This is a genomic window from Mycobacterium colombiense, from assembly GCF_003284935.1.
Taxonomy (GTDB): domain Bacteria; phylum Actinomycetota; class Actinomycetes; order Mycobacteriales; family Mycobacteriaceae; genus Mycobacterium; species Mycobacterium arosiense_A.
On the sequence record NZ_QMEV01000024.1, the window covers coordinates 1 to 55,971 of the forward strand.

Sequence of the window (55,971 nt, forward strand, 5' to 3'; positions counted from 1 at the left end):
TCGGCCTCCGCCGCTTCCTCATCGAGGTATTCGTTGCCGCGCAGGCTCTCGGGATCTTCGCGGCCCTTGGGCGCCGCCATCAGATACACCACGGCCCCGATGAACACGAAAGTCGATGTGAACGAGTTGATCCGGATGCCGGCGATGTGGGTGGCGGTATCGTCGCGCAGCAGCTCGACGCCGAACCGCCCGACGCAATAGCCCGCCACGTACAGCGCGAACAGCCGGCCGTGGCCCAGCGTGAAGCGCCGGTCGGCATAGATCAGGGCCACGAAAACCAGGACGTTCCAAATCAATTCGTAGAGAAACGTCGGCTGCACCACGAAGGCGATCTGGCCCGTCGAGATGCCGTCCAGCGAGTGCGGGTCGATGTATCCCGTGGGGTCGCGGCGGTAGAAGACCTCCAGACCCCAGGGCAGCGTCGTTTCGCGGCCGTAGAGCTCCTGGTTGAAGTAGTTACCCAGCCGGCCGATCGCCTGCGCCAGAATGATTCCCGGTGCCAGCGCGTCGGCGAAGGCCGGAAGGGGTATCCCGCGCCGGCGGCAGCCGATCCAGGCGCCGACGCCGCCGAGTGCCACCGCGCCCCAGATGCCCAGGCCGCCGTCCCAAATGCGCACGGCCGCACCGAGTCCCGCGCCGCCCGGCCCCCAATACGTTCGCCAGTCGGTGGCCAGGTGGTAGAGCCGACCTCCGACCAATCCGAACGGCACCGTCCACAGCGCGATGTCATAGATCACGCCGCGCTCGCCACCGCGCGCCTCCCAGCGCCGGTCGCCGATCAACAGCGCCGCCACGATGCCGGCGATGATGAACAGCGCGTAGGCCCGGATGGGCAGCGGCCCCAGGTGCCATACACCCTGCGGCGGGCTCGGGAAGTAGGCCAGCAGCTTCGTCACGAGGCCGACGCCCCCCGACGAACACCGGCGGCGAGTTCCTCAGTCAGCGTGCGCAATGCAGTCAACCCCCCGTCCCCCAATGCCGTCACCAATGCGGACCCCACGATGACACCGTCGGCGTAGCTGCCGATCTGGGCGGCCTGCTCTCCCGACCGCACCCCCAGACCCACCCCGACGGGTATGTCGGATACCTCTTTGACCCTGCTCACCAACTCGGGCGCGGCGTTGGACACGACATCACGCGCCCCCGTCACCCCCATCGTCGAAGCGGCGTAGACGAATCCACGCGACGCCTCGACCGTCATCGCCAACCGCTGCGGGGTCGAGGACGGCGCCACCAGGAAAATCCGGTCCAGCCCATGCCCGTCCGATGCCGCCAGCCACTGCGCCGCCTCATCGGGGATGAGATCGGGAGTGATCAGGCCGTACCCCCCCGCCGAGGCCAGATCCCGAGCGAACGCGTCAACGCCGTAGTGCAACACGGGGTTCCAGTAGGTCATCACCACGGCATGTCCACCGGCCGCGCTGATCGCCTCGACCGCGGCAAGCGTGTCGCGCACGCGCACGCCGGCGTGCAGCGCGGTCTCGGTCGCCTTCGCGATGGTGGGGCCATCCATGCCCGGATCGGAATAGGGGACGCCGACTTCGATGATGTCACAACCCGATTCGACCAGCGCGGTCATCCCGTTCACCGATGTCGGCACGTCGGGGTAACCGGTGGGAAGGTAGCCGATCAGCGCCGCCCGGTTGTCGTTGCGGCAGCCGTCGAATATCGACTGAAGCCTGCTCGCTTCGCTTTGCTTGACACTCATCGATCGCTGGACCCCAGCAGCCCGAACCACTTCGCGGCCGTCTCGACGTCCTTGTCACCGCGCCCGGACAGGTTCACCACGACGATCGCTCCCGGTCCCAATTCGGGGCCCAATTTCAGCGCGCCCGCTACGGCGTGCGCGGATTCGATCGCCGGGATGATCCCTTCGGTCCGGCACAGGACGCGGAACGCCTCCATCGCCTCCGAGTCGGTGATCGGACGGTACTCGGCACGCCCAATCTCGCGCAGGTACGCGTGTTCGGGACCCACGCCGGGGTAATCGAGACCGGCTGAGATGGAATGGGATTCGATCGTCTGGCCATCCTCGTCCTGCAGCAGATACGAGAACGATCCCTGAAACGCCCCGGGCGAGCCGCCGCTGAAGGTCGCGGCGTGCCTTCCGGTTTCGACACCGTCGCCGGCCGCCTCGAATCCCACCAGCCGCACACCCGGATCGTCGATGAACGGGTGAAAGATGCCGATGGCGTTGGATCCGCCGCCGATGCAGGCCACCACCGCGTCGGGCAAGCGTCCGGCCTGAGCCTGGATCTGGGCGCGCGCCTCGAGGCCGATGATGCGCTGAAAGTCGCGCACCATGGCGGGGAAGGGATGCGGGCCCGCCGCCGTGCCGAAGCAGTAGAAGGTGTTGTCGGCATTGGTAACCCAATCCCGAAACGCCTCGTTGATGGCGTCCTTGAGCGTCTTCGAACCGCTCTCGACCGACACGACCGTCGCCCCCAGCAGGCGCATCCGCGCCACGTTGAGCGCTTGGCGCTCGGTGTCCACGGCGCCCATGTAGATCACGCAGTCCAGCCCAAGCAAGGCACACGCGGTGGCGGTCGCGACGCCGTGCTGCCCCGCCCCGGTCTCGGCGATCACCCGCTTCTTGCCCATCCGCTGCGCCAGCAACGCCTGTCCGAGCACGTTGTTGATCTTGTGAGAACCGGTGTGGTTCAGGTCTTCTCGCTTGAGGAAGATGCGCGCGCCGGCGTGTTCGGACAGCCGCGGCGCCTCATACAGGGGTGAGGGCCGGCCGGCGTAATGCGCCTGCAGGTAGTCCAGCGTGTCCAGGAAATCCTGGTTGACCCGTTCCTTCTCGTAGGCGGCGGTCACCTCTTCGATCACGGCCATCAACGCCTCGGCGACATAGCGGCCGCCATAGACACCGAAATGGCCACCCGCATCGGGTTCGTGGCGGGTGGGTTCGGCGATGGCTGCGCTCGGATGCGGAAGGTCCGGGCGGGACAGGTCCACCATCACCAATGCTCTACGCGGGGATGGCTCATGGGGTTCAACGTATCAGCGCGGGGGGCTCTTCAGTGACGAAGCGACTAGCGAGCCGGTTTCGGACAGGACGGATGGGTGCCCGCGGTGACCAGGTCGGCGACCGCGGCGCGCGGGTCACCGCTTTTGACCAGACCTTCGCCGACCAACACGGCGTCGGCACCCGCACCGGCGTACGCCAGCAGGTCCCCGGTACCGCGCACGCCTGATTCGGCGATCCTGATCACGTTGCTGGGCAGCCCGGGAGCGATGCGCGCGAAGCAATCCCGGTCCACCTCGAGCGTCGCCAGATCGCGGGCGTTGACACCGATTACGTTGGCGCCGGCCTTCAGTGCCCGGTCGGCTTCTTCTTCGGTGTGCACCTCGACGAGCGCCGTCATGCCCAGCGATTCGGTGCGGTCCAGCATCGACACCAGCGCCGACTGCTCCAGCGCGGCGACGATCAGCAGCAGCATGTCGGCGCCGTGCGCGCGCGCCTCGTGGATCTGATAAGGCTGCACCACAAAGTCTTTGCGCAGAATCGGTATCGAGACCGCCGCGCGCACCGCGTCGAGGTCGTCGAGCGAGCCGTGAAAACGTCGCTCCTCGGTCAAGACGCTGATGATGCGGGCGCCGCCGTCTTCGTAGGCCCGGGCCAGCTTGGCCGGATCGGCAATGGTCGCCAAAGAACCCGCCGACGGGCTGGCACGCTTGACTTCGGCGATGACGCCGATTCCGGGCTCGCGCAGAGCGGCCATCACGTCGCGTGGCGGCGGCGCGGCCGCCGCGGCGGCCTTGATCTCGGACAGGCTGATGAGCGCTTCGCGCGCGGCAACGTCGGCCCGGACTCCCTCGAGGATGGAGTCAAGCACGGTTGCCGGACTCATGCCTGTCGTTTCCCTTCGCCCTGTTCGTCCGCTGTCATCCCACGGCCACTGTGGTGTCCCCAGCCGATTGCGACGACGTGAATGAAGGGTAGCGGCCCGCGGCTTGCGGTCCGTCACCGACCCTCGGTGTCAGACTCGCCTGCCCGATCGGTCGGGTCGCGCCCCTCGTCAAGCGCGTCCCAGATCATCCGCTCCGACATTCCCGGCGTCTCCGGCTGCTCCAGCATCGCCCCGTCGGCCTCTTCGCGTTGCACAATCGACCGGCGCGTCGCCGGTGTCGCGTACTTTCTCGCGCTCGAGCGGGTGGATACCGAGTCCGACGCGGACCGCATGAGTAGGACGGCCGCGATCAGCGTGCACGCGGCGGCCGCCACCGTGACGCCCGCGCCCCAGTACCGCCGCTCGCTTCCGACCAGCGACATCACCGACACGTGGCCCAGTTCGGCGCCGCGGACCGCCACGTCGGGCAGCGCCCACAGGCTGACCCCGAGGTAGCCGACCGCCAGGCTGATCACCGCCAGCAGCCCCGCCAGCGCGCGCAGCAGCCACCCCCGCACGGCGATGGCGGCGACGGCCCCGGCCAGCAGCAGCAGCGCCAACGGCAACAGCGCCGTCGACCAGGTGCCCCCGGCCAAGGTCACCTGCTTGGGCGGCCCGAGCCCGTCGAACGAACGGATGACGACCCACGGCAGGCGGGAGGCCACCCACAACGCCCCTGCGGCGACCACGAGCACGAGCTGGGCGATCCGAATCAGCCAGCGGCCGGCCGGACGGCCGGTGTCGGCCTCACTCATGGCCCGCGGGTTCGGTCAGCGTCTCGGCGGCGGCGATCGCGCTGAGCACCGCGCGGGCCTTGTTGGTCGCCTCGGTGTACTCGTAGGGGCCGTTGGAGTCCGCCACCACCCCGCCACCGGATTGCACGTACGCGGTGCCGTCGCGCATCAGGGCGGTGCGGATGGCGATCGCGAAGTCGGCATTGCCGGCGAAGTCCAGATAACCCACCACGCCGCCGTACAGGCCGCGGCGCGTCTTTTCCACCTCTTCGATCAGCTCCATGGCCCGGACCTTCGGCGCGCCCGACAGGGTGCCGGCCGGGAAGCAGGCCGTCACCGCATCCAGGGCGGTACGACCCTCGCCGAGGGTGCCGGTCACCGTCGACACCAGGTGCATGACGTGGCTGTAGCGCTCGATGTGGCTGTAGTCCTCCACGCGCACGGTGCCCGGCGCGCAGACCCGGCCCAGGTCGTTGCGGCCCAGGTCGACCAGCATCAGGTGCTCGGCGCGTTCCTTCTCGTCGGCCAACAGCTCCTTTTCCAGCAGCTGGTCCTCCTCGTCGGTGTCCCCGCGCCACCGGGTGCCCGCGATCGGGTGGGTGGTCGCGGTGCCGTCGGCGACGGTGACCAACGCCTCCGGGCTGGAGCCGACGATCGAAAAGTCAGTTCCCCCAGTGCCATTCGGCACATGCAGCAGATACATATAGGGGCTGGGATTGGTGACCCGCAACATCCGGTAGACGTCGATCGGGTCGACGTGGGTGTCCATCTCGAACCGTTGCGACGGCACCACCTGGAAGGCTTCACCCGCGGCGATCTGCTCGACGAGGTAGTCGACGATCTTGCCGTACTCCTCGACGCTGCGCTGCGCGCGGTAGCGCGGCTCGGGCCGCTCGAACGTGCCGACCGTGGACGACAACGGCTGACCCAGCGCCGCGGTCATCACGTCCAGGCGGGCGATGGCGTCGTCGTAGGCCTCGTCGACGCGCTCGTCGGTCCCGTTCCAGTTCACCGCGTTGGCGATCAGCGTGATCGTGCCCTCGTGGTGGTCGACCGCCGCCACATCGGTGGCCAGCAGCAGCAACATGTCGGGGAGCTTGAGGTCGTCGACGGCCAGTTCGGGCAGCCGTTCCAGGCGCCGCACCATGTCGTAGGCGAAGAACCCGACCATGCCGCCCGACAGCGGCGGCAGGCCCTCGAGCGGGCCGGTGGCCAGCACCTCCAACGTGGTGCGCAGGGCCTGCAGCGGGTCGCCCCCGGTCGGCGCGTCCTGCGGCACCACGCCCAGCCACACGGCTTCGCCGTCGCGCACGGTCAGCGCCGACGGCGACCCCGCGCCGATGAACGACCACCGCGACCAGGAACGGCCGTGCTCGGCCGACTCCAGCAGAAACGTGCCCGGACGGTCGGCGGCGAGCTTGCGGTAGGCCGACAACGGGGTCTCGCTGTCGGCCAGCACCTTGCGGGTCACCGGGACCACGCGGTGCTCGGCCGCCAGCTGGCGAAAGTCCTCTCGTGAGGTCGTCGCGGCGAGGTGGGCGTGCACCGATCCATCCTCCCAGACGCGTACACAACCGAGCCGGACAGCGTCCGGCGTAGCGTGTCCGCCATGAAACCTGGTGACACCGTCGCGGACTTCGAACTGCCCGATCAGACCGGGACGCCGCGCAAGCTCAGCGAACTGCTCTCCGGCGGGCCCGTCGTGCTGTTCTTCTACCCGGCCGCGATGACACCCGGCTGCACCAAGGAGGCGTGCCACTTCCGCGACCTGGCCGCCGAGTTCGCCGCGGTCGGGGCCAACCGGGTGGGCATCAGCGCCGACGCCGTGGACAAGCAGGCCAAGTTCGCCGACCTGCAGAAGTTCGACTACCCGCTGCTGTCGGACACCGACGGCGCCGTCGCCACCCAGTTCGGCGTCAAGCGCGGCCTGCTGGGCAAGCTGATGCCGGTCAAGCGCACCACGTTCGTCATCGACACCGACCGCACGGTGCTCGAGGTGATCTCCAGCGAATTCAACATGGACAGCCACGCCGACAAGGCGCTGGCGACGCTGCGCGCGCGGGCGTGACCGTCAGGGGCTGACCGCCAGGAACACGTAGGCGGCCAGCAGCACCAGATGCACCTCGCCCTGCAGGCGGGTGGCCCGGCCCGGCACCACGGTCAACACGCTGATCACCACGGTCAGCGCGAGCAGCACCAGCTGGATGGCGCCGAGGCCGAGCACCAGCGGCCCCTTGAGCCATATCGACGCCAGGGCGATCGCCGGAATGGTGAGCCCGATGCTGGCCATCGCCGAGCCATACGCCAGGTTCAAACTGATCTGGATGCGGCCCTTCCGCGCCGCGCGCACCGCCGCGAGCGTCTCGGGCAGCAGCACCAGCGCCGCGATGATCACCCCCACGAACGACTGCGGGAAGCCGACCGCGGTCACCGCCTTCTCGACGGCCGGTGACTCCTCCTCGGCCAGGCCCACCACCGCCACCAGGGCGCCGAGCATCAGCCCCAGGCTGGTCAGCGCCGCGCGGGTGGTCGGCGGTTCGGCGTGGCTTTCGTCGGTGAACAGGCTCTTTTGGCCCTTCTGCGCGATCGGCAGAAAGAAGTCGCGGTGCCGCACCGTCTGGGTGAAGACGAACATCAGGTAGACCAGCAGCGAGGCGACCGCGGCGAAGGCGAGCTGGCCGGGCGAGAACTCCTTGCCCACGGTCGTGGTGGTGAACGCCGGCAGCACCAGGCTCAGCGTCGCCAGGGTGGTCAGCGTGGCCAGCGCGGCGCCGCTGCCCTCGGCGTTGAACAACGTCACGCCGTAGCGCCGCGAGCCGAGCAGCAGCGACAGCCCGGCGATGCCGTTCGTGGTGATCATCAGCGCGGCGAACGCGGTGTCGCGGGCCAGCGTGGCCGTCTCGTTGCCGCCCGACGCCATCAGCTCGACGATCAGGGCCACCTCGATGACCGTCACCGCCGCCGCGAGCACCAGCGACCCGAACGGCTCACCGACCCGGTGCGCGACCACCTCCGCGTGATGCACCGCGGCGACCACCGCGCCGATGAGAAACAGCGCCGTCAGCCCGACCAGCACCGGCCCGAGCGTCTCGCCCCAGATCAGTGCCAGCACGACGACGGAAAGCACCGGCACGACGATGTTCCAGGACGACCATTTCGACATTGACCACCATTCTTGTCGATGTCGTGGGCCCATGCCCGCCAAAGGTGACCCTTGACACGTCCGGCCGCGCCCACCGGCCCGGCGTCGGACCGCGTCGTAGGGTCAGCGCTGCGGCGGCAGCAGCTCGTCGGCGTCGAAGCAGCTGTGGTCGCCGGTGTGACACGCCCCGCCGACCTGGTCGACCGTCAGCAGCACCGCGTCGCCGTCGCAGTCCAGGCGCACCGAGTGGACGTATTGGGTGTGACCGGAGGTCGCTCCCTTGATCCACTGCTGGCCGCGGGACCGCGAATAATAGGTCGCCTCACGGGTTTCCAGGGTGCGGGCCAGCGCCGCGTCGTCCATCCAGGCGACCATCAGCACGTCACCGCTGCCGCGCTCCTGCACGACGGCGGTGAACAGGCCCTCGGCGTTGCGCTTCAGCCGCGCGGCGATCTGCGGGTCGAGCGTCATCGGGCCATCCTTACCGGGATCCCCGCCTCGGCCATCGCCGCCTTCACCTGCCCGATGGTCAGCTCCCGGAAGTGGAACACGCTGGCCGCCAACACCGCATCGGCGCCGGCCGCGATCGCCGGCGCGAAATGCTCGACCGCTCCGGCGCCGCCGCTGGCGATGACCGGCACCGTGACCGCCGAACGCACCGCCTGCAGCATCTCCAAGTCGAAGCCCGCTTTGGTGCCGTCGGCGTCCATCGAGTTCAGCAGGATCTCCCCCACCCCCAAATCGGCTCCGCGCGAAGCCCATTCGACCGCATCCAGACCGGTGCCCCGGCGCCCGCCATGGGTGGTGACCTCCCAGCCCGACGGCGTCGGCACGGCGCCCGGGGGCACGGTGCGGGCATCGACGGACAGCACGATGCACTGGGAACCGAACTGGCGCGCCATCTCGGCCAGCAGCTCGGGCCGGGCGATCGCGGCGGTGTTGATGGACACCTTGTCGGCGCCCGCGCGCAGCAACACGTCGACGTCGGCGACCGTGCGCACCCCGCCGCCGACGGTCAGCGGGATGAAGACCTGCTCGGCGGTGCGGCGCACCACGTCGAGCATGGTCGCCCGTCCCGACGACGACGCCGTCACGTCGAGAAAGGTGAGCTCGTCGGCGCCTTCGGCGTCATAGGCGGCCGCCAGCTCCACGGGATCGCCCGCGTCGCGCAGGTTTTCGAAGTTGACCCCCTTGACCACGCGGCCGTCGTCGACGTCCAGGCACGGGATCACGCGCACGGCAAGGCCGTTGGGATTGGGGGGCATCTCAGTAGTCCTCCGGTCGGCCCGTGGCGCGCAGGATTTCGAGGATCTCGGCGTGGGCGTCGGGGCCCGCCGCCACCGCCGAATCCGACGCGGGTGTCCACGCCTGGCCGGCCAGGTCGGTGACGACACCGCCGGCGGCTCGCACCAGCGCGACCCCGGCGGCGTGATCCCACACGTGGCCGCCGAAACTTATTGCCGCACCCAATATTCCGTCGGCGACGAACGCGAGGTCAAGGCCGGTGGAGCCGTGCATGCGCAACCGCGACGAGACCCGGCTGAGGTTCTCCAGCAACGCGATTCGGTAGCGGCCCGGGAACCGGCCGCGGGCGTCGGCGCTGAACGAGCCCGCCCCGACCAGCGCGTCGGCCAGGTCGATGGAGGTCAGCGGCGGCTGCGGCACCCCGTTCTTGCGCAACGGGCCACCCGTCACCGCGGTGTAGCGCTGGTCGAAGAACGGCAGCCAGGTCAGCCCCGCCACCGGATCGCCGTGGTGCAGCAGGCCCAGCAGGATCCCGGCCATCGGCGATCCGGCCGCGTAGTTGAAGGTGCCGTCGACGGGGTCCAGCACCCACACCCAGGGCGAGTCGACGGCCGAACCGCCGAATTCCTCGCCGTGGACCCCGATCCCGGTGGCCTCGACGAGCGCGGCGACCACCTGTCGCTCGATCGCGAGGTCGACGTCGGTGGCGAAGTCGTTGCCCTTCTTGCGGACCGCGGAATCGGCGCGGTGCCCGGAAAGGAATGGCTCGGTCGCGTCGTCGAGAATCGCCGACGCCTGCGCCACCAACGCGTGCACGTCCATGCGGTGTTACTCCGCCACCGCGGCCAGCGCCTGCGGCAAGGTGAAGCGCCCGGCGTAGAGGGCCTTGCCCACGATGGCGCCCTCGACGCCGCGGCCGGTGAGGGTGGCGATCGCGCGCAGGTCGTCGAGGCTGGAGACGCCGCCGGAGGCGATCACCGGGGCGTCGGTGCGCTCGGCCACCGACGCCAGCAGGTCAAGATTCGGCCCGCCCAGCGTGCCGTCCTTGGTCACGTCGGTGACCACGAAACGCGAACAGCCTTGCCCGTCAAGGCGTTCCAGCACCTCCCACAGGTCACCGCCGTCGGTCTCCCAGCCCCGCCCGCGCAGCCGGTGTTCGCCGTCGACGATCTGCACGTCCAGGCCCACCGCGACCTTGTCGCCGTGCTCGGCGATCGCGCGGGCGCACCATTGCGGGTTTTCCAGGGCCGCCGTGCCCAGGTTCACCCGGGCGCAGCCGGTGGCCAGGGCCGCGGCCAGCGAGTCGTCGTCGCGGATGCCGCCGGACAGCTCCACCAGCACGTCGAGCTTGCCGACCACCTCGGCCAGCAGTTCCCGGTTGGAACCACGCCCGAACGCGGCATCCAGATCCACCAGATGGATCCATTCGGCCCCGTCGCGCTGCCAGGTCAGCGCGGCGTCCAGCGCCGAGCCGTATTCGGTTTCACTGCCCGCCTTGCCCTGTACCAAACGCACGGCACGGCCGTCGACCACGTCGACCGCGGGCAACAAGATCAACACATCTCCTCCTGTGTGCCGGGCGCGCAACGGGTTACGTGCGCGCGCGGCTGGTGCTTGACGAAAAGCGCTTGCGCGTGGTCCTTCACAATCCCTGGACCCAATTGCTCAACACGGCCGCGCCGGCATCCCCGCTCTTTTCCGGGTGGAACTGGGTGGCCGACAACGGCCCGTCCTCGACCGCGGCCAGAAAGGGGCCTTCGTGGGTGGCCCACGTCAGCACCGCATCCGGCGAGCCTTCCCATTGCTGGGCGGCATAGGAATGCACGAAGTAGAACCGGGTATCGGGGTCGAGTCCCTTGAACAGCACGGTCCCGGGCCCGGATTCGACGACGTTCCAGCCCATGTGCGGGATGACCGGCGCCTGCAGCCGCGTGACGTATCCCGGCCACTGCGCGCACCCCGCGGTTTCCACACTGAATTCGACGCCGTGGGCGAACAGGATCTGCATGCCGACGCAGACGCCCAGCACCGGGCGCCCGGCGGCGACCCGCTCGGCGATGATGCGGTCGCCGCCGATGCCGCGCAGTCCCGTCATGCAGGCCTCGTAGGCACCGACGCCGGGCACCACCAGTCCGTCGGCGGCGGCCGCGGCATCGGCGTCGCCGGTCACCTCCACCGACGCACCGACCCGCTCGAGCGCGCGCTGAGCCGACCGCAGGTTGCCCGAGCCGTAGTCGAGGACAACGACTTTCTTGGGTGCCGTCACAGCACCCCTTTGGTGGAGGGCACGTCCGAGACGCGGGGGTCGGACTCGACCGCCTGGCGCAACGCCCGGGCAACCGCCTTGTACTGCGCTTCGGTGATGTGGTGCGGATCGCGCCCGTACAGGACGCGCACGTGCAGCGCGATGCGTGCGTTCATGGCCAGCGATTCGAACACGTGCCGGTTGATGACGGTGTGATAAGGCACCGAGTTGCCGGCAATGGTGGTGTGCTGCAAGTGATCCGGTTCCCCGCTGTGCACACAGTAGGGCCGCCCGGACACGTCGACCGCGGCGTGGGCCAGCGTCTCGTCCATCGGGATGAAGGCGTCGCCGAACCGGCGGATGCCGCGCTTGTCGCCCAGGGCCTGGCCGAGTGCGGTGCCCAGCGCGATCGCGGTGTCCTCGATGGTGTGGTGCCCCTCGATCTCGACGTCGCCCTTGGTGCGCACGGTCAGGTCAAAGCTGGCGTGGCTGCCCAGGGCGGTGAGCATGTGGTCGAAGAACGGCACACCGGTGTCGATGTCTACCTGGCCGGTGCCGTCGAGGTCGAGTTCGACGACGATGTCGGATTCCTTGGTGCGGCGCTCGATGCGCGCACGTCGGGTGGCGGTGGCTGTCACGGTGCTCCTACAGGGCTGGGGGTCTCGGGTGCCAGTTCGGTGGCGGCGATCTGTGCGCTGGCGCGCAGGAACGCGTCGTTCTCCTCGGCCAGCCCGGTGGTGGCGCGCAGGTAGCCGGGGATTCCGACGTCGCGGATCAGCACGCCGGCGTCCAGGTAGCGTTGCCAGGTGGCCGGCGCGTCGGCGAATTCGCCGAACAGCACGAAGTTGGCGTCGCTGGGGATCACCCGAAAACCCATGCCGGTCAACGCCGCCCCGACGCGTTCGCGTTCGGCGATCAGGGTCGCCACGCTGCCCAGCGTGTCGTCGGCGTGCCGCAGGGCCGCCCGCGCGGCGGCCTGGGTGAGCACCGACAGGTGATACGGCAACCGCACCAGCAGCATCGCGTCGATCACCGCCGGCGTGGCGATCAAATAACCGAGCCGGCCGCCGGCGAACGCGAACGCCTTGCTCATGGTGCGCGAGACGATCAGCTTGGTCGGATACTCCGCCACCAGCCCGACCGCGCTGGGCTGCGAAGAGAATTCACCGTAGGCCTCGTCGACGATCAGGATGCCGGGCACCACGTCGAGCAACCGCCGCAGGTCCGGCAGCGAAACGCTTTGGCCGGACGGATTATTCGGGCTGGCGACGAACACCACATCGGGACGGCGATCGGTGATGGCGGCCACGGCGGTATCCACGTCCAGGCTGAAGTCGTCGGCGCGGGTGGCATGCAGCCATTCGGTGCGGGTGCCGTCGGCGATGATCGGGTGCATCGAGTAGGACGGGACGAACCCGATGGCACTGCGCCCCGGGCCGCCGAACGCCTGCAGCAATTGCTGCAGAATCTCGTTGGAACCGTTTGCCGCCCATAGGTTTTCGACTCCGAGCGCAACACCGGTCTGGGCGCTCAGGTAGGCGGCCAGGTCGGTGCGCAGGGCCACCGCGTCGCGGTCGGGATACCGGTGCAGGTCCGCGGCGGCCGCGCCCACCGAGCGCACCACGTCGTCGACGAGCGCCTTGCTGGGCGGGTGCGGATTCTCGTTGGTGTTCAGTCGCACCGGGACATCCAATTGCGGTGCGCCGTAAGGCGATTTACCGCGCAGGTCGTCGCGCAGCGGCAGGTCATCGAGGGTGGGCCTCTCGGTCGTCATCGCTCGAACCTCCGCCGCACCGCTTCGCCGTGTGACGGCAGGTCTTCTGCCTCGGCGAGCGCGATCACATGTCCGGACACGTCTTTGAGGGCCGCCTCGGTGTAGTCGACCACGTGGATGCCGCGCAGGAAGGTCTGCACGGACAGGCCGCTGGAATGCCGGGCGCTGCCGGCGGTCGGCAGCACGTGGTTGGATCCCGCGCAGTAGTCGCCGAGGCTCACCGGCGCATACGGGCCAACGAAAATGGCTCCCGCCGAACGGATCCGGCCCGCCACGGCCGGCGCGTCGACGGTCTGGATCTCCAGGTGTTCGGCGGCGTAGGCGTTGACGACGGTGACGCCGGCGTCCAGGTCGTCGACCAGGATGATGGCCGACTGGCGGCCACCGAGGGCCGCGGTCACCCGTTCGCGGTGCACGGTCGTGCGCAGTTGGGCGGCCAGCTCGGCGTCGGTGGCCGCGGCCAGCTCCGCGCTGGGGGTGACCAGCACGCTGCCCGCCATCTCGTCGTGCTCGGCCTGACTGATCAGGTCGGCCGCCACGTGCGCCGGGTCGGCGGTGTGGTCGGCCAGGATCGCGATCTCCGTCGGGCCCGCCTCCGCGTCGATGCCGACGCGCGACCGGCACAGCCGCTTGGCGGCGGTGACGTAGATGTTGCCGGGCCCGGTGATCATGTCGACCGGCTCCAGCTCGGCGCCGTCGAGGTCGGTGCCGCCGTAGGCCAGCAGCGCCACCGCCTGCGCGCCGCCCACGGCCCACACCTCGTCGACCCCCAGCAAGTGGGCCGCGGCCAGGATCGTCGGGTGCGGCAGTCCGTCGAACTGCGCCTGCGGTGGGCTGGCCACCACCAGCGAGGCGACGCCGGCGGCCTGGGCCGGCACGACGTTCATCACCACGCTGGAGGGGTAGACGGCGTTGCCGCCGGGCACGTAGAGGCCCACCCGGTCGACGGGCACCCATCGCTCGGTGACCGTCGCGCCCGGGGCCAGCGTCGTCGTCACGTCGGTGCGACGCTGGTCGGCGTGCACCGCGCGGGTGCGTTCGATCATCACCCGCAGGGCGTCGGCCACCCGCGGGTCCAGCTCGGCCAGGGCCTTCTCGAGCGCGGCGCCCGGCACCCGGACGGCCGCGGGGCGGATCCCGTCGAAGGTGGCGCCGAACTCGAGGGCGGCCTCGGCGCCCCGCTCGGCGACGGCCTGCACGATGGGCCGGACCTTGGGCAGCACCGCCTCCACGTCGGCGCCGCCGCGGGGCAACGCCGCCCGCAATCGCGCAGCCGTCAACTCCGTGCCCCGCAGGTCGATACGGGCCATCGGCGACGGTTGGGTCGGGCTCACGGTGTCCATTGTCCCAGAGGAACTCAAGTCGATATCCGACCGGTACAGTGCCGGTATCGAGGCCATACCCCGCGCTGAAAGCAAGAGCCGACCCAGGGAGGCGCCATGTCCGCCAAGGATCACCCCCACAACGCCCCGGGCGTCCCGATGGTGTTCCCGCCCTGGTTCGAGCGGTTTCAGATCAAATACTTCAACCCCGCGGTCAAGCCGATCGCCCGCTTTCTGCCGGGGACAGCGACGATCAAGCATCGCGGCCGCACCTCCGGCAAGCCGTACGAGACCGTCGTCACGCCCTACCGCAAGGGCAATGTGCTGGCGATCGCGCTGGGTCACGGCAAAACGAACTGGGTGAAGAACGTGCTGGCCGCCGGCGAGGCCGACGTGCAATTCAGCCGCAACCGGACGGTGCACCTGGTCAACCCGCGGATCCTGCCCGCCGGCTCGGACGGGGACGGGCTGCCGGCGATGGCGCGCATGCAGCTGCGCCGGATCGGGGTGTTCGTCGCCGACATCGCCTGAGGCTGGCCTCGGTTAAGGCCTTCTGAGTGTGCGCCGGTGGCGCAGGGTGTGCGCCCAGGGCGGCGACACGCCGGGAAGCGCCGCCCACGATTCACACTCAACGCCCGGGATGCCCACTCGACGCGCCCGATACCGGACGCCACAGCCCCACCTACATGTCGAGGCCGATGTCGAGCACCCGGACCGAATGGGTCAGGGCGCCCACGGCCAAGTAGTCCACCCCGGTCGCGGCGTAGGCCGCCGCGTTGTCGATGCTGAGTCCGCCCGAGGATTCGAGCAGCACGGCGGGTGCGCGCGCGTCGCGGCGCTGCACGGCCATCTGCGTCTGCCACACCGGGAAGTTGTCCAGCAGGATCAGCTCGGGCTTCTCGGGCAGCACTTCGTCGAGCTGCTCGAGCGAATCCACTTCCACCTCGCACGGCAGCTCCGGTGCCGCGTCCCGCACCGCCCGCAGCGCGTCGACCACCGATCCCGCGGCCACCACGTGGTTGTCCTTGATCAGGGCGGCGTCGCCGAGCCCGAGCCGGTGGTTGACCCCGCCGCCGACCCGGACCGCGTACTTCTGCAAGACGCGCAGGCCGGGCAGCGTCTTGCGGGTATCGCGCACCTTGGCCTTGGTGCCGTGCACGGCGGCCACCCAGTGCGCCGTGGTGGTGGCGATCCCGGACAGGTGGCAGATCAGGTTGAGCATGGTCCGCTCGGCCGTCAGCAGACCGCGGGTCTCGGCTCGCAGCGTCAGCACCGACTCACCCGGCTGTAGGTGGGCACCGTCCTCGACGCGGTCCACCACCTCGTAGCCGCGGGCGCCGAGCACCTCGTCGAGCACCAGCAACGCGACGTCGATGCCGGCGATCACGCCGGGCTCGCGGGGCACCATGGACGCCGTCGCCACCGCCTCGGCGGGCACCGTCGCCAGGGTGGTGATGTCGGGTCCGTAGCGCAGGTCCTCCACCAGTCCGCGCTTGATGGTGTCGCGCGCGGCGGTCAGTTCGCAGTCCGACATCGACGTCATACGACCGCCGCCAACGCCTCCACCAGCACCGCGCCCTGGTCGTCGGCCAGGCGCAGCACGTTGCTGCGTCCCAGCTCGGAGGCCGTCCGCGGGTACTCCGCGCGGTGGTGGCAACCGCGGCTCTCGGTGCGCGCCAGGGCCGCGGCCGTGACCGCGCGGGCGGTGAGGGCCAGCGCGACATCCTCGAAGTCCCGGCGGCCGGACACGGGGCGGACCTTGGCCTGGGCCAGCATGGTCGACAACCGGGTGAGGCCGGCGGCGTCGCGCACCACCGAGGCGTCCCGGCTCATCGCGTGTTGCAGGTCGGCGCGCCGCGGGGCGGTGTGGACGAGCGGCTCGGGGGCGACAGCGTGAACACGGCCGGTCGCCGCCGCATGTGCGGCCGCCGCCTTGCCGGCCCGCCCGCCGACCACCAGGCCTTCGAGCAGGCTGTTGGACGCCAGCCGGTTGGCGCCGTGCAGTCCGGTGCGGGCCACCTCGCCCGCGGCGAACAATCCGGGCAGCTCGGTCTGGCCGTACACGTCGGTGACGATGCCGCCGCAGCTGTAATGCGCCCCGGGAACCACGGGAATGGGTTGGCGGACGGGATCGATGCCGGCGGCCCGGCAGGCGGCCGTCACCGTCGGGAACCGCTTGGCGAAGTCGCCGATGTGCCGCGCGTCCAGGAAAACGCAGGCATCGCCGGTCGCCTTGAGCCGGGCGTCGATGGCCGCGGCGACGACGTCGCGGGGCGCCAGATCACCCATCGGGTGAACGCCCGCCGTCACCGAATCGCCTTGCCGGTCAATCAGTCTGGCGCCCTCGCCGCGGATGGCCTCGGTGATCAGTGGCCGCCGTCCGCTGGCGGCATCCGGGGAGAACAGCATCGTGGGATGGAACTGGATGAACTCGAGATCGCTGACCGCGACACCGGCCCACAGGCCCAGCGCGATGCCGTCGCCGGTGGAGCCCTCGGGGTTGGTGGTCGCGCCGTACAGGTGCCCGAGGCCCCCGGAGGCCAGGATCACCGAGGGCGCGCTGATGATTCCGTAGCCGTCCGGGTTGCCCACCAGGACGCCGGTCACGGACGCACCGTCGCGCAGCACCCGCAGCGCCACATGACCGGTGCGGATGTCCAGCGTGCGGGCCGCATGGTCGAGGGCGCGCTGCACCTCCGCGCCGGTGGCGTCGCCGCCGGCGTGCACGATGCGGCGCCGGGAATGCCCGCCTTCGCGGGTCAGCGCCCACTTGCCCGGTGCGGACTCGTCGAATCGTGCTCCGTCGCCGACCAATTCGGCGACCGCGGCGTACCCGTCGGCGACGATCGAGTAGACCGACTGGGGGTCGCACAGGCCCGCCCCGGCGACCACGGTGTCGGCGACGTGGGCCTCCACCGAGTCGTCATTGTCCGGTAGCACCACCGCGATGCCGCCCTGCGCGTAGTGGGTCGCGGTCGCGCCCCGCGCCTGGTCGGCCTTGCTCAGCACGACGACGCTGCGCCCGGCGCGATGCGCGGCCAGCGCGGCGGCCAATCCCGCGACGCCGGTGCCGATCACGACGACGTCGGCGCTGTGCGTCCACTGGGGACGGGCGATCATTCGCCACCGCCCGGCTGCCCGATTTCGATCATTCGCTGCACGCTGCGCCGGCCGGCGGCGGCGACGTCGGGGTCGACATCGACTTCGTCGGCCCCCTCGACCAGGCAACGCAGCAGGGCCGCCGGGGTGATCATCTTCATGAACTTGCAGGAGGCGCGGTCGTTGACGGCGCGGAAGTCGACTTGCGGTGCCGCCCGGCGCAATTGGTAGAGCATGCCGACCTCGGTGGCGACAAGCACCTTGCGTGCGTGGGTCTGGTTGGCGGCCTCCAGCATGCCGCCGGTAGACAAGATCTTCACCCGGTCCGGCGGAAAGGCGCCCTCGCCCGCGAGATACAACGCCGAAGTGGCGCAACCACATTCGGGGTGCACGTAGAGCTCGGCGTCGGGATTGGCGCGGGCCTGGTCACCCAGTTCGTCGCCGTTGATCCCTGCGTGCACGTGGCATTCGCCCGCCCACACGTGCAGGTTCTCGCGCCCCGTCATGCGACGCACATGGGCGCCGAGGAACTGATCGGGGCAGAACAACACCTCGCGGTCCGGGTCGATGGACTCGACGACCTCCACCGCGTTGGACGAGGTGCAGCAGATGTCCGTGAGCGCCTTGACCGCCGCCGTGGTGTTGACGTAGGAGACGACGACCGCGCCGGGGTGTTCGTCCTTCCAGGCGCGCAGTTCGTCGGCGGTGATGGAATCGGCCAGCGAGCAGCCGGCGCGCTGGTCCGGGATGAGCACCGTCTTGTCCGGGCTCAGGATCTTGGCTGTCTCGGCCATGAAGTGCACCCCGCAGAACACGATGGTGTCCTCGGGCGCCTCGGCGGCGATCCGGGACAACGCCAGCGAGTCGCCGACGTGATCGGCGACGTCCTGAATCTCGGGCAACTGATAGTTGTGCGCCAGCACGGTGGCGCCGCGCAGCTTCGCCAGGCGGCGAACCTCGGCGGCCCATTGCTCATCACCGGCCACCCCGGCGTAGCCGATGGGCGAGTTCGTGATGTCGGCAATCATGCTTGCGGCGAGCGTGTCCATGCGATTGATAACCGTCATGGCGGCTCCTTTCAGCCCAGGAGGTTTTCGACTTATAATCGAAAACATGGCCCATGGTAGCACCGCCCACGAAGTGCTCGCGGTCGTGTTCCAGGTTCGCGAGGCGACCGACCAGGGCGCGAAGCGGCCGGCGAACAGATTAAGCACGGCGAAACCGCAGCTGAACGTGCTGTTATGGCAGCGCGCCCAGGACCCACAGCAGGGCAAGTGGTCGCTGCCGGGCGGTCAGCTGCGCAACAACGAGGACATGATCACCTCGGTGCGCCGCCAGCTCGCCGAGAAGGTCGACCTCAAAGAGCTGGCCCATCTCGAACAACTCGCGGTGTTCTCCGACCCGCACCGGGTGCCCGGCACCCGGGTGATCGCGTCCACCTTCCTGGGCCTGGTGCCCTCCCCCGCCAGCCCCGAACTGCCGCCCGACACCCGCTGGCACCCGGTGAACTGCCTGCCGTCGATGGCCTTCGACCACGGCCAGATGGTGGACAACGCCCGCACCAGGCTGAACGCCAAACTGTCCTACACGAACATCGGATTTGCTTTGGCGCCAAGGGAATTCGCGCTTTCCACGCTGCGGGACATCTACGGAGCCGCGCTGGGCTATCAGGTCGATGCGACCAACCTGCAGCGGGTGTTGGCCCGGCGCGGCGTCATCACGGCGACCGGCACCATCGCGCAATCCGGCCGCAGCGGCGGCCGCCCGGCCGCGCTGTACCGCTTCACCGACGCGGCGCTGCGGGTCACCGACGAGTTCGCCGCACTCAGGCCCCCCGGCTCGCCAGGCTAGGCTAGGGAAAAAGCGGGCGACGTGGGGGTGAATCGCGTCTGACCTGGCTGGAGTGACGAGAAGTCGCCCACAGTGCGGCGATTGCGTTTTGGTTACCTGCCGTTCGTACGCAAGAATGCCGGGTGGCCACGAAGGGAGCCTCAATGGCTGAGCTCGGCAACCTGGCAGGCACGCAGGGCGCGGAATGGATCGCCCGACCGCCACACGAGGAACTGCAGCATAAAGTTCGTCCGCTGCTGCCCTCGGACGACCCGTTCTACCAGCCGCCCCTGGGCTTCCAGCACGCCGAACCCGGGACGGTGCTGCGCTCGCGCGACGTCGAGCTGGCCTTCCTGGGCCTGATCCCGCAGTCCATCAAGGCCGTCCAGCTGCTCTACCGGACCATGGACATGAACGGCGAGCCGGAGGCCACCGCCACGACGGTGATCGTCCCCGCCGAACGGGCGCCGGGGCGTCCGTGCCCGCTGCTGTCCTACCAATGCGCGATCGACGCCGTCTCGTCGCGCTGCTTCCCGTCCTACGCGCTGCGGCGCCGGGCAAAGGCGCTGGGGGCGATCGGCCAGCTGGAGCTCTTCCTGATCGCCGCCGCCGTCGCCGAGGGGTGGGCCGTCTCGGTGCCCGACCACGAAGGCCTGCGCGGCCTGTGGGGCGCGCCGTACGAACCCGGCTACCGCGTCCTGGACGGCGTCCGGGCCGCGCTGAGTTCGGAGCGCCTCGGACTGTCCGCCGAGGCGCCCATCGGGCTGTGGGGGTACTCCGGCGGCGGACTGGCCAGCGCCTGGGCCGCCGAAATGTGCGCCGAATACGCGCCCGAACTCGACATCGTCGGGGCGGTGCTGGGCTCGCCCGTCGGCGACCTGGGCAACACGTTCCGCCGGCTCAACGGCAGCGTCCTGTCGGGTCTGCCCGCGCTGGTGGTGGCCGCGCTCGCGCACATCTACCCCGATCTGGACCGGGTGATCCGCGAGCACACCAACGAGGAGGGGCGCGCCCTGCTCGACTCGCTGGAGAAGATGACGACGGTGGAAGCCGTCGTGCGGATGGCCGGCAAGGACATGGGCGACTACCTCGACGAGCCGCTCGAGCAGATCCTCTCCACTCCGGAGATCACGCAGGTCTTCGACCACATCAAGCTGGGTGCCGCCGTTCCGACGCCACCAGTGCTGATCGTGCAGGCCGTGCACGACTACCTGATCGACGTCCACGACATCGACGTGCTCGCCGACGCGTATTCGGCCGGCGGCGCGCGGGTCACCTACCACCGCGACGCCTTCAACGAGCACATGATGCTGCATCCGCTGTCGGCGCCCATGACGCTGCGCTGGCTGACGGACCGCTTCGAAGGCCGCCCGCTGACCGATCACCTGGTCCGGACCACATGGCCGACGATGTTCAACCCGATGACCTACGTCGGCATGGCCCGGCTGATGAAGATCGCGGCCAAGGTCGTCACCGGCCGCAAGATCGGCCGCCGTCCGCTATGACACGGGCGCCTCGGCGCCGCCCCCCCCGCACCGGCAGCACCTCCGTGGGCCCGGGCTGCGGGGGAAACGCACCCAGGTCGTCGCGGGCGTCCGCGGCCACCCGCACGGCATAGACCAGGGCCGCGATGCCGGCCGGCCACAGCAGGCTGACCGCGACCTGCAGCGGGCCGTCGGAGAAGAACACCGGCGGCGCCTGCGTGACGTAGGCGACCGACGGGCTTTTCGACAGCGGCACCGCATCGAAGTTCAGGGCCCCGTAGCTCAGCCGCACCAACCCGGCCCCCACCGCCGAGGCCAAGGCGGCGGCGGCCACCATGCCCGTCGACAGCGCGACGACCATCGCCGGCCCGCGGTGCTCGCGCCACTGCCACACCCAGACCGCGGCCACCACGGCAAGCACGGTCAGCAGCCCCAGCATCAGGGCCGGTGCGACGAAGAAGTGCTCAGACTCGTTGCCCAGATAGTCATGCACCCGTTCGCCTGAGCGGGTGAGCGCCACCACGGCGCGAATCGGCGGGGCGATCCACGCCCACAGCCCGCCGAGCGCCAGACCGGTCGCCGCCGACGCCAGGGCCACCACCAGGAGCGCGCGCGCCCGCGCCCGGCGCGACGCGCCGGTGGCTGCGCAGGGATCGGCGGCGTGCGCCGTGGTCTGCTCGCTCACCGCTGCGTCTCCAGATCGGCGGAATCGACCTCGCCGTGCCTCGAACAGCGCGCCCGCCACCCGTCGGGGCGAACCTGCACCACCATCCGGCGCCCGCACGCCGCGCAGAACCGGGGCGGCTCAAGACCCAACTGGGCCGCTGTCGGCACTGAGGTGCCCCCTAATTCCCCGGTGTAGACGTTGTAGACGCCGGCACCGACCGCTGCCCCCAGGGCGCCCAGATCGCGAACCACAACTCTCCAACCCTAGCCGCGGCAGCCCGGTCAGAGGCTGGCGTTGAGCCCCTTGAGGGGCATCTGCAGGTCGTCGAGCAGTTCCAGGTCAGATTCGGCGGGGCGACCCAGCGTGGTCAGGTAGTTGCCGACGATGACGGCGTTGATGCCGCCCAGGATGCCCTTCTTGGCGCCCAGGTCGCCCAGGGTGATCTCGCGGCCACCGGCGAACCGCAGCATGGTGCGCGGCAGCGCCAGCCGGAAGGCGGCCACCGACTTCAGCGCCTCGCTCGCCGGCATCACCTCCAGGTCGCCGAACGGGGTGCCCGGTCGCGGGTTCAGGAAGTTCAGCGGCACCTCGTCGGGGCCCAGTTCGGCCAGTTCGGCGGCGAACTCCGCGCGCTGCTCGAGGGTCTCACCCATGCCGAGGATGCCGCCGCAGCAGACCTCCATGCCGGCATCGCGGACCATCGACAGCGTCTCCCAGCGCTCCTCCCAGCTGTGAGTGGTCACGACGTTGGTGAAGAAGGAACGGGCGGTCTCGAGGTTGTGGTTGTAGCGATGCACGCCCATCTCGGCGAGCTGCTCGACCTGCTCGGCCGTCAGCATCCCCAACGAGCAGGCGATGTTGATCTCGACCTCGTTGCGGATCGCCTCGATGCCGGCCGCGACCTGCGCCAGCAGCCGCTCGTCGGGGCCGCGCACCGCGGCCACGATGCAGAATTCGGTGGCGCCCGACTTGGCCGTCTGCTTGGCGGCCTCGACCAGGCTGGGGATGTCGAGCCGGGCGCTGCGCACCGGCGACGCGAACAGCCCCGACTGCGAACAGAAGTGACAGTCCTCCGGGCAGCCGCCGGTCTTGAGGCTGATGATGCCCTCGACCTCGACCTCGGGGCCGCACCAGCGCATCCGCACCTCGTGGGCGAGCGCCAGCAGTTCGTCGAGCCGGTCGTCGGACAGCTGCAGCACCCGCAGCACCTGGTCCCGGTTCAACCCCTGGCCGTCCTGAAGCACCTGCTGCCGGGCCACCGCCAAGATGTCCTCGTCGTTGCCCATTTCGGCCGCCGGTCGCGTTGCCGCTTGAGTCACCAGGTACTCCCCTGCCTCTTTCTCGTGTCCGCGCGTGGGGACACATCTGCCACGTGGTGGTGGCAGCGTTGAATGAAAAGGTGTTCAAAGTAGGGTAACGGCCGAAGGACGGGACCAACCTATGGGTATACGACCACGGTGACTCCGCACGTCGAATACCTGGCGCACCACTACTTGCTGCTGGCGGCGCCGGCGTTTCTGCCTGCGGTGATCGTCGTCGGAGTGATCCTGTACATCGCGCTGCGGGACCGGCGTGCGGGCCGCAACACCACGGGCGCCGCGCCCGACGACTCCCGTGCCGACACGCCGGACAAAAAGTGTGATTGACGAGCCCGGGATCGGGGCATTAAGAAAACAATCACGACCCTACTTGACAGTAATAAGGGGTTGACGGAATCGGATCCTCCGGGGCAGCCCGGCGCGGTTGGGAGGCACGACGATGCGGTCGAACGAACTGACGATTGTTGCTGAGGCACCGGCCCGCGGTGCGGGACTGAACCAGGTGATCGGGCTGTCGATTGCCGCGCTGGTGATCACCCTGCTGTTGCTGTGGGTGGGGTATGCCCACCGCACCCATCGCATCGAGTGGCTGACCCGTGTCGCCGACCGGCTGGGCGACAAATTCCACCGGCCCGGCTGGGTCGCGCTGCCCGTCCTGGTGTTCACCACGTCGATCATCTGCGCGCTGTTCGGATTCATCTGGGACGTCAGCTGGCATATCGGCAACGGCCGCGATCCCGGCCCGTTGGCCAACCCGGCGCACTACTTCATCATCATCGGATTGTTCGGTATTTTCCTGGGCGGCATGACGGCGGTGGTGCTGCCGTTCGACAGGCCCGGCCCGGCCGCGGTGCGGATCACCCAGAACTGGTACGCCCCGGTGGGCGGCGTGCTGATGGCCGGCTGCGGGCTGTACGCGATGATCGGCTTCCCGCTCGACGACATCTGGCACCGCATCTTCGGCCAGGACGTAACCCTCTGGGGCCCAACGCATTTGATGATGATCGGCGGTGCCTGCTTTTCGCTGTTCGCGGTGCTGATGCTAGAGCGTGAAGGCGAGGCCGAAGAGGGCGAGGACGTCTACCACGGCGTCGTCATCACCTTCTTGCGCTACCTGTCCTTCGGCGGACTGTTCATCGGCTTGTCGGTCTATCAGATCGAGTTCGACTTCGGCGTCCCGCAGTTCCGCCTGGTGTTCCAGCCTATGCTGATCGCCGGCGCGGCGGCGCTCGCCGCGGTCGCCGCCCGCACCACCATGGGGCGGGGCGCGGCCGTCATCGCGGCCGTCTTCGCCATCGCGCTGCGCGGCGGGGTGGCCTTGCTGGTCGGGCCGGTACTCGGGGCGCCGACCAACTGGTTCCCGCTCTACCTCGGCCCGGCGCTGGCGGTCGAGCTGATCGCCCTGACCCCGCTTTTCAAGCGCCCCATCGTCTTTGGCGCCGCCGCCGGGCTGGGCGTGGGCACGGTCGGGCTGTGGCTGGAGTCGCTGTGGATCGCGGCGGTCTACCACTACCCGTGGCCGATCAGCATGTGGGGTGAGGCCCTGGCCATGGCCGTGCCGGTCGCGGTCCTGATGGGCATGTGCGGCGCCCTGTTCGGCATGGTGCTCACCGGACAGCGCCTGCCGGGCCGGGCGGTCGGGATCTCGGTGGTGGCGGCCACGGTGCTGGTGATCGGTGGTGCGGTGGCCAACGGCCTGCACATCGTGGTGCCGGGCCAGAACAACGCCACCATCACGTTGACCGACCTGCCCAGCGCGCCGGGGCAGCGCATGGTGTCGGCCGACGTCCAGCTCCTACCCGCCGACATGGTCAGCGACAATCCGGACTGGCTGACGATCCTGTCCTGGCAGGGCCGCATGAACAACGACCGGGGGCTGGTCATCGACCGGCTCGCCAAGGTCGGGCCGGGCCACTACCGCTCCACCCAGCCGGTTCCGGTGTGGGGGGACTGGAAGACCCTGCTGCGCGTGCAGGACGGCCGCACCATGACGGCCGTGCCGATCTGGGAACCGGCGGACGCCGCGATCCCGGCCCCCGAGGTTCCCGCGCTCACATCGAGCACGCGGCCATTCGTCCTGGAGGTCACCATCCTGCAGCGCGAACGCGACCAGAGCGCGCCGGCCTGGTTGTTCACCGCCGGTGGAATCGTGGTGCTGTTCCTGACGCTGATGGTGATCGCCGGATTGACGTGGGGCGCGGGCCGGCTGAACAACTCCGTCGCCGAGCCCGAACCCGTCGAGGACAAGCAACAGATCCCCCGGGCGGCGTGAACCCATGACACTTCGCGCCACCCTCATCGCGGCGTCGGCGGCCGCGCTGGCGTGCGGCCTGGTCGGTTGCGGTGGTTCGGTGGACAAGTCACCGGCCGCCCCGCTGACGGTCGACGTGACCATCGCCAACGGTCAGGTCACTCCCACCAACGCCACGCTGCAGGCCAAGGTGCATCAGCAGATCACCCTGCACGTGACCAGCGACGCCACCGACGAGCTGCACGTGCATTCGACGCCCGATCACAAGTTCGCGGTCCAGGCCGCGCCCAACCAGACGTTCCAGTTCGCCGTCGACGTTCCCGGAAACGTCGCGGTGGAGCTGCACCATCTGGATCGCACCGTCGCGACCATCCAAGTCCAGCCGTGAGCTTCGCCGCCGCGGCGGTGGTGCTCGCGCACGGACTCGGCGGTTCGGGTGACCTGCCGGTGCCGTATGCCTACGCGATGGTCGGAGCGGCCTGGGCCCTGACGTTCACCTTCGCCCTCGTGGCGTTCGCCTGGCGCCGGCCGCGGTTCGATCCGCAGAAGCCGGGTCGGCCCCTACCGGCGGCGCTGACGACCTTCGTCGACTCCCGGGTGACGCGATGGTTCGCCGCCGGGCTGGCCCTGGTGTTCGCGGCCTGGGTGGTGGCCGCCGGGGTGTGGGGTCCCGAATCGGAGTCCAACGGCCTGCTGGGCGCGTTCTACGTGCTGCTGTGGGTCGGGCTGGTGGCGTTGTCGTTGCTCGTCGGTCCGGTGTGGCGGGTCATCTCGCCGATGCGCACCGTCTATCTGCTGCTGCGGCGCGTCACCCCGGAACGGCTCGGCCGGCCGCGGCCGACCTACCCCGAAACCTGGGGCTACCGGCCCGCCGCAGTCGGCCTGTTCGCCTTCGTCTGGATGGAGCTGGCCTCCCCGAACTCCGCGTCGCTGCCCTGGGTCACGACGTGGATCGCCTGCTACGCCGCGCTGATGCTGGCCGGCGCGTGGCTGTGCGGACAGCGCTGGCTGGCCCGCGCCGACCCGTTCGGCGTGTACAGCGTGGCCGTCTCCCGGCTCTCGCCCTTTCGCCGCAACCCCGACACGCATCGGATCGTCGTCGGCAACCCGCTCGACCATCTGCCGTCGCTGCCGGTGCGGCCCGGTGTCGTGGTCGTGCTGGCGGTGCTGCTGGGGTCGACGGCGTTCGACAGCTTCTCGTCGTCGCCGACGTGGCGCGGTTTCTCCGACCAGCTGACCCGCGAGTTCGGCGCGCCCCCGACGCTGGCGTCGTCGATGCTACGCACGCTCGGGCTGATCGTCTTCATTTGCGTTGTGGCGGTGACCTTTTCGCTCGCCGCACGCGCCACCGGCGGCGTCAGCAAAGAGCAGCGTCGCGAATTGCCCGGCCAGATGGCGCATTCGCTGATCCCGATCGTGGTGGGCTACATCTTCGCGCACTACCTGTCCTACCTGGTCGAGCGCGGCCAGCAGGCGGTGTTCGCCCTGGCCGATCCGTTCGGCCACGGCTGGAACCTGCTCGGCCTGGCGCACCTGCACGTGGCGTACGTGTTGTCCATGCACCCGCCGGTGCTCGCCGCCGTCAAGGTGACCTGCGTGGTCACCGGCCATATCGTCGCGGTGATCGCGGCCCACGACAAGGCCCTGCGGCTGCTGCCCGCCGGCCATCAGCTCACCGGGCAGCTGACCATGATGCTGGTGATGGTCGGCTACACCTTCACCGGTTTGTATTTGCTCTTCGGGGGCTAACCGCCAATCGGGTGCTCGACCTTCTTGTTGCCGTCCCAGCGGCGCAAACCCGCGAAGCTGCCTCGGATCTGGGCGGGCCGGCCCGCGATGCGCAGCGCCCGCCCGAGCTGGGCGCCGCCGACGCGGCGCGCCAGCGTGACGTGTGCGGTCCACTCGCCGGGCAGGCTGTTGGGCATCGGCCCCGGCGTCAAATGCGGCCCGCAGCACCGGTGCACCTCGGCATGCAGGTCCAACAGCTCGACGGTCGGCACCACCAGCCGCGCGAAAACCGCGGTGGCGCGGCCGAATAGCACCGGCGCCCCGATGACGCAGGGCAGCGGCAGGCGATCGCGCACCGCGCGCAGCGGCCCGTCGACGTCGGGCGCGATGCCGTCGGCGACGGCCAGCGTCACGTGCGGCCGGCTGGCCGGCGCCTGGCTGGGAATCCCCGCGGCGGCCAACGCTGCCCAGATGGTGCGGATCGCCGCCTCGGTGTCGCGGTCGAAGACCAGCTCGATGGATCCGACCATCAGCCCACCAGCGTGGTGACCCAGTCGCGCTCGAATGCCCGGGCGCACAGCGTCGCAAAGTCGGCGGCCTCCAGCGACGCGGCCCCTTCCGGCAGCGCGGCGCGCACCGGGGCCAGCCGGGCCAGCGCGGACCGGTTCGTCGTCTCCACCACGCCGGGCCGGCGGGGCCAGCTGCCGATGACCAGCCCGGCACACGAAAGATTCTGCGCGGCAAGCGATTCCAGGGTCAGCGCGGTGTGGTTGAGGGTGCCCAACGACGGGCTGACCACCACCAGCACCGCGGCACCCAGCGCGACGGCGAGATCACGTGCGGTGACACCGTTTTCGCCGAGCTCGACCAGCAGTCCCCCGGCACCCTCGACCAACGTCAGCCGCCCCGGCCGGTCCAGCTCCTCGATGACCGCCAGCAGCTCGTCGCGGGTGGGCAGCGCCATTCCGGCCGCCTCGGCGGCGGCCACCGGCGCCATCGGCTGCGGGTAGCGACCGACGCCGGCCAGCGCGGTCACCCCGGACAGCCGGGCCACCTCGGCGAGGTCGTCGTCGCCGTCGTCGATGCCGGTCTGGACCGGTTTGCACACCGCCACGTCGATCCCGGCCTGACGGGCGTGACAGGCCAGCGCCGCGGTGACGACCGTCTTGCCGACCCCGGTGTCGGTGCCGGTGACGACCAGAACCGTCACCGGCGTGCCTCAACGCAGCTCAGCGAGCACATCGGACAGCACCCGGCGCGCGACCTCCAGCTCGGCCTCGTCCAGCGACGCGCGCGCGGTCAGCCGCAGCCGCGACGTCCCGGCGGGCACGGTCGGGGGCCGGAAGCATCCCACCCGCACCCCCGCGTCCAGGCAGGCGGTCGCGGCGGCCACCGCCACGTCCGGGTCGCCGAGGATCACCGAGACCACCGCCGATTGCGGCACCTCGGCCACCCCACACGCCTCGGCGAGCAGGGCCGCGTGGCGCAACACCGCGTCGGCGCGCCGGGGTTCGGACCGCAGCACGCCGAGCGCGGCCCGTGCGGCGCCCACCGCCGCCGGGGCAAGGCCGGTGTCGAAGATGAACGTGCGCGCGGCGTCGATGAGATGCGCCCGTACCGACGCCGGCCCCAGCACCGCGCCGCCCTGGCTGCCCAGCGCCTTGGACAGCGTGGTGGTCATGACGATGTCGGGGGCCCCGGCCAGCCCGGCTTCGTGCAGCAGCCCGCGCCCGCCGCCGCGCACGCCCAGGCCGTGCGCCTCGTCGACGATGAGCAGGGCGCGGTGCGCGCGGCACACCTCGTGCAATTCGCGCAGCGGCGCCAGCGCACCGTCGGTGGAAAACACCGACTCGGTGATGACGACCGCGCGCTCCTCGGCGCGCGCCTGCAGCGCGGCCGCCACGGCACCCACGTCGCGGTGCGGCGTCACCGCCACCCGCGCCCGCGACAGCCGGCACGCGTCCACCAGCGACGCGTGGGACAGCTCATCGGAGACCAGCAGCGAACCCCGGCCCGACAGGCCGACGACGGCGCCCAGGTTGGCCGCGTACCCGGAGGAGAACAGCAGCCCCGACTCCGCGCCGACGTAGTCGGCCAGCTCGGTCTCGAACTGCTGGTGCAGTTCGGTGTCGCCGGTGACCAGCCGGGATCCGGTGGCCCCGGCGCCCCACAGGCGCAGCGCGGCGACGCCGCCGTCGATCACGTCGGGGTGCTGGGACAGCCCGAGGTAGTCGTTGGAGGCCAGGTCCAGCTCGGCGGCGACGGCCGGACGCGGTCGCAACGAGCGGCGCAGCCCGGCCTCGCGGCGCTGCCGTTCCACCGCCTCCAGCCAGGCCAGCGGGGACAGCTCGATCGGTGCCTTCATCGGCGTTCAGCCTAGTGGCGAGCGCCCGCGCGGCGAAGCGGGGCGCCGCGGGTCGTCACCGTCAGCCGACGAGGCGCGCCACCTCGACCATCGCCGAGGTGATCTGGGCGATCTCACCGGGCGTGCAGATGTAGGGCGGCATGGCGTAGACCAGGTTGCGAAACGGGCGCAGCCAGACGCCGTGGTCCAGGGCGGCCGGCGTGGCCACGGCCAGGTCGACCGGCCGCTCGCATTCGATGACGCCGATGGCGCCGCGCACCCGCACGTCGCGCACGCCGGGCAGCGCCCGGGCCGGTTCGAGCCCGGCCGCCAGGCCGGCGCCGATCTCGGCGACCCGCGAGCGCCAGTCCTGCCCGAGCAGCACCTCGACGCTGGCCACCGACACCGCGCAGGCCAGCGCGTTGGCCATGAACGTGGGGCCGTGCATCAGCGCCCCGGCCTCTCCCGCGCTGATGGTGTGGGCGATGTCGGTCGTGCACAAGGTGGCGGCCAGGGTGAGGTATCCCCCGGTCAGCGCCTTGCCGACGCACATGATGTCGGGGCTCACCCCGGCGTGGTCGGCCGCGAAGAGCTCGCCGGTGCGCCCGAAGCCGGTGGCGATCTCGTCGAAAATCAGCAGCACCTCGTGCCGTTGACAGATGTCGCGCAGGTCGCGCAGGTATTGCGGGTCGTGGAAGCGCATGCCGCCCGCGCCCTGGACGACGGGCTCGACGACGACGGCGGCCAGCTCCGCGGCGTGCCGGACCAGTTGCTCCTCGAACGCGGCGCTGTAGGCGGGGTCGTACTCGCGGGGCACCTGCGGGGCGAACACCTGCCGGGCCAGGATGTCGGTCCACAGCGAGTGCATGCCGCCGTCGGGGTCGCAGACGGACATCGGGGTGAAGGTGTCGCCGTGGTAGCCGCCGCGCCAGGTCATCAGCCGGTGCTTGCCGGGCCGGTCGCGGCTGCGCCAGTACTGCAGCGCCATCTTCACCGCCACCTCCACCGACACCGATCCGGAGTCGCTGAAGAAGACCGTCTGCAGCCCCGCCGGGGTGATGTCCACCAGCAGCTGGGCCAGCCGCGCCGCGGGTTCGTGGGTCAGCCCGCCGAACATGACGTGGTTCATCGCGCCGAGCTGGCCCGTGACGGCGGCGTCCAGCACCGGGTGGCCGTGCCCGTGGATGGCGGTCCACCAGGAGCTCATGGCGTCGAGCGCCTCGATCGGTGCGCCGTCGCGGATCAGGGTGAGCCAGGCGCCGCGCGCGCCGACCGCGACCACGGGGGCGACGGCTTCGGCGCCGATGGTGCTGTAGGGGTGCCACAGGTGCGCGGCGTCGATCGCGCTGATCTGCTCGGGCGTGAGCCCGGCCTTCGCCGCGGGCATAGTGATCGAGGGTAAAGCAGCCGATTCGCGCAAAACTCCGACGTCGGGAACCATGGGACATCATGGCCACGTCGCAGCAGTCCGACAGCGCAGCGCCGGGACCCGAGGCCGGCCCCGCGCTCGGGCCCGGATGGTCCAGGGACACCCACTACCCGCTGGTGGATTACGACGACGAGGCTCCCCGGGTGATCCGGGTGCGGCTGGCGCCATGGGACGTCGTGTGCACCGTCGTGCTGCTGATCCTGCTCGCGGTGCTGGCCACGGCGACCACCTGGCCGACGCGGCTTTTCGGCTTTCTGGCGAACGTCTGCGAGGACGAGACCTGCGGACCGGTTCCGTACGGGTTGGACCTGTACATCCACCCGGTGGTGTGGGGCGGGATCGGTGCGGCCATCACGGCCGCCGTCGTCGGACCGGTCGTCTCGATCCTGAAGGGCTGGTACATGTCCTTCTGGCCGGTGCTGGCCCTGGCGCTCGTCATGGTGAGCTCGGTGGCCGGAACGCTGCTGACGATGTTCAGCGAACGCTACTGGCTCTGATCGCCGCGCCGGCGCCCTCCGCCGCGACCGGCGATCCCATCGCCGAGTGAGACCGAAATCACAACTGCGCATACGGAATTCGGGACGCCTGTCACCGTCCGGTCACGGTACGACAAAAAATCCCGCCTGGACCTGGCGGCTAACACCATCTGTTGTCAAAGTGGCTTGTGTGACTGATGTGAATACAGCGGGCGACCGCTGATTCACGTCGCAAGCGCCATGGACGGCGCCGGCCCCAGCGTGGGGGCCGTCGCTCGGTTCATGGACCGGGGGCGGACGCGCGAGGTCACCGCGTCGAGGCCCATTGAGCGCCTGGAGAGGCCAGAAAAATGAAACGCATCTACGCCTTCGCGATCGGTTTGGCCCTGCTCGGGGCGCCGATGGTGGTTCCCACCATCGCGGCCGCCGACCCGGGCGCCAGGTCGATGGACTACCAGCAGGCCACCGACGTGGTGATCGCCCGCGGTCTCTCGCAGCGCGGTGTGCCGTTCTCCTGGGCCGGTGGCGGCATCAACGGCCCCACCCGCGGCACCGGCACCGGCATCAACACCGTCGGTTTCGACGCCTCCGGGCTGATGCAGTACGCCTACGCCGGCGCCGGCATCAAGCTGCCGCGGTCGTCGGGCGCGATCTACCGGGTCGGCCAGAAGATCCTGCCGCAGCAGGCCCGCAAGGGTGACCTGATCTTCTACGGCCCCGAGGGCACCCAGAGCGTCGCGATGTACCTGGGCAACAACCAGATGCTCGAGGTCGGCGACGTCGTGCAGGTCTCCCCGGTGCGCACCAACGGCATGACGCCCTACATGGTCCGGGTGCTCGGCGCGACGCCGGCGCAGCAGGCCCCGTTGCAGCAGGCCCCGCAGCAGCTGCCCACCCAGCAGGCGCCGCTGCAGCAGGCACCGGCACAGCAGCTGCCGGCTCAGCAGTCGCCGTACCAGCAGAGCCCGCAACAGCTGCCCACCCAGCAGGCCCCGCTGCAGCAGGCCCCGGCCCAGCAGTCGCCGTACCAGCAGGCCCCGCAGCAGCTGCCCACGCAGCAGGCACCGCTGCAGCAGTCGCCGTACCAGCAGGCGCCCGTGCAGCTGCCGGCCCAGCAGTCGCCGTTGCAGCCGACCGGCGCCGGCATCGGCAGGTAAATTCCGGGCCGTTTCTTGGCGATCCGGCACCCGCCACCGGCACCCCGGCCGCCCGGGCGGAGGCTCAGCGACCCGCTGAGCAGCCTCCCCACCGCGAGCTGTCGGGAGCCGGTGGCGGGTTTTCGGTAAATTGACTGGCGATCATGCCGACCCCGCCACCGTCTCCCGCACCGGACGCCACCGCCGATTCGTCCGCCGCGGGAACGCGCAGCACGGGGTCCCAGGGGTTCTACCGCTACGACCTGGACGGCCTGCGCGGTGTCGCCATTGCGCTGGTCGCCGCCTTCCATATCTGGTTCGGCCGGGTCTCCGGCGGCGTGGACGTGTTCCTGGCGCTGTCGGGATTCTTCTTCGGCGGCAAGATCATTCGCGCCGCATTGAACCCGGCCGTCACGCTGTCGCCGGTGGCCGAGGTGATCCGGCTCATCCGGCGGCTGGTTCCGGCCCTGGTCGTGGTGCTGGCCGGTTGCGCGGTGCTGACCATCCTGGTGCAGCCCGAGACCCGGTGGGAGACCTTCGCCGACCAGAGCCTGGCCAGCCTCGGCTACTACCAGAACTGGGAGCTGGCCAACACCGCCTCGGACTACCTGCGGGCGGGCGAGGCCGTCAGCCCGTTGCAGCACATCTGGTCGATGTCGGTGCAGGGCCAGTTCTACGTCAGCTTCCTGCTGTTGATCGCCGGCTTGGCCCTGCTGTTCCGGCGCCCGCCCCGGCTGCGGCCCGCGTTGGTGGGGGTCCTGACCGCGTTGACGGTGGCCTCGTTTGTGTACGCGATCATCGCCCATCAGCAGGACCAGGCGGCCGCCTACTACAACAGCTTCGCGCGGGGGTGGGAGTTGTTGCTGGGAGCGCTGGTCGGTGCGCTGGTGGGCCGCATCCGCTGGCCCATGTGGTTGCGGACGATGCTGGCCACGGTCGCGCTAGTGGCGGTGCTGTCCTGCGGGGCGCTGATCGACGGCGTGCACGAGTTCCCCGGCCCGTGGGCGCTGGTGCCGGTCGGCGCCGCCATGCTGATGATCCTGGTCGGAGCCAACCTGCAGGGCGGCGGCGCGGGTGGGAGGCTGCCGCTGCCCAATCGGCTGCTGGCGACGCGGCCGCTGGTCGAGCTGGGCGCCATGGCGTACGCGCTCTACCTGTGGCACTGGCCGCTGCTCATCTTCTGGCTGTCCTACAGCGGGCACAAGCACGCCGGCGTCGTCGAAGGCGCGGTGCTGCTGTTGGTGTCCGGGGTGCTGGCGTATCTGACGAACCGGCTCGTCGAGGACCCGCTGCGCTACCGCGCATCCTCGAAACCGGCCGCCGCGCCGGCACCGACCATTCCGTGGGCCACGCGGCTGGCCCGGCCGACGATGGCCCTGGGATCGGCCATCGTGCTGCTGGGCGTGACCCTGACGGCGACCTCATTCACCTGGCGTCAGCACGTCACCGTCCTGCGGTCGGCCGGCAAGGAGCTCAGCGTCCTCAACCCGCAGGACTACCCCGGCGCTCGCGCCCTCACCGAACACGTGCGGGTGCCCGCGCTGCCCATGCGTCCCACCGTCTTGGAGGTCAAACAGGACCTGCCCGCCTCCACCCGGGACGGCTGCATCAGCGACTTCGTCAACCCCGCGGTGGTCACCTGCACCTACGGCGACATCGCCGCCGACCGGACCATCGCGCTGGCGGGCGGATCGCACGCCGAACACTGGCTGCCCGCGCTGGACATCCTGGGCAAGCTGCACCACTTCAAGGTCGTGACGTACCTCAAGATGGGCTGCCCGCTGTCGACCGAGCAGGTCCCGCTGATCATGGGCAACAACGCCCCGTACCCGCAATGCCGGGAGTGGGTGCAGCGGACGATGACCAAACTCGTCACCGACCGGCCCGACTACGTGTTCACCACCACCACGCGGCCGTGGAACATCAAGTCCGGCGACGTGATGCCCGCCACCTATATCGGCATCTGGCAGACGTTGTCCGACAACAACATTCCGGTTCTCGGGATGCGGGACACGCCGTGGCTGGTGAAGAACGGCCAGCCGTTCGACCCGGCGGACTGCCTCGCCAAACGCAACGGCACGCCGCAGTCCTGCGCGATCAAGCGTTCCGACATGCTCTCCGACCGCAACCAGACGCTCGACTTCGTCGCGCAGTTCCCGCAGCTCAAGGTGCTCGACATGTCCGACGCGATCTGCCGCGCCGACGTGTGCCGCCCGGTCGAGGGGAACATCCTGATCTATCACGGCGCCCACCACCTCTCGCCCACCTACGTGCGGACCATGGCACCCGAATTGGGCCGCCAGATCGCCGAGGCGACCGGCTGGTGGTGACCCGGCTTACTCCTGGCCGCTACCGCGCGTGAGGCCAACCCCGCGCGGATAAGGTCGTTAGGTGTCAACCAACAGTCCCGCTTCAGAACCAGGCGGTAACCACCAACCCAAGCTGGCCACCGTGTGGCCGGGAAACCCGTATCCGCTCGGCGCCTCCTACGACGGCGCGGGAACCAACTTCTCGTTGTTCTCCGAAATCGCCGAGAAGGTCGAGCTGTGCCTGATCGACCATCACGGCAGCGAGTCGCGGATTCCCCTGGACGAGGTGGACGGATTCGTCTGGCACGCGTACCTGCCGAACATCACTCCGGGCCAGCGCTACGGCTTTCGGGTCTACGGCCCCTTCGACCCGGCCGCCGGCCACCGGTGTGACCCCAGCAAGCTGCTGCTCGACCCGTACGGCAAGGCTTTTCACGGCGACTTCACCTTCGGTCAGGCGCTGTTCTCCTACGACATGAAGGCCTTCAACGAGAGGGACCCGGACGGACCCAACGCCGACGGGCTCGACCCGGGCGTTCCGCCGATGGTCGATTCGCTGGGCCACACCATGACCAGCGTGGTGAGCAATCCGTTCTTCGACTGGGGATCCGACCGCGCTCCGCTGACCCCGTACCACGAGACCGTCATCTACGAGGCCCACGTCAAGGGGATGACGCAGACCCATCCCAGCGTCCCCGAGGAGCTTCGGGGCACCTATGCCGGGCTGGCCCACCCGGCGATCATCGACCACCTCCGCTCGCTGCGGGTCACGGCCATCGAGCTGATGCCGGTGCACCAGTTCATGCACGACTCGCGGCTGCTGGACCTGGGTCTGCGAAACTACTGGGGCTACAACACGTTCGGCTATTTCGCGCCGCACAACCAGTACGCCGCCAACCGTACGTCCAGCGTCGCCGAGTTCAAGTCCATGGTGCGCAGCTTCCACGAAGCCGGCATCGAGGTGATCCTCGACGTGGTGTACAACCACACCGCCGAAGGCAATCACCTGGGGCCGACCATCAATTTCCGCGGCATCGACAACGCCGCCTACTACCGGCTCGACGACACCGACCTGCGGCGGTACAAGGACTACACCGGCACCGGCAACAGCCTCAACCCCCGCCACCCGCACGTGCTGCAGCTGATCATGGACTCGCTGCGCTACTGGGTGACCGAGATGCACGTCGACGGGTTCCGCTTCGATCTGGCCGCCACGCTGGCCCGCGAACTGCACGACGTCGACCGGTTGAGCGCGTTCTTCGATCTGGTGCAGCAGGATCCGATCGTCAGCCAGGTCAAATTGATCGCCGAACCGTGGGATGTCGGCGAGGGCGGCTACCAAGTCGGAAATTTCCCGGGTTTGTGGACCGAATGGAACGGGAAGTATCGCGATACTGTGCGCGATTACTGGCGGGGCGAACCCGCAACCCTTGGCGAGTTCGCTTCCCGGCTGACCGGGTCGTCGGACCTGTACGAGGCGACCGGCCGCCGTCCCAGCGCGAGCATCAACTTCGTCACCGCGCACGACGGGTTCACCCTGAACGACCTGGTGTCCTACAACGAGAAACACAACATGGCCAACGGGGAGGACAACCGGGACGGCGAGAGCCACAACCGGTCGTGGAACTGCGGCGTCGAGGGCCCCACCGACGACCCGGACATCACCGAGCTGCGCTACCGGCAGATGCGCAACTTCTGGGCGACGCTGATGCTCAGCCAGGGCACGCCGATGATCGCCCACGGCGACGAGTTCGGCCGCACCCAGAACGGCAACAACAACGTGTACTGCCAGGACTCCGAATTGTCTTGGATGGACTGGTCTTTGGTCGACAAGAACGCCGACCTGCTGGCGTTCGCCCGCAAAGTGACCACGCTGCGCAAGCGGCATCCGGTGTTTCGCCGGCGCCGGTTCTTCGAGGGCGAGCCGATCCGAACCGGCGACGAGGTGCGCGACATCGCCTGGCTGAATCCGAGCAGCCGCGAGATGACGCATGAGGACTGGGGCGAAAGCATTCACAAGTGCGTGGCGGTGTTCCTCAACGGTGAGGCCATCAGCGCACCCAACGCGCGCGGGGAACGGGTCGTCGACGACTCATTCCTGTTGTGTTTCAACGCCGGTGACGAGCCGGTGGAGTTCGCGACGCCGAACAGTGACTACGCGAAAGAGTGGACCGTGGAACTGGACACCAACGAACCGACGGGCCGCAAAGAAGGGGCCGACCAGGTGGTGACCGCCGAGGAGAAGGTGTCGCTACCCTCGCGCTCGCTGCTGGTATTGCGTAAGACGCAGTGACGCATGGCATTACCCGTCATCTCCACCTACCGGCTGCAACTACGTGGTGAATCCAGTGGGTTCGCGTTCACCTTCGCCGACGCCGAAAACCTGCTCGACTACCTGAACGACCTCGGGGTGTCGCACCTGTATCTGTCCCCCATCATGACCGCGGCGGCGGGATCGAGCCACGGCTACGACGTCACCGACCCGACGACGGTGTCCCCCGAGATCGGCGGCCGCGAGGGGTTGGCGCGGTTGTCGGCGGCCGCGCGAGAACGCGGCATGGGCCTGATCGTCGACATCGTGCCCAACCACGTGGGCATCGACGTGCCCCAGCAGAACCCGTGGTGGTGGGACGTCTTGCGCAACGGCCGTTCCTCGCCCTACGCAACGTATTTCGACATCGACTGGGACCTCGACGACGACGGCCGCATCGTACTGCCGGTGCTGGGGTCCGACGACGACGCCGCCGACCTCACCGTCGACGGCGACCTGCTGCGGCTGGGCGACCTGGCGCTGCCGATCGCGCCCGGCACAGCGGCCGGCACCGGCCCCGAGGTGCACGACCGCCAGCACTACCGCCTGGTCGGCTGGCGAAACGGCGTGTGCGGCTACCGCCGCTTCTTCTCGATCACCTCGCTGGCCGGGTTGCGCCAGGAGGATCGCGCCGTCTTCGACGCCACCCACGCCGAGGTCGCCCGGTGGTTCACCGAGGGCCTGGTCGACGGCATCCGCATCGACCACCCCGACGGCCTGTCGGACCCGTGCGGATACCTGGCGTGGCTGCGCGAATTGACCGGCCCCGACGCCTGGATCGTGATCGAGAAGATCCTGGCCGTCGACGAGGCGCTCGAGCCCACCCTGCCGGTCGGGGGCACCACCGGTTATGACGTGTTGCGCGAAATCGGCGGTGTTCTGGTGGATCCCGACGGCGCCCCGGCGCTGACGGCGCTGGTGGAATCCGCCGGGGTGGATTACCAGGCGATGCCGGACATGCTGGCGGACCTCAAGACCCGTTCGGCCACCGACACCTTGGCGAGCGAGCTACGCCGGTTGCGCCGCAGCATCGCGGCCACCGCAGGCGTCGACCACCCGCAGCTGCCCGAGGCGGTGGCCGCGCTGCTCACCCACATCGGGGTCTACCGCTGCGACTACCCCGGCCTGGTCGCGCTGCTGCCCACCGCGCTGGCCGAAACCCAGGCGGGCGCACCGGAATTGGGTCCGGCGCTGCAGGTGCTGGCCGCGGCGCTGGCCCGCGGCGGTGAGCCGGCGACGCGCCTGCAGCAGCTGTGCGGCGCCGTCACCGCCAAGGCCGTCGAGGACTGCTTGTTCTACCGCGACGCCCGGCTGGTCTCGCTGAACGAGGTGGGCGGCGAGCCGCACCGCTTCGGCGTCGGCGCCGCCGAGTTCCACCACAGCGCCGCCACCCGCGCCCGGCTGTGGCCCCAGGCCATGACGACGCTGACCACCCACGACACCAAGCGGGGTGAGGATGTGCGCGCCCGCATCTCGGTGCTGTCGCAGGTGCCGTCGCTGTGGACCGAGTTCCTCGCCCGCTGGGAGATCAAGGCGCCGTCCCCCGACCCGGCGACCGGACAGTTCTTGTGGCAGAACATCTTCGGTGTATGGCCGGTCAACGGCGAGGTCACCGCCGAGCTGCGCGAGCGCCTGCACGCCTACGCCGAGAAGGCCATCCGCGAAGCGGCCTGGCACACCTCGTGGAACGACCCGGACACCGCATTCGAGGACGCGGTGCACCGGTGGCTGGACACCGTGCTCGACGGCCCGGTGGCGGGCCAGCTGACCGAGCTTGTCGCCCAACTTAATCCGCATGCCGCCAGCGACGCGCTGGCCCAGAAGCTGCTGGCGCTGACGGTGCCCGGGATTCCCGACGTGTACCAGGGCACCGAGCTGTGGGACGACAGCCTGGTCGATCCCGACAATCGCCGGGCCGTCGACTACTCGGCACGGCGCGCCGCCCTGCGGGCGCTGGAGCATCCGAAGATCCGCGTCGTCACCACCGCGCTCCGCGTGCGCCGTGACCATCCGGACACCTTCCTGCACGGCGCCTACGTACCCATCCTGGCCGACGGCGACGCCGGCGATCACGTGCTGGCGTTTCGCCGCGGCGAGGACATCGTGGTGGCGGTGACCCGCTGGACCGTGCGGCTGGCCGAAGCCGGCTGGGGTAACACGGTGCTGCCGCTGCCGGACGGCACCTGGAAGGACGCGCTCACCGGGGCGATCGCCGACGGCCCCACGTCGGCGGCCCAACTGTTCGCCGACCTGCCCGTCGTGCTGCTGGAACGCCATCATGACTGAATTCCGGGTCTGGGCGCCCAAACCCGCGCTGGTTCGCCTCGACGTCGACGGCCAGACCCACGCCATGACGCACTCGGCCGACGGTTGGTGGCATACGACCGTGGACGCCGCCCCGGACGCCCGCTACGGCTATCTGCTCGACGACGACCCCACCGTCCTGCCCGACCCGCGCTCGGCGCGCCAGCCCGAGGGCGTGCACGCCCGCTCGCAGCTGTGGGATCCGGCCGCCGCGCGGTGGACCGATAGCGGGTGGGCCGGCCGCCCGGTCGAGGGCGCGGTGATCTACGAGCTGCACCTGGGCACGTTCACCGAGGCGGGCACCTTCGATGCCGCCATCGACAAGCTGGACTACCTGGTCGATCTCGGCGTCGACTTCGTCGAGCTGATGCCGGTGAATTCCTTTGCCGGAACCCATGGTTGGGGATACGACGGCGTGCTGTGGTACAGCGTGCACGAGCCCTACGGGGGTCCCGACGGATTGGTGCGCTTCGTCGATGCCTGCCATGGCAGGGGCCTGGGAGTGTTGATCGACGCGGTGTTCAATCACCTCGGCCCGTCGGGCAATTACCTGCCGCGCTACGGGCCCTACCTGTCGTCGGCGAGCAACCCGTGGGGCGAGGGCATCAACATCGCCGATGCCGATTCCGACGAGGTGCGCCGCTACATCATCGGCTGCGCGCTGCGCTGGATGCGCGATTTCCATGCCGACGGCCTGCGACTGGACGCCGTGCACGCGCTGGTGGACACGACCGCGATCCACATCCTCGAGGAGCTCGCCACCGAAACGGACTGGCTGGCACAGCAATTGGGGCGACCGCTGTCGCTGATCGCCGAGAGCGACCTGAACGACCCACGGCTGATCACCGCGCGCGAGCGCGGCGGCTACGGCCTGACCGGGCAGTGGGCCGACGACATCCATCACGCCATCCACACCGCGGTCTCCGGCGAGCGCCAGGGCTATTACGCCGACTTCGGCAGCCTGGCCACCCTGGCGCAGACGTTGCGCCACGGCTTCTTTCACGCCGCCACCTATTCGTCGTTCCGGCGTCGCCGCCACGGCCGGCCGCTGGACACCAGCCCGCAATCGGGCATCCCGGCCACCCGGCTGGTCGCCTACACCTGCACGCACGATCAGGTCGGCAATCGGGCCCTGGGCGACCGGCCGTCGCAGAACCTGACCGTCGGCCAGCTGGCGATCAAGGCCGCGCTCGTCCTTGGGACTCCTTATACCGCAATGCTTTTCATGGGCGAGGAATATGCGGCGTCGACCCCGTTCCAGTTCTTCAGCTCGCACCCCGAACCGGAACTGGCGAAGGCCACCGCCGAGGGGCGCAAGGCCGAGTTCGCCGAACACGGCTGGGACGCCGACGAGATCCCCGACCCGCAGGACCCGCGGACGTTCACCAACTCCAAGCTGGATTGGGCCGAGGTCGACACCGGCGAGCACGCCCGGCTGCACCGCCTCTACCGCGACCTGATCGCGCTGCGGCGCGACCACCCCGACCTGGCCGACCCCTGGCTGGAAAACCTGACCGTGGACTACGACGAGGGCCAGGGCTGGATCGTCGTCTCGCGCGGGCGGCTGCGCATCGCGTGCAACCTGGGCGCCGAGCGGGTGCGGGTCCCGGTCAGCGGTGAGGTGGTGCTGGCCTGGGACGACCCGGCGGTTCACCCCGACGAGACCGAGTTGCCCGGGCATTCGTTCGCGATACTGCGGAGCGCGGGTGGCCCCGGCTGATCATGCGTCGTTGCACCATGGATGAGCTCCGCTTCACCCGGGAGGAGCTGAAGCGATTCCACGGCAGCACCGTGCCCGACCTGATCTCCGACCAGGTCCGACTGTTGTTCGTGGGCATCAATCCCGGCCTGAGAACCGCTGCGGTACAAGCACATTTCGCGCCTCGCGGCAATCGGTTCTGGCCGGCGCTCTATCGTGCCGGCATCACCGATCACTTGATCGACGCCTCGTCGGGGTTTGCGCCGGACGACTGGAAATACCTTGTGCGGCGCGGGATCGGCATCACCAACCTGGTCGACAGGGCGACCGCGGGCGCGGACGAGCTCACCGCCGCCGAACTGATCAACGGCAGACGGAAACTGGACCGGATGGTGGAACAGTTCTCGCCGCGTGTCGTCGCGGTCCTCGGCATCACCGCGTACCGGGCCGCTTTCGGTCAGCGCCGCGCCCAGGCGGGCAAGCGGCCGTCGCCGTATGGCGCCACCGAACTGTGGGTGGTTCCCAATCCCAGTGGCCGCAACGCGCATTCGACGTTGTCGAGCCTGACGGCCGCGTACGGCGAAGTTGCCCAGGCCGCCGGAATCCTTGCGAGTTCGTCGTCGCGATTCTCCCGGCCCGAGCGGGCTGTGGATAACTGAATAGCGGCCCGGCGGGCTCACCCCCGATGATGCCGCCATGAGTCAATCGGAATTCGGTCATCCCCTGCGGCGCATCTGCCGGCGCAAGCCGAGCCACCGCACCGCCAAGCCGCCGTCGGGCCGCCACACCGTGCGCCACGACATGCCGCCGTATCCCAGCGTCGAGCTGTTGTGGAGGGGTCCCGGGCCCGGCACCGACGACGACGAGGGCGCGTGAGCTGCGGTTACACGATGGTCCGGCCGGCCGGGCGCACCGCGCGGGCGACCGCGTCCGCAAGTGGATCGATCTCAGCGGCGCTCAGCTCGGAAATGGTGATGCGGATGCCCGCCGGCGTGTGCATCCGGAACCGGCTGCCCGGTGCGGCCGCCCAGCCGGCGCCCATCAGGCGCGACACCGCGACCGCCTCGTCGGGAACCGGCACCCACACGTTGAGCCCGGAGCGCCCATGCGCGTCGATGCCGCGCCGGGCCAGGGCGTCGCACAGCCGGATTCGGCTGTCGGCGTAGCGGCGCTCGGCGGTTGCCACCAGCTCCGCCGCCGCGGGGTCGGACCACAAGCCGACGGCCATGCGCTGCAGGAGGTGGCTCACCCAACCGGGCCCGAGCCGCAGCCGGCCGTGCACCCGCTCGACGGTGCGGTGGTCGCCGGTGAGCACGGCCACCCGCAGGTCGGGGCCGTAGGCCTTGGACGCCGAGCGGACGAACGCCCAATGGGCGGTGTGGCCGGCCAGGGTGTGCAGCGGCGCCCCGGAAATGCCGGCGCAGTGGTCGTCCTCGACCACCAGCAGATCCTCGGCCCGCCGCGCCAACAGCCCGCCCAGGGCGTCGGCGCGCTCCGCCGAAAGCGCGGCGCCCGTGGGGTTTTGGGCGCGGTTGGTGAGCACCAGCGCACGCACCCCGGCGCCCAGCGCCCGGGCCAGGTCGTCGGCCAGCGGACCGTCGTCGTCGACGCGCACCGGTTCGGCCGAAAGGCCCAGCGCGGCAAGGAGATCGAGGAGGTTGGCCCAGCCCGGGTCCTCGACGGCGACGCGATCGCCGGGGCGCAGATGCGCGGTGAGCGCGCGTTCGATGCCGTCCAGCGCGCCGCTGGTCACCGCCAGGTGGTCGGCGGGGATCCCATCGGCGGATAGCGCGCGGGCGGCGAACTCTGCCAGCGCCGGCGAGACGGCCGGCTCGCCGTAGAGCACTGGCGGGTCCGCACCCGGGCCGGGCGGCACGGCGCCCGCGATGGGCAGCAGTGCCGGGTGCGGATTCCCGGTCGACAGGTCGCGCACGCCGGCGGGCACGTCCAGGCCGAGCAGCGAGCGTGGCGTGGTCGCGGGGCGATGGCGCACGCGGGTGCCGCGCCGACCGGCGGTCTCGACGGCCCCGCGGTGACGCAGCAGGCGGTAGGCCGCGGCGGCGGTATTGGCGTTGACGCCGAGCTGTGCGGCCAACTCGCGCACCGGCGGTAGCGCATCCCCGGGCGCCAGGGAACCGCCCGAGATCGCCGCCTCGATGCTGGCGGCTATGGACTCCGCGCCCGTTCCGGTTATGCTGTTTTGTACTGGCACGCAATATAGTATGTACTAGAACAAATGTAAGGGCCACGCCGTGGACACCGCATACCCACCGACCACACGCACCACCCCGACCCGCTACCGGGAGCGCGCGCACTACGACCGGCGCACCGTGCACGGCATCCTCGATGAGGCGCTGATCTGCCATCTGGGCTACCTGAGCGCCGGCCGCCCGGTGGTCTTGCCCACCACGCACGCCCGGCTCGACGAAACGCTCTACCTGCACGGGTCGACCGGCGGCGGCCCGGTGCTGGCGGCGAAGGCGGCCACAGCCGCGGGATCGGGGCTGCCGGTCTGCGTCACCGTGACCCTGGTCGACGGCCTGGTGCTGGCCCGCTCGGCGATGCAGCACTCGGTGAACTTCCGCTCGGTGGTGGTGCTGGGTGACGCGCGCGTGGTCGACGATCCGGCGGAGAAGTCGCGGGCGCTGGACGGCCTGCTCGATCACATCGCGGCGGGGCGCGCCGCCGACTGCCGCGCCCCCGATGCCCGCGAGCTCGCCGCGACCGGGGTGCTCGCGCTCGACCTCCTCGAGGTGTCGGCGAAGGTGCGCAGCGGGCCACCGGCTGACGATCCGCAGGACCTCGCGCTGCCCCATTGGGCGGGCGTGGTGCCGCTGAGCCTGACGGCCGGGCCGCCGGCGCCGGCCGACGACCTGCCCCTCGGCACGGCGGTGCCCCCGTACTTACGGGGGTATCGCCGCTGAGCCGCGCGCGCGTCGGGTGTTGTCCCACCAGGACCCGACGAGCATGACGGTGCCGGCCCAGGCCATCCCCAGCAACCAGCCGGACAGCACGTCGCTGATGTAATGGACTCCCAGATAGACGCGGGAAAACCCGACGACGAACGTCACGGCGGTCGCGAGCGCCCATACCGCCACGCGCCCGGCCCACCACGGGACGAGCCAGCGGGTGAGCAGCCACGCGGCGATGACCATGCTCGCGGCGGTGCCGGTCGCGTGTCCGGAGGGAAACGAATACCCGTCCGCGTCGATGAGGGCGAACGGTAGGGACGGGCGTTGCCGGCCCACCAACACCTTGGCCGTGAACAGCACGACCGGGATGCCCACGCCGGCGGCCAGGGCGAGCACCACGGGCCGCCACGACCCGCACCGCCAACCGGCAACGACGGAGATCGGCAAGGCGACCGCGGCCAGAAAAAGCGGACTGCCCGCGACGGTGACCACCCGCAGGACGCCGGTCAGCCACAGATCGCGGTGGGTCGCCAGCCATCTCGTGGCGGGCCGGTCGAATCCGGCGATGCCGTCGCCCTCGAGCACGTCGTCGAGCACCTCGGTGAAGCCGACCGCCAGCGCCACGACCACGACCAGCCCCACCAGCAACGCCACAGCGGCGACCTCGCTGCCCCGCAACCGACGCGCCAGCGCCCCCTCCCCGGCGCCGATCCGGTCGCGCACCCAGGTCAACGCCTCGCCGATCGCGGCGTTGTCGGACACCCGCCGCCACACCCGGGCCACCCGGGGCCCACGCCGCGCGATCCATATCGCCGCCCACGCCAGCAGCAGGAGGCACGCCGCCAAGCCGGCGCTGACCAGGCCGAAACCGCTGGTACCGGATCCATACGGCTCGTGCATCTATCGCGGTCCGGGAGTTAGAGCAACAGGTAGCGGTAGGCCGGCGACCCCGGTTTCAGGGTCTCGACATGCAGCTCGGTGGCGCGCATCCGGGCCAGCAGGCCGTCCAGGTCGGCCGAGGATCCCAACTGGATGCCGACCAGCGCCTCGCCGGTCTCCCGGTTGTTGCGCTTGACGTACTCGAACAGGGTGATGTCGTCGTTCGGTCCGAGCACGGTGTCGAGGAAGCGGCGCAGCGCGCCGGGCTCCTGGGGGAAGTCCACCAGGAAGTAGTGCTTGAGGCCGAGGTGCACCAGCGAACGCTCGAGCACTTCGCCGTAGCGCGACACGTCGTTGTTGCCGCCCGAGATCAGGCACACCACCGTCGATCCGGGCTCGATGTCGGCGTCCAGCAATCCGGTGACGGCCAGCGCGCCCGCGGGCTCGGCGATGATGCCCTCGTTCTGATACAGGTCCAGCATCGCGGTGCACACCGCGCCCTCGTCGACCGCGGTGATCGAGACCATGTCGCCGGCGGCCGCCAGCGCGGCGTAGGTCAGGTCGCCGGCGCGTCGGACCGCGGCGCCGTCGACGAACTGGTCGACGTCGTCCAGCGTCACCGGCTCCCCGGCCGACAGCGCGGCCATCATCGCCGCGGCGCCGGCCGGCTCGACGCCCAGCACCGAGGTGTTGCTCGTCCGTTCGGCGAGGTAGGTGGTGATGCCGGCGATGCAGCCGCCGCCGCCGACCGGGACCACCACCAGGTCCGGCTCCTGGTCGAGCTGATCGAGCAGTTCGGCGGCGATGGTGCCCTGACCAGCCATGGTGCGCAGATCGTCATAGGGCGGCACCAGTGTGGCGCCGGTGCTTGCCACGTCGGCCAGGGCCGCCTCGGCGGCCAGGTCGTAGGTGCTGCCGCCGACGATCAGGTCGATGAAGTCGCCGCCGTGGTAACGGATCCGGTCGCGCTTCTGCATGGGCGTCTTGGCCGGCACATAGACGCGGCCGTGCACCTGCAACATCCGGCACGCGTAGGCGAAGCCCTGCGCGTGGTTGCCCGCCGACGAACACACCACGCCGGCGGCCAGCTCCGCCTCGGACAGCTGGACCAGCAGGTTGTAGGCGCCGCGCAGCTTGTAGGAGCGCACGATCTGCAGGTCCTCGCGCTTGAGGTAGACCTGCGCGCCGGTGATCGCCGACAACCGGTCGCTGAACTGCAACGGGGTGGGCGTGACCACCGCGGCGATCCGCTTGGCCGCGCCGTCGATGTCAGCCGCGGACAGCGGCGAGACGCTCGGACTCTGGCTCAATTCGGCGGACACTGATCAATGGTGCCACGACAGCCGACCAACTCCGGAATTCAGTCGACCGGGGTCAGCACGAACACCGGGATCTGGCGGTCCGTCTTGGTCTGGTACTCGGCGTAGTCGGGCCACGCTTGTACGGCGCGCTCCCACCAGGTCGCCTTCTCCTCGCCGAAGACCTCGCGGGCGTCGTAATCGCGGGTCACCGAGCCGTCCTGCAGCTCGACGCGGGGGTTCTTCTTGATGTTGTGGTACCAGACCGGGTTTTTCGGCGCCCCGCCCAACGAGGCGACCACCGCGTACTGGCCGTCATGTTCGACGCGCATCAGCGGCGTCTTGCGCAGCTTGCCGGTCTTGGCGCCCACCGTCGTCAGCAGGATGATCGGCTTGCCCTTCATGTCGGCGGCCTCGGCTCCCCCCGACTCGGCGTATTTGTCGGCTTGCTCGCGAGACCAATCCCATGGCGACGGTTCGTATTCTCCGGTAAGCGGCATGGCATCAACTTTAGGCGCGGATTCGCCGGTCCCGTCGGCTCAGCGCAGTGGCCCCATGCGGCGCGATCACGGCGCCGCGCCGGTGAGGTAGTGCGCCAGCACCGGGCGCAGCCATTCGGTCAGCGTCGCGTCGTCCATCGCGACCAGCGCGGGCACCCCAACGACGTTGCGCGCCATAGCGATTCCCAACACCTGCGATCCCACCATCGCGGTCCGCTCGGCGGCCCGGTCGGGGGTGACGGTGGCCAACGCCGGGGCGACCTTGTCGACGAACACCTCCAGCAGGGCGTCGGCGGCGGTCCGGTTGGTGGCGGCCGCGCGCAGCAGCGGCAGGAACGACCCGGCCGGGTCCCACACCCGGATGAGGAACGGCACCAGGATGTCGGCGATGCGTTCCGGGGCGACCCCGGTGAGGTCGGGAAAGGTGATGTCGAGCCGCGAGACCGCGGCGAACAGGTCGGCCTTGTTGCCGAAGTAGTGCATGACCAGCGCCGGGTCGACACCGGCCTCGGCCGCGACCGCGCGGATGGTGGTCCGCTCGAAGCCGTGGGCAGAGAACAGGGTCCGCGCGGCGCTCAGGATCGTCGCGCGGGTGACCTTGCCGTCGCGGGTTTTACCGGGCATGCCGAAATTCTAGTTCAACAACTGTTGACATCGCCAGCGGCCGGGCTTACGTTGATTTCAACAGTTGTTGAATCGGGTGGCCGAGGAGGCGCAGACATGACCGTGACCGTCATCCAGATCGGGCTCGACCCCGGCGCGATCGACTACTCGTCGCCGGAGTTCGCCCAGTTCCGCGGCCTGTCGAACGACGCCAACGTCGCGGGTCTGCGCGCCGCGGGCTACCAGGTCGACAACTGCCTGATCGACGTCGGCGTCGCCGGCGCCGACAAGGCCGGTGAGTGGCTGCGCGCCAAGCGCTACGACGCGGTGTTGATCGGCGCCGGCATCCGCCTGGTGCCCGGCAACACCCTGCTGTTCGAGTCGATCGTCAACATCGCGCACACCACCCAGCCCGGTTGCCGCTTCGTCTTCAACCGGGCCGCGCAATCCACCCCCGGCGACATCCGTCGCTGGTACCCCGAACCGGAAGGAGCGATCCGATGACCACAACCGCCGTTCACGAGGTCGACGTCCTGGTGGTCGGGGCCGGCCCCACGGGTCTGACCGCCGCGGGTGACCTGGCCCGCGCCGGGCGGGCGGTGACCGTGCTGGAGCGCTGGGCCGCCGAGAACCCGACCAGCCGCGCGTTCGCCGTGATGCCGCGAACCCTGGAGGTCCTCGACGCCCGCGGCGCGGCCGACGAGCTACTCGCGGTCGGGCAGCGAGGCCCGGACGTGACGCTGTTCGCCAAGGCCCGCCTCGACCTGACCCGGCTGGACTCGGCCTACCCGTTCGTCCTGATCACCCCGCAGACCAATGTCGACGCCGCGCTGCGCCGCTACGCGGTGACCGAAGGCGCCGACATCCGCCGCGGCGTGGAGGTGGTCGCGCTCGCGCAGGACGCCGACGGCGTCACCGTCACCGCCCGCCCCAAGGGCGACGACGATCCCGCGCACCGGCAGACGTGGCGGGCCCGGTATGTCATCGGCGCAGACGGCGCGCACAGCACCGTCCGCACCCTGCTGGGCGCGGACTTCCCCGGCAAGATGGTGCTGACCTCGCTGATGCTGGCCGACGTCAAGCTGGCCCACGGCCCGTCCCGGGGCGGGTTGGTGGTGGGCACCGCCGGTGACGTCCTGGGATTTTTGGCGCCATATAACCGCCACGACGAGGACGGCTCGTGGTACCGGGCCCTGGTGTGGGACCGCGACCACCAGCTGCCCGACGACGCGCCCGTCGACGACGCCGAGATCGTCGATGTCCTGGCCCGCGCCATGGGCACCGATTTCGGCGTGACCGAGATCGGCTGGAAGTCGCGATTCCATTGCGACGAAAGGCAAGTCGCCCGGTATAGACACGACCGGGTGTTCCTCGCCGGTGACGCCGCGCACGTGCACTCCCCGATGGGCGGCCAGGGCATGAACACCGGCATCCAGGACGCCGCGAACCTGGCCTGGAAGCTCGACGCGGTGCTCTCCGGCGCCGACGACGCGCTCCTGGACACCTACCACAGCGAACGCCATCCGATCGGCAAGCGGGTGCTGGTGCAGTCCGGCATGATCGCCCGCGCCGCGACGCTGCACCGGCGACCCGCCATCTGGCTGCGTAACCTGTTGGTCCCCAACCTTCTTCGCATACCCGCCGTGCAGGACTTCGTGGCCGGCAGTTTCGCGGGTACCGGGCTGCGGTACGGCCGGCGCGGACTGGTCGGCACCCGGGCCGCCGCGATCCCCCTCGTCGAGGGACGGTTGGCGCGCCTGCAGCGCGGCGGCGGCTACGTCTTCATCCGCGAATACGGTGCCGCCCCGGTCGAGGCACCCGCCATGCTGCAGGCGCAGCGGGCCGACCGCGGCCCGGCCGTGTTGGTGCGTCCCGACGGATACATCGCGTGGGCCGGCGCCTCGGCGCAGGCGCCCCACGCGATCACCCAGGCGGCGGCACCCGCCGCACTTCCCGTGCGGGCGCGGTGATTCGCGCTAGTCCGCGTTCTCCGATTCGTGCGCGACGAACGGCCGCAGTCGGCGGCGGGTCTGGTGGTCGTCGGCGCCGGGCTCTCCGTCGCTGTGCCGCCCGCGCGTGTAATCGCCCTGCCACGGCACCTTCTCGTTGGGCGCGCCGCCCGCCGCTTCCTGTTCGCGACCCAGCGCCCCGCGCGAGCCCAGGAAGTGCTCGTGCTTGCGGTGCAGCTCCTCGTCGGATTCGATGGGCCGAAGCTCCGGCGCGAACTCCTCCAGCTCGGCCCGGCGTTGCGGCACGATCATGCAGATGGGCTCGTCGATCTCGAATCGCACCGGCATGAACTCGCGGGTGAATTTCCAGTTCATGCTGAAACTCGAGCTGGACCAATCGGTTTCGACGATTCCCTCCAGCGGGGAGATGGCGTCCTTCGGATGGTTGGCCGGCCCGCGGACGAGCAGGTTGTAACCCGGCGGGGTGCGGAACAGAATCGGCAGGTGCCAGGTCAGGATGCCGTAGCCGAAGTGACTCGACGGCAGGAACTGGCCGCTGTCGCGGGTGTCGGGGGCGATCATCAGGTTGGTGCGGTCGTTGCCGCCCATCCACGTCGCGGTGAACGCGCTGCGGTTGCGCACCTCCCAGCCGCTCTGGTTGGCGATCAGCATCGGCAGGCACCGGTGCGGCCAGCCCTGGCGTATCTCCGACATCCACTCCCGGCCGATCGGCGCGGGGCTGATCGGCGGCGCGATGTCGTGGGTGACATACCCGATCAGCGGGCGGGACCGCCCGCCCGATTCCTCACTCATCGCATCCTCGCTTCACCGGCCGCTATCGAACACCGTCGACCCTCACCGACGTCGCCCACGCACTATCGCGACCACACGTTAACGGTCCGTGAACCGCACCGCCCGCGCTGAACGCACGATCACTGGGCCCTGGCCAGCTCCGCGATGGTGTTCACCCGCCGGACGGCCGCGGCGATCTCCTCGGCGAACTCACGGCGCCGCCGGGCGATGTCCAGGTCCTCGACGCCGTCGACCAGTTCACGATGCCGGGCCAATCGCAGCGCTGTCTTGAACAACTCCATCGATCTGGACTCGGCGCTGGCGATCCTCCGTTGCAGCTCCCATTGCTTGCCCACCTCGAGGCATTCGGCGAGAAACGCGTCCTCGTCGAACGATTCGTCGTCGTAGTCGGCGAGCCGGTCGGCGACGATGTGGTAGGCGTCGAGGAATGGGCGCAGCACCAGGTGCGCCAGCAGCACGTCGGCCTTTTCCAGCAGGCCGCGCACGTCGGCCGCGCTGGCCGCCTTGCTGGTGTCATCCACCCGCCCGAGCAGGCGGACCTCGTCGGCGAGCTCCTTCTCGAATTGCGCTCGCGCGGAGAACAAGAACTCGAATTTCAGCAACTCGCGCAGTTTGAGCGCCTCGTCGCGCACTGCGGTCGGCTGGACCAGCCCGTCGACCGAACCCTCGGCGTCCTCGGTGGCGGCCAGCAACGCGGTCTCGGCGATCGCGCGGTCGACCACGATGTGGATGGCGGCGTTGCGGTAGAACGCGGCGACCAGGTGCTGCTCCGCCCCGATGCCCCAGACCGGTTCGGTGCCGGCGTCGTACACGCTGACCACGCCGGAGGCGACCAACTGGTGCAGCGTCCAGCGGATGGTCGAGCGGTTCGTCAGATCGGCGGCCCCGGCCACCTTCCAGTTGCGCGCCGCGATGTAGCTCGCCAGCGGGCGCACGGTGGCCAGCACCTCGCTGATGGACAGCGAGCGGTCGGCGCCCAGCAGCGCCAGGCTCACCACCGCGGTCGGGGTGACGGGCGTGGCGCGGTTGATCCGGTGTTCGACGTCCAGCGCGATGCGTTCGATTTCGGTGCCGGTGCCGGACTCCTCCGCGCGCAGCTCCTCGAGGCGCTTGCGCAGCGGCAGTGGTTCACCGAAGTCGAGGTAGGCGCGACCCAGCCGTTCGCCCTGCTGTCGCGCCAGCCGGATCAGGAAGCGAAAGTCCTCGGGCCGTTTCGTCGCGCCGTAGGCCTCGGTGGTCATGGCCTCCACCTCGTGCAGCTGGTCGTACACGATCGACGTCGGCACCAAATACACCTCGGGGCCGTCGATTTCGTCGACGGCGTCGCTGATGTAGCGCAGAATCCCGAACACCGGGGGCCGCAGCTTACCCGTCCTGGTCCGGCCGCCTTCGATGGACCAGGTCAGGTTGGCGTGGTTTTGCACCAGCTGCGCGGCATAGGCGCGCAGCACGAAGCGGTAGACCGGAATGTCCTTGGTATGGCGCCGGATGAAGATGGTTCCGGTGCGCTTGGCCCAGGCGCCCATCGGGAAGAAATTGAGGTTGGCGCCACCGAAGGTGAGCGCGGGCGAGAGCCGGTTGGCCTGGATCACCTCGGGCAACAGCAGCCCATCCAGGTAGGAGCGGTGCGAAAAGGCAAACGCCAGTGTGGCTTTGCGGTCCAGCTTGCGCAGCTGGGCGATCTGGTCCTCGTCGGTCAGTACGTCGTAGGCGCGCATCAGCCAGCAACTGAAGCTGCGCCAGGCCTTCACCGCCCGCTCGTCGAGGGAGGGCGCCATCTCCCGCAGGTAGCAGGCGGCCTCGGCGCGCACGCCGTCCAGATCGCGACCGAGCTCATGCGCCAGTTTGCCCAGCCGCTCGTCGTACCACGGCGCGCCGAGCAAGTCGGCGACCTCGGCCGGGTCCGTCGACAGCGGTGACGTCGACTCCTCGACAATGCCGGTGCGCTGCAACAGCTTTCGAACCCCGGCGCGGCCGATTTCACGGGCCGTGCCCACCGGTCCCCCGGTCATGCCGGCTGCACCGTGACGGCTTCGGCGGGCTCGTGCACGTCCGGATGCGATTCGGGCGCGTAGAGCTGCTCGATCTCCTCGGCGTATTTCGCCAAGATCGGTTTGCGCTTGAGCTTCATCGTCAGCGTGATCTCGTCACCACCGGGTTCCCACACGGTGGGCAGGACCCGAAAGCGTTTGATCTGTTCCACCCGGGACAGTTTCTCGTTGCCCGCGGCCACCCCGGCGGCGATCTGCGCGATGACCTCTGGGTCGGCCGCCAGGGCGGCGGGCGAGGCGTCGGACAGGCCGCGCTGGGCCGCGTACGGGCCGACGGAGTCGGCGTCGAAGACCATCAGCGCGGTGTTGTACGGTCGCCCGTCGCCGATGGTCATCATCACCCCGACCATGGGACACGCGGCCAGGATGGCGTTCTCAATGTTGGCCGGGGACATGTTCTTTCCGGCCGCATTGATGATCAGCTCCTTCTTGCGGTCGACGATCCGCAGGTAACCGTCGGCGTCGACCTCGATGATGTCGCCGGTGTGCAGCCAGCCGTCAGCGTCGATCGCCTCGGCGGTCTTCGCGGGTTCCTTGCGGTAGCCCTTCATCACCAGCGGGCCGCGGATCAGGTATTCGCCGTCCTCGGCGACCTTGCCCTCCAGGCCGGGCAGCAGCCTGCCGACGGTGCCCAGTCGCGTGTCGTCCGGATGCGCCACGCTCGCAGCGCAACTGAGCTCCGACATGCCCCAGACCTCGCTGATCGGGATGCCGATGCCCGCGAAGAACGCCAGGGTCTCCTTGGGAATCGGAGCGGCACCGGACACCGCCCAGCGCAGTTCGCCGAACCCGAGCCGCTCGCGCAGCTTGGACAGCACGAGCTCGTCGGCCCGGGCCCATTCGGCGGCCAGCTCGGCGGGCTCCGGGCCGCCGGACACCAGCGCGGCGGCGCGCCTGTCGGCCACCGACATCGCCCAGTACAACGCCTGGCGTTTGACGTCGTCGGTCTCGCTGGCGATGACGAATTCGATTGCGGCCTTGAGCTTTTCCCACACTCTCGGGACCGCGGCCCAGACCGTGGGCCGCACGTCGGGCAGCGCCGCCGCCACGGCGCGCGCGTCGTCGACGGTGGTCACCTGGGTGCCGAACACCTCCAGGGGATACAGCGCCATCATCCGGTCGGCGATATGCGCCGACGGCAGGTACGACGTGGTTCGATCACCGAACCGGCTGCCGAGCACGGCGTCGAGCCCGCGGGCCTCGAACAGCAGGCTGGCGTGCGTCATCTCCACGCCCTTGGGGTTTCCGGTGGTCCCGGAGGTGTAGATGAGCGTGACGACATCGTCGGGTCGTACCGCCCGCCACGTCGCCTCGAAGTCGAAATCCTTGTGCGCGGCGGCATACACGTCGTCGACCGAGATGGTACCGGGCGGCGAGCCGTCGATGCAGACGATGTGCTCGATGGGTGCACCGCTGGCGCGAATGCGGTCCACATACTGCTCCTCGCAGATCGCGACCTTGGTGCCGGCGTTGTCGAACAGGTAGGTCAACTGCTCGGCGGGCAACGTGTTGTACACCGAAAACGACGTGGCCCCAAGGTGTTGGGCGCCGATCTCGAACGGGTAGAACTCGATCCGGTTGGCCATCATCAGCGACACCGTGTCGCCCCGCCGGACCCCCAGACCGGCCAGGCCGGCGGCGACCATGCGCACCTGCTCCGCGAGCTCGCGCCACGTCAGCGTCTGGGCGCCGCCGGGCGTCCGGAGCGCGACGGCCTGCGGGTCGATCGACGCGGTGCGCTGGAAAGCCTCGCATAGGGTGGCGGGAGCCTGCGCTGTCGTCATTTCCGTCCTCCTCGGCGCCGCATCAGCACTGCCTTCGTGAGCCTACGTCCGCGCACAGGGGCAGGGAACATATCGCGTGACTTCGCCGGGGGCCGGGTCATGACCCGGGGCGCCACAGCTGCACGGTGCTCGTCACGCCGCCGGGCAGCTCGACCAACTCGATCGGTGTGCCATCGGGGTCGTAGACGAAGAACATTCGCACTCCCCCGATGTCGACGGGTGGGTCGGCCCGCACACCCGGGTGGTGGCGCGTGACGGTCTGGTAGGCGGCGTCCAGATCGTCGACGCGAAACGACATGTTGGTATAACCCAGGTGCGGGCCGCTCGGGCACTCGGGCACCGCGCCCAACGACAACAGCTCCACCATCGCCGCGCCGATCAGCCCGCCGATCATGCGGCCCCGCTGGGCGGCGCCGCCGGTGACCGATTCCAGTCCGGCGCCCTCGAGTTCGACGTCGAACACCACGTCCATGCCCAGCACGCCGGTGTAGAAGGCCAGCGAGGCCTCGATGTCGGAGACGCCGACGCAGATGTGCGAGAAGTTCTGCACGGCGATGGGGTGCTGCTGGGTCATGCGGGCTCCTTGCCGGCGTGGGGTGGGTGAATGCCACAGGTGCAGGCGTCGATTGAGGGGCACGTGCAGCGCATCCCCCATTCGATGACGGCCCGGGCGCGGGCCAGCGACTCCATCTGCGCGTCGATCTCGGCGAGTTTGGCCTCGGCCAGCGCGCGGCTGACCGGCCGCCCGGGCGCGTCGTCGGCGAACAGCAACTGGATCTCTTCCAGCGAGAACCCGGCGGCCTTGCACAGCGCGATCACCTCGAGGCGGGCCAGAACCGAGTCGTCATAGCGGCGCTGACCGCCCAGCCGCGCCGGCTCGGGCACCAGGCCGATCTGCTCGTAGTAGCGCAACGCGGTCGCGGCCACCCCGGCCTGGCGCGCCACTTCCCCGATCGTCAGGCTTGGCGCCATCACGACCTCCCGAGAATCCACGGCTTGACTTCGAGTCAACTCTAAGTCCTTGACTATGGTCATGACCATCCCCCGATACGCGGAACTCGCCGAGTCTCGCTACGCGCTGCTGCGGTCGTTTCGCCGCGACGGCACGCCCGTCGACACCCCGATCTGGTTCGCCGTCGACGACGGCGGCTTGCTGTTCCGCACCAAGGTGGGCCCGAAGACCCGGCGGCTGGCCGCGCGTCGTGACGTCGAACTCGCGGCGTGCGACTACCGGGGACGGTTGCGCCCGGGCGCGACGACGGTGACCGGGCACGCCACGGTGCTCTCCGGCGCCGAGGCCGAACGCGCCAACCGCGTGCTGCACCGGCGCTACGGCTGGCAATGGAACATCGTGCCGCTGATCAAGGTTCCCGGCGTGACCAACGTGCACCAAAACCTGTGTGCCCGCGAGAAACTGCGGCGCGCTCGCGACCGCGGGGTATGGCCGGACAGCGTGATCGTGCGGGTGGAACTGCCATGACGCACGCACCCGTGGCCGACCCCGTCCGCTCGCCCGGTATCCGCCAATGCTGCAGCGCCGCAACGGGACTGGTGTTCGGCATGATGCGTCCGAGGCGGCCCGACGAGCGCTTCATCCGCACAATCACCGACGCCGGGCTGCCCACGCCCGGGCGCACGGTGACGGTGACCGCGCTACCACAGGTGCCCCGCTCGGTGCCGACCGCGGCCATCGTCGAGGGCGTCTTCACGCCGGCCCGCATCGAGAACTCGCTGACGTCGTTCGTCGTGTGTCACCCGGACGCCACCTTCATCGTCGACCCCGCCGTGTGCGTCGACGTCGAGAGACGGGCGATCGCCCAACTGCCCGCGGTGCTCCGGGTCGCCGTCCGTCCCCCCGCCGGCACCGTCCCGACGATCAACGCGCTGGGTCGGTTGCCCGAGGCGACGCGATTGGATTTCGCGCTGCCCACCCACGCGCACTGGGACCACGTCTCGGGCCTGCTGGACCTACCGGGCCTGCCCGTCCACCTGCACCGCACCGAACACGACTGGATCGGCGCCGGGCCCGTCGCACCCGTCGGCGGCGTGCGGGATTCGTTGCGCGGCCGGGCCGTTGTCGACTATGAACTGGACGGTCCGCCGGTGCTCACCTTCACCCGAAGCCGAGACCTCTTCGGCGACCGCTCCGTGCTGCTGGTCGACCTCGCCGGGCACACCCCGGGCAGCGTCGGGGTGCTCGCCCACACCGCACGCGGGTGGATCCTGATCGCCGGCGACGCGGCCTGGCACGCCATGCAGATCGAGAAGGTCCGCCAAAAATCAAGCTACCCGGGTGTTTTGGTGGACGAGGACCGCGAGCAGACCTTCAAGACCCTGCACCGCCTGCACCTGGCGCGCCATGCGGTCACGATCGTCCCGACCCACGACCACCAGGCGGCGCTGCGGTTGGCCGGGTAGCCGGTGGCGCTCGAGTGTGC

At 70.0% G+C, this 55,971-nt stretch carries 56 protein-coding genes; 21 read left to right on the forward strand and 35 right to left on the reverse strand.

The features are described from left to right. The 6 genes from DQP57_RS13075 to DQP57_RS13100 form a co-directional block, all read right to left on the reverse strand. The coding region (locus DQP57_RS13075) for a prolipoprotein diacylglyceryl transferase (protein ID WP_112633339.1) at positions 1-896 on the reverse strand (896 nt) is incomplete at its 3' end. Further along, positions 893-1,708 (reverse strand): tryptophan synthase subunit alpha, encoded by an 816-nt coding sequence (gene trpA, locus DQP57_RS13080; RefSeq protein ID WP_112633340.1) that lies wholly within the window; start codon positions 1,706-1,708, stop codon positions 893-895. The genes DQP57_RS13075 and trpA, both read right to left, overlap by 4 nt. Continuing rightward, entirely contained in the window at positions 1,705-2,967 is a 1,263-nt protein-coding gene (trpB, locus tag DQP57_RS13085; RefSeq protein WP_205869112.1) for a tryptophan synthase subunit beta, read from the reverse strand. The genes trpA and trpB overlap by 4 nt, the downstream gene beginning before the upstream one ends. A gap of 71 nt (positions 2,968-3,038) precedes the next feature. After that, entirely contained in the window at positions 3,039-3,857 is an 819-nt protein-coding gene (gene trpC / locus DQP57_RS13090; RefSeq protein ID WP_007776189.1) for an indole-3-glycerol phosphate synthase TrpC, read from the reverse strand. A gap of 113 nt (positions 3,858-3,970) precedes the next feature. Then, the gene (locus tag DQP57_RS13095) at positions 3,971-4,651 is read right to left on the reverse strand and encodes a TIGR02234 family membrane protein (protein ID WP_112633342.1); all 681 of its coding nucleotides are present in this window, start codon (positions 4,649-4,651) and stop codon (positions 3,971-3,973) included. After that, positions 4,644-6,176, reverse strand: a complete 1,533-nt coding sequence (locus DQP57_RS13100; protein WP_112633343.1) for an anthranilate synthase component I — start codon at positions 6,174-6,176, stop codon at positions 4,644-4,646. The genes DQP57_RS13095 and DQP57_RS13100 overlap by 8 nt, the downstream gene beginning before the upstream one ends. 63 nt (positions 6,177-6,239) lie before the next feature. Here DQP57_RS13100 and DQP57_RS13105 point away from each other — a divergent pair, with 63 nt between their 5' ends. Beyond that, positions 6,240-6,698 carry a peroxiredoxin gene (locus DQP57_RS13105; protein ID WP_112633344.1) on the forward strand — a complete coding sequence of 153 codons (459 nt, stop codon included), beginning with the start codon at positions 6,240-6,242 and terminating at the stop codon, positions 6,696-6,698. 3 nt (positions 6,699-6,701) lie between these two features. Here the strand turns inward: DQP57_RS13105 and DQP57_RS13110 are convergent, their stop codons facing one another. The 9 genes from DQP57_RS13110 to hisD all read right to left on the reverse strand — a co-directional run bounded on the left by DQP57_RS13110 (position 6,702) and on the right by hisD (position 14,379). Continuing rightward, entirely contained in the window at positions 6,702-7,793 is a 1,092-nt protein-coding gene (locus DQP57_RS13110) for a calcium:proton antiporter (protein ID WP_112633345.1), read from the reverse strand. 102 nt (positions 7,794-7,895) lie between these two features. After that, on the reverse strand, positions 7,896-8,243 hold the full coding sequence (gene hisI / locus DQP57_RS13115; RefSeq protein WP_112633346.1) for a phosphoribosyl-AMP cyclohydrolase: 348 nt from the start codon (positions 8,241-8,243) through the stop codon (positions 7,896-7,898). Next, complete coding sequence (hisF, locus tag DQP57_RS13120) at positions 8,240-9,037, reverse strand: imidazole glycerol phosphate synthase subunit HisF (protein WP_112633347.1); 798 nt, start codon at positions 9,035-9,037, stop codon at positions 8,240-8,242. The genes hisI and hisF overlap by 4 nt, the downstream gene beginning before the upstream one ends. Before the next feature lies 1 nt (position 9,038). Further along, positions 9,039-9,839 (reverse strand): inositol monophosphatase family protein, encoded by an 801-nt coding sequence (locus DQP57_RS13125; RefSeq protein WP_112633348.1) that lies wholly within the window; start codon positions 9,837-9,839, stop codon positions 9,039-9,041. Positions 9,840-9,845: 6 nt separating this feature from the next. Continuing rightward, complete coding sequence (priA, locus tag DQP57_RS13130; protein ID WP_112633349.1) at positions 9,846-10,577, reverse strand: bifunctional 1-(5-phosphoribosyl)-5-((5-phosphoribosylamino)methylideneamino)imidazole-4-carboxamide isomerase/phosphoribosylanthranilate isomerase PriA; 732 nt, start codon at positions 10,575-10,577, stop codon at positions 9,846-9,848. Positions 10,578-10,659: 82 nt separating this feature from the next. Further along, the gene (hisH, locus tag DQP57_RS13135; protein WP_112633350.1) at positions 10,660-11,283 is read right to left on the reverse strand and encodes an imidazole glycerol phosphate synthase subunit HisH; all 624 of its coding nucleotides are present in this window, start codon (positions 11,281-11,283) and stop codon (positions 10,660-10,662) included. Next, positions 11,280-11,900 (reverse strand): imidazoleglycerol-phosphate dehydratase HisB, encoded by a 621-nt coding sequence (hisB, locus tag DQP57_RS13140; protein WP_112633351.1) that lies wholly within the window; start codon positions 11,898-11,900, stop codon positions 11,280-11,282. Before hisB ends, hisH begins: the two co-directional genes overlap by 4 nt. After that, positions 11,897-13,036 (reverse strand): histidinol-phosphate transaminase, encoded by a 1,140-nt coding sequence (locus tag DQP57_RS13145; RefSeq protein ID WP_112633352.1) that lies wholly within the window; start codon positions 13,034-13,036, stop codon positions 11,897-11,899. Before DQP57_RS13145 ends, hisB begins: the two co-directional genes overlap by 4 nt. Beyond that, positions 13,033-14,379 carry a histidinol dehydrogenase gene (hisD, locus tag DQP57_RS13150; protein WP_112633353.1) on the reverse strand — a complete coding sequence of 449 codons (1,347 nt, stop codon included), beginning with the start codon at positions 14,377-14,379 and terminating at the stop codon, positions 13,033-13,035. Before hisD ends, DQP57_RS13145 begins: the two co-directional genes overlap by 4 nt. Positions 14,380-14,475: 96 nt before the next feature. On the opposite strand from hisD, the gene DQP57_RS13155 reads away from it, so the two are divergent. Then, entirely contained in the window at positions 14,476-14,889 is a 414-nt protein-coding gene (locus tag DQP57_RS13155; RefSeq protein WP_112633354.1) for a nitroreductase family deazaflavin-dependent oxidoreductase, read from the forward strand. Between the two features lie 151 nt (positions 14,890-15,040). Here DQP57_RS13155 and nadC read toward each other — a convergent pair whose 3' ends face one another. The 3 genes from nadC to nadA are packed head-to-tail and all read right to left on the reverse strand — an operon-like array spanning position 15,041 to position 18,524. Beyond that, positions 15,041-15,901, reverse strand: coding sequence for a carboxylating nicotinate-nucleotide diphosphorylase (nadC, locus tag DQP57_RS13160; RefSeq protein WP_112633355.1), 861 nt, complete (start codon positions 15,899-15,901; stop codon positions 15,041-15,043). Then, a complete protein-coding gene (locus DQP57_RS13165) occupies positions 15,898-17,478 on the reverse strand; it encodes an L-aspartate oxidase (protein ID WP_112633356.1) in 1,581 nt (526 codons plus the stop codon). The genes nadC and DQP57_RS13165 overlap by 4 nt, the downstream gene beginning before the upstream one ends. Continuing rightward, positions 17,475-18,524 carry a quinolinate synthase NadA gene (gene nadA / locus DQP57_RS13170; RefSeq protein ID WP_112633357.1) on the reverse strand — a complete coding sequence of 350 codons (1,050 nt, stop codon included), beginning with the start codon at positions 18,522-18,524 and terminating at the stop codon, positions 17,475-17,477. The genes DQP57_RS13165 and nadA overlap by 4 nt, the downstream gene beginning before the upstream one ends. A gap of 46 nt (positions 18,525-18,570) precedes the next feature. On the opposite strand from nadA, the gene DQP57_RS13175 reads away from it, so the two are divergent. Next, the gene (locus tag DQP57_RS13175) at positions 18,571-19,308 is read left to right on the forward strand and encodes an NUDIX hydrolase (protein ID WP_112633358.1); all 738 of its coding nucleotides are present in this window, start codon (positions 18,571-18,573) and stop codon (positions 19,306-19,308) included. A 143-nt stretch (positions 19,309-19,451) separates the two neighbouring features. Next, complete coding sequence (locus tag DQP57_RS13180) at positions 19,452-20,792, forward strand: lipase family protein (RefSeq protein WP_112633400.1); 1,341 nt, start codon at positions 19,452-19,454, stop codon at positions 20,790-20,792. Here the strand turns inward: DQP57_RS13180 and DQP57_RS13185 are convergent. The 3 genes from DQP57_RS13185 to bioB form a co-directional block, all read right to left on the reverse strand. After that, positions 20,758-21,375: a DUF2567 domain-containing protein gene (locus tag DQP57_RS13185; RefSeq protein ID WP_240631754.1), complete on the reverse strand. Its 618-nt coding sequence runs from the start codon at positions 21,373-21,375 to the stop codon at positions 20,758-20,760. The two genes, DQP57_RS13180 and DQP57_RS13185, sit on opposite strands and share 35 nt — an antisense overlap. A gap of 77 nt (positions 21,376-21,452) precedes the next feature. Next, positions 21,453-21,689 carry a hypothetical protein gene (locus tag DQP57_RS13190; RefSeq protein ID WP_112633360.1) on the reverse strand — a complete coding sequence of 79 codons (237 nt, stop codon included), beginning with the start codon at positions 21,687-21,689 and terminating at the stop codon, positions 21,453-21,455. A gap of 30 nt (positions 21,690-21,719) precedes the next feature. Further along, on the reverse strand, positions 21,720-22,757 hold the full coding sequence (gene bioB, locus DQP57_RS13195; protein WP_112633361.1) for a biotin synthase BioB: 1,038 nt from the start codon (positions 22,755-22,757) through the stop codon (positions 21,720-21,722). A 138-nt stretch (positions 22,758-22,895) separates the two neighbouring features. On the opposite strand from bioB, the gene DQP57_RS13200 reads away from it, so the two are divergent. The 4 genes from DQP57_RS13200 (at position 22,896) to DQP57_RS13215 (ending at position 26,757) form a co-directional block, all read left to right on the forward strand. Beyond that, a complete protein-coding gene (locus tag DQP57_RS13200; RefSeq protein WP_112633362.1) occupies positions 22,896-23,084 on the forward strand; it encodes a hypothetical protein in 189 nt (62 codons plus the stop codon). 112 nt (positions 23,085-23,196) lie between these two features. Next, the gene (locus DQP57_RS13205) at positions 23,197-25,029 is read left to right on the forward strand and encodes a hypothetical protein (protein ID WP_112633401.1); all 1,833 of its coding nucleotides are present in this window, start codon (positions 23,197-23,199) and stop codon (positions 25,027-25,029) included. A 4-nt stretch (positions 25,030-25,033) separates the two neighbouring features. After that, on the forward strand, positions 25,034-25,396 hold the full coding sequence (locus tag DQP57_RS13210) for a hypothetical protein (RefSeq protein ID WP_112633363.1): 363 nt from the start codon (positions 25,034-25,036) through the stop codon (positions 25,394-25,396). Beyond that, positions 25,393-26,757, forward strand: coding sequence for a hypothetical protein (locus tag DQP57_RS13215; protein ID WP_112633364.1), 1,365 nt, complete (start codon positions 25,393-25,395; stop codon positions 26,755-26,757). The genes DQP57_RS13210 and DQP57_RS13215 overlap by 4 nt, the downstream gene beginning before the upstream one ends. Here the strand turns inward: DQP57_RS13215 and DQP57_RS13220 are convergent. From DQP57_RS13220 to DQP57_RS13235, 4 genes are all read right to left on the reverse strand, one after another. Beyond that, positions 26,754-27,266, reverse strand: a complete 513-nt coding sequence (locus DQP57_RS13220) for a 2'-5' RNA ligase family protein (RefSeq protein ID WP_112633365.1) — start codon at positions 27,264-27,266, stop codon at positions 26,754-26,756. The two genes, DQP57_RS13215 and DQP57_RS13220, sit on opposite strands and share 4 nt — an antisense overlap. Beyond that, positions 27,266-27,946: a dethiobiotin synthase gene (gene bioD, locus DQP57_RS13225; protein WP_112633366.1), complete on the reverse strand. Its 681-nt coding sequence runs from the start codon at positions 27,944-27,946 to the stop codon at positions 27,266-27,268. The genes DQP57_RS13220 and bioD overlap by 1 nt, the downstream gene beginning before the upstream one ends. Before the next feature lie 9 nt (positions 27,947-27,955). Continuing rightward, complete coding sequence (locus DQP57_RS13230; protein ID WP_112633367.1) at positions 27,956-29,101, reverse strand: 8-amino-7-oxononanoate synthase; 1,146 nt, start codon at positions 29,099-29,101, stop codon at positions 27,956-27,958. Positions 29,102-29,162: 61 nt separating this feature from the next. Further along, a complete protein-coding gene (locus DQP57_RS13235; protein WP_112633368.1) occupies positions 29,163-30,467 on the reverse strand; it encodes an adenosylmethionine--8-amino-7-oxononanoate transaminase in 1,305 nt (434 codons plus the stop codon). 62 nt (positions 30,468-30,529) lie between these two features. On the opposite strand from DQP57_RS13235, the gene DQP57_RS13240 reads away from it, so the two are divergent. The 8 genes from DQP57_RS13240 to DQP57_RS13275 all read left to right on the forward strand — a co-directional run bounded on the left by DQP57_RS13240 (position 30,530) and on the right by DQP57_RS13275 (position 41,620). Then, complete coding sequence (locus DQP57_RS13240) at positions 30,530-31,006, forward strand: hypothetical protein (RefSeq protein WP_112633369.1); 477 nt, start codon at positions 30,530-30,532, stop codon at positions 31,004-31,006. 329 nt (positions 31,007-31,335) lie between these two features. Next, a complete protein-coding gene (gene ripD, locus DQP57_RS13245) occupies positions 31,336-32,142 on the forward strand; it encodes an NlpC/P60 family peptidoglycan-binding protein RipD (protein ID WP_112633370.1) in 807 nt (268 codons plus the stop codon). Positions 32,143-32,285: 143 nt separating this feature from the next. Continuing rightward, the gene (locus tag DQP57_RS13250) at positions 32,286-34,451 is read left to right on the forward strand and encodes an acyltransferase family protein (RefSeq protein ID WP_112633371.1); all 2,166 of its coding nucleotides are present in this window, start codon (positions 32,286-32,288) and stop codon (positions 34,449-34,451) included. A gap of 61 nt (positions 34,452-34,512) precedes the next feature. Then, complete coding sequence (glgX, locus tag DQP57_RS13255; RefSeq protein ID WP_112633372.1) at positions 34,513-36,723, forward strand: glycogen debranching protein GlgX; 2,211 nt, start codon at positions 34,513-34,515, stop codon at positions 36,721-36,723. 3 nt (positions 36,724-36,726) lie between these two features. Continuing rightward, a complete protein-coding gene (gene treY / locus DQP57_RS13260) occupies positions 36,727-39,027 on the forward strand; it encodes a malto-oligosyltrehalose synthase (protein WP_112633373.1) in 2,301 nt (766 codons plus the stop codon). Next, positions 39,020-40,765, forward strand: a complete 1,746-nt coding sequence (gene treZ, locus DQP57_RS13265) for a malto-oligosyltrehalose trehalohydrolase (protein WP_112633374.1) — start codon at positions 39,020-39,022, stop codon at positions 40,763-40,765. The genes treY and treZ overlap by 8 nt, the downstream gene beginning before the upstream one ends. A gap of 17 nt (positions 40,766-40,782) precedes the next feature. Continuing rightward, the gene (locus tag DQP57_RS13270; RefSeq protein WP_112633375.1) at positions 40,783-41,403 is read left to right on the forward strand and encodes a mismatch-specific DNA-glycosylase; all 621 of its coding nucleotides are present in this window, start codon (positions 40,783-40,785) and stop codon (positions 41,401-41,403) included. A 37-nt stretch (positions 41,404-41,440) separates the two neighbouring features. Continuing rightward, a complete protein-coding gene (locus tag DQP57_RS13275) occupies positions 41,441-41,620 on the forward strand; it encodes a hypothetical protein (protein WP_112633376.1) in 180 nt (59 codons plus the stop codon). A gap of 7 nt (positions 41,621-41,627) precedes the next feature. On the opposite strand, the gene DQP57_RS13280 is transcribed toward DQP57_RS13275, so the two are convergent. Further along, complete coding sequence (locus tag DQP57_RS13280; RefSeq protein WP_112633377.1) at positions 41,628-42,956, reverse strand: aminotransferase class I/II-fold pyridoxal phosphate-dependent enzyme; 1,329 nt, start codon at positions 42,954-42,956, stop codon at positions 41,628-41,630. 40 nt (positions 42,957-42,996) lie between these two features. On the opposite strand from DQP57_RS13280, the gene DQP57_RS13285 reads away from it, so the two are divergent. Then, positions 42,997-43,668 carry a pyridoxamine 5'-phosphate oxidase family protein gene (locus DQP57_RS13285; protein WP_112633378.1) on the forward strand — a complete coding sequence of 224 codons (672 nt, stop codon included), beginning with the start codon at positions 42,997-42,999 and terminating at the stop codon, positions 43,666-43,668. Here the strand turns inward: DQP57_RS13285 and DQP57_RS13290 are convergent. The 4 genes from DQP57_RS13290 to DQP57_RS13305 all read right to left on the reverse strand — a co-directional run bounded on the left by DQP57_RS13290 (position 43,648) and on the right by DQP57_RS13305 (position 46,957). After that, the gene (locus DQP57_RS13290) at positions 43,648-44,556 is read right to left on the reverse strand and encodes a phosphatase PAP2 family protein (protein WP_112633379.1); all 909 of its coding nucleotides are present in this window, start codon (positions 44,554-44,556) and stop codon (positions 43,648-43,650) included. The genes DQP57_RS13285 and DQP57_RS13290 overlap by 21 nt on opposite strands. Positions 44,557-44,573: 17 nt before the next feature. Beyond that, complete coding sequence (gene ilvA, locus DQP57_RS13295) at positions 44,574-45,857, reverse strand: threonine ammonia-lyase (RefSeq protein ID WP_112633380.1); 1,284 nt, start codon at positions 45,855-45,857, stop codon at positions 44,574-44,576. A 38-nt stretch (positions 45,858-45,895) separates the two neighbouring features. Next, a complete protein-coding gene (locus DQP57_RS13300) occupies positions 45,896-46,333 on the reverse strand; it encodes a nitroreductase family deazaflavin-dependent oxidoreductase (RefSeq protein ID WP_112633381.1) in 438 nt (145 codons plus the stop codon). Positions 46,334-46,399: 66 nt separating this feature from the next. Then, a complete protein-coding gene (locus DQP57_RS13305) occupies positions 46,400-46,957 on the reverse strand; it encodes a TetR/AcrR family transcriptional regulator (protein ID WP_112633382.1) in 558 nt (185 codons plus the stop codon). Between the two features lie 96 nt (positions 46,958-47,053). Here DQP57_RS13305 and DQP57_RS13310 point away from each other — a divergent pair, with 96 nt between their 5' ends. Next, the gene (locus tag DQP57_RS13310; protein WP_112633383.1) at positions 47,054-47,440 is read left to right on the forward strand and encodes a hypothetical protein; all 387 of its coding nucleotides are present in this window, start codon (positions 47,054-47,056) and stop codon (positions 47,438-47,440) included. Beyond that, a complete protein-coding gene (locus DQP57_RS13315; protein ID WP_112633384.1) occupies positions 47,437-48,906 on the forward strand; it encodes an FAD-dependent oxidoreductase in 1,470 nt (489 codons plus the stop codon). The genes DQP57_RS13310 and DQP57_RS13315 overlap by 4 nt, the downstream gene beginning before the upstream one ends. A 6-nt stretch (positions 48,907-48,912) precedes the next feature. On the opposite strand, the gene DQP57_RS13320 is transcribed toward DQP57_RS13315, so the two are convergent. The 5 genes from DQP57_RS13320 to DQP57_RS13340 all read right to left on the reverse strand — a co-directional run bounded on the left by DQP57_RS13320 (position 48,913) and on the right by DQP57_RS13340 (position 54,505). After that, positions 48,913-49,698: a DUF6065 family protein gene (locus DQP57_RS13320; protein ID WP_112633385.1), complete on the reverse strand. Its 786-nt coding sequence runs from the start codon at positions 49,696-49,698 to the stop codon at positions 48,913-48,915. A gap of 119 nt (positions 49,699-49,817) precedes the next feature. Next, entirely contained in the window at positions 49,818-51,710 is a 1,893-nt protein-coding gene (locus DQP57_RS13325; RefSeq protein ID WP_112633386.1) for a lysophospholipid acyltransferase, read from the reverse strand. Beyond that, positions 51,707-53,533, reverse strand: a complete 1,827-nt coding sequence (gene fadD11 / locus DQP57_RS13330; RefSeq protein ID WP_112633387.1) for a fatty acid--CoA ligase FadD11 — start codon at positions 53,531-53,533, stop codon at positions 51,707-51,709. Before fadD11 ends, DQP57_RS13325 begins: the two co-directional genes overlap by 4 nt. A gap of 97 nt (positions 53,534-53,630) precedes the next feature. Continuing rightward, positions 53,631-54,107 carry a VOC family protein gene (locus DQP57_RS13335; protein WP_112633388.1) on the reverse strand — a complete coding sequence of 159 codons (477 nt, stop codon included), beginning with the start codon at positions 54,105-54,107 and terminating at the stop codon, positions 53,631-53,633. Beyond that, positions 54,104-54,505, reverse strand: a complete 402-nt coding sequence (locus DQP57_RS13340; protein ID WP_112633389.1) for a helix-turn-helix domain-containing protein — start codon at positions 54,503-54,505, stop codon at positions 54,104-54,106. The genes DQP57_RS13335 and DQP57_RS13340 overlap by 4 nt, the downstream gene beginning before the upstream one ends. Positions 54,506-54,560: 55 nt before the next feature. Between DQP57_RS13340 and DQP57_RS13345 the strand changes: the two genes are divergently transcribed. Together DQP57_RS13345 and DQP57_RS13350 are read left to right on the forward strand one after the other, a co-directional pair. Continuing rightward, entirely contained in the window at positions 54,561-55,013 is a 453-nt protein-coding gene (locus tag DQP57_RS13345) for a PPOX class F420-dependent oxidoreductase (RefSeq protein WP_430919112.1), read from the forward strand. Continuing rightward, the gene (locus tag DQP57_RS13350; RefSeq protein ID WP_112633390.1) at positions 55,010-55,951 is read left to right on the forward strand and encodes an MBL fold metallo-hydrolase; all 942 of its coding nucleotides are present in this window, start codon (positions 55,010-55,012) and stop codon (positions 55,949-55,951) included. Before DQP57_RS13345 ends, DQP57_RS13350 begins: the two co-directional genes overlap by 4 nt. Positions 55,952-55,971: the final 20 nt, after the last annotated feature.

What these genes read in the sequence shown, in the direction of transcription:
- DQP57_RS13105 (WP_112633344.1), top strand. Translation starts at nt 6,240, where the DNA reads ATGAAACCTGGTGACACCGTCGCGGACTTCGAACTGCCCGATCAGACC.
- DQP57_RS13220 (WP_112633365.1), bottom strand. Translation starts at nt 27,266, where the DNA reads ATGGTCGGATCCATCGAGCTGGTCTTCGACCGCGACACCGAGGCGGCG.
- DQP57_RS13145 (WP_112633352.1), bottom strand. Translation starts at nt 13,036, where the DNA reads ATGACGACCGAGAGGCCCACCCTCGATGACCTGCCGCTGCGCGACGAC.
- DQP57_RS13125 (WP_112633348.1), bottom strand. Translation starts at nt 9,839, where the DNA reads ATGGACGTGCACGCGTTGGTGGCGCAGGCGTCGGCGATTCTCGACGAC.
- DQP57_RS13340 (WP_112633389.1), bottom strand. Translation starts at nt 54,505, where the DNA reads ATGGCGCCAAGCCTGACGATCGGGGAAGTGGCGCGCCAGGCCGGGGTG.
- DQP57_RS13095 (WP_112633342.1), bottom strand. Translation starts at nt 4,651, where the DNA reads ATGAGTGAGGCCGACACCGGCCGTCCGGCCGGCCGCTGGCTGATTCGG.
- DQP57_RS13320 (WP_112633385.1), bottom strand. Translation starts at nt 49,698, where the DNA reads ATGAGTGAGGAATCGGGCGGGCGGTCCCGCCCGCTGATCGGGTATGTC.
- DQP57_RS13175 (WP_112633358.1), top strand. Translation starts at nt 18,571, where the DNA reads ATGGCCCATGGTAGCACCGCCCACGAAGTGCTCGCGGTCGTGTTCCAG.
- hisD (WP_112633353.1), bottom strand. Translation starts at nt 14,379, where the DNA reads ATGGACACCGTGAGCCCGACCCAACCGTCGCCGATGGCCCGTATCGAC.
- DQP57_RS13250 (WP_112633371.1), top strand. Translation starts at nt 32,286, where the DNA reads ATGCCGACCCCGCCACCGTCTCCCGCACCGGACGCCACCGCCGATTCG.
- trpA (WP_112633340.1), bottom strand. Translation starts at nt 1,708, where the DNA reads ATGAGTGTCAAGCAAAGCGAAGCGAGCAGGCTTCAGTCGATATTCGAC.
- DQP57_RS13305 (WP_112633382.1), bottom strand. Translation starts at nt 46,957, where the DNA reads ATGCCCGGTAAAACCCGCGACGGCAAGGTCACCCGCGCGACGATCCTG.
- DQP57_RS13155 (WP_112633354.1), top strand. Translation starts at nt 14,476, where the DNA reads ATGTCCGCCAAGGATCACCCCCACAACGCCCCGGGCGTCCCGATGGTG.
- DQP57_RS13270 (WP_112633375.1), top strand. Translation starts at nt 40,783, where the DNA reads ATGGATGAGCTCCGCTTCACCCGGGAGGAGCTGAAGCGATTCCACGGC.
- DQP57_RS13310 (WP_112633383.1), top strand. Translation starts at nt 47,054, where the DNA reads ATGACCGTGACCGTCATCCAGATCGGGCTCGACCCCGGCGCGATCGAC.
- nadA (WP_112633357.1), bottom strand. Translation starts at nt 18,524, where the DNA reads ATGACGGTTATCAATCGCATGGACACGCTCGCCGCAAGCATGATTGCC.
- DQP57_RS13180 (WP_112633400.1), top strand. Translation starts at nt 19,452, where the DNA reads ATGGCTGAGCTCGGCAACCTGGCAGGCACGCAGGGCGCGGAATGGATC.
- DQP57_RS13240 (WP_112633369.1), top strand. Translation starts at nt 30,530, where the DNA reads ATGGCCACGTCGCAGCAGTCCGACAGCGCAGCGCCGGGACCCGAGGCC.
- ripD (WP_112633370.1), top strand. Translation starts at nt 31,336, where the DNA reads ATGAAACGCATCTACGCCTTCGCGATCGGTTTGGCCCTGCTCGGGGCG.
- DQP57_RS13290 (WP_112633379.1), bottom strand. Translation starts at nt 44,556, where the DNA reads ATGCACGAGCCGTATGGATCCGGTACCAGCGGTTTCGGCCTGGTCAGC.
- trpC (WP_007776189.1), bottom strand. Translation starts at nt 3,857, where the DNA reads ATGAGTCCGGCAACCGTGCTTGACTCCATCCTCGAGGGAGTCCGGGCC.
- treY (WP_112633373.1), top strand. Translation starts at nt 36,727, where the DNA reads ATGGCATTACCCGTCATCTCCACCTACCGGCTGCAACTACGTGGTGAA.
- DQP57_RS13325 (WP_112633386.1), bottom strand. Translation starts at nt 51,710, where the DNA reads ATGACCGGGGGACCGGTGGGCACGGCCCGTGAAATCGGCCGCGCCGGG.
- DQP57_RS13235 (WP_112633368.1), bottom strand. Translation starts at nt 30,467, where the DNA reads ATGCCCGCGGCGAAGGCCGGGCTCACGCCCGAGCAGATCAGCGCGATC.
- hisF (WP_112633347.1), bottom strand. Translation starts at nt 9,037, where the DNA reads ATGCCCCCCAATCCCAACGGCCTTGCCGTGCGCGTGATCCCGTGCCTG.
- DQP57_RS13165 (WP_112633356.1), bottom strand. Translation starts at nt 17,478, where the DNA reads ATGATCGCCCGTCCCCAGTGGACGCACAGCGCCGACGTCGTCGTGATC.
- DQP57_RS13335 (WP_112633388.1), bottom strand. Translation starts at nt 54,107, where the DNA reads ATGACCCAGCAGCACCCCATCGCCGTGCAGAACTTCTCGCACATCTGC.
- DQP57_RS13315 (WP_112633384.1), top strand. Translation starts at nt 47,437, where the DNA reads ATGACCACAACCGCCGTTCACGAGGTCGACGTCCTGGTGGTCGGGGCC.
- fadD11 (WP_112633387.1), bottom strand. Translation starts at nt 53,533, where the DNA reads ATGACGACAGCGCAGGCTCCCGCCACCCTATGCGAGGCTTTCCAGCGC.
- DQP57_RS13110 (WP_112633345.1), bottom strand. Translation starts at nt 7,793, where the DNA reads ATGTCGAAATGGTCGTCCTGGAACATCGTCGTGCCGGTGCTTTCCGTC.
- DQP57_RS13300 (WP_112633381.1), bottom strand. Translation starts at nt 46,333, where the DNA reads ATGCCGCTTACCGGAGAATACGAACCGTCGCCATGGGATTGGTCTCGC.
- hisI (WP_112633346.1), bottom strand. Translation starts at nt 8,243, where the DNA reads ATGACGCTCGACCCGCAGATCGCCGCGCGGCTGAAGCGCAACGCCGAG.
- DQP57_RS13230 (WP_112633367.1), bottom strand. Translation starts at nt 29,101, where the DNA reads ATGAAGGCACCGATCGAGCTGTCCCCGCTGGCCTGGCTGGAGGCGGTG.
- treZ (WP_112633374.1), top strand. Translation starts at nt 39,020, where the DNA reads ATGACTGAATTCCGGGTCTGGGCGCCCAAACCCGCGCTGGTTCGCCTC.
- DQP57_RS13210 (WP_112633363.1), top strand. Translation starts at nt 25,034, where the DNA reads ATGACACTTCGCGCCACCCTCATCGCGGCGTCGGCGGCCGCGCTGGCG.
- DQP57_RS13345 (WP_430919112.1), top strand. Translation starts at nt 54,561, where the DNA reads ATGGTCATGACCATCCCCCGATACGCGGAACTCGCCGAGTCTCGCTAC.
- nadC (WP_112633355.1), bottom strand. Translation starts at nt 15,901, where the DNA reads ATGACGTCGATGTCGGACTGCGAACTGACCGCCGCGCGCGACACCATC.
- DQP57_RS13350 (WP_112633390.1), top strand. Translation starts at nt 55,010, where the DNA reads ATGACGCACGCACCCGTGGCCGACCCCGTCCGCTCGCCCGGTATCCGC.
- DQP57_RS13205 (WP_112633401.1), top strand. Translation starts at nt 23,197, where the DNA reads ATGCGGTCGAACGAACTGACGATTGTTGCTGAGGCACCGGCCCGCGGT.
- DQP57_RS13275 (WP_112633376.1), top strand. Translation starts at nt 41,441, where the DNA reads ATGAGTCAATCGGAATTCGGTCATCCCCTGCGGCGCATCTGCCGGCGC.